Raw genomic sequence first — 48,024 nt, 5'->3', positions numbered from 1 at the left:
CCGGCTAAAATAAGTTGTAAGTACTATGAGATCTTTTGGATGTACGGCGATAGCCTATGTATTGTTATTCATTGTTGCAAGCTGTATATTTTTATCCTTTCACCCTGAGTATTATACCTTTACTGATTTCTACAACCAAAAAAGAGTATTGGCGCTAATTATTATTGTTATCACCTTGTTGGTTGCATTGTTACTTAATCCTGTTGGAGTCTTTGAGCAATTTACGCTCCGCTGGGGCTTCGCAAATTTAGGCTTGTATGTTTTTTTTGCCATAGGATTGACTTCTTTGGTGCTATCGGATCGACCTATTAATGCCTTACATGAGTGGCTGAGTTTTTTGTTTTTGTGGTTTTTTGTTGTATCGCTAGTGGTTTTATTTGAGCGGTACAAGTTACTTTGCCGCTATGCTATTATTTTTTTATGTCTTTGTTCTGGCTTGTATTTAGCAAAATTTTTAATGGTATTGTTTTTGTCTTTATTGAATGGCTACCCTGTTGATCAAAAAGTTTTGGTTTCTGGGGTTGTTAATGAGAACTTTATTGCCCAGCCTTTAGCGATGTTAGCGCCATTTTTTGCTGTTTGGGCGATAGCGGGTAAAGTAAGATTTGCTTGGGTTTTGGGTGGTTTTTTTTTCATCAGTCTATTTTTTATGATGATTATATATAACCGCTCGGTGGTATTAACCTTATCTATTGTTTTTGTTGCGTGGGCACTATATGCCAAAAACCAAAAGAGCTCATCATTACTGGCACTGTATTTTTTATGTTTTGGCTTGTCTTTGTTGTTTTTTTGGTTAATAGCGTACTTTTTTGGTATGGTTGGCGTAGACGCTCAAATTAAAAATATGCTCAATGATTCTGCGCGTGAGCTATTATGGCGGGAGGCACTATTGGCGGGAGTCAAAAACCCACTTTTGGGTGTTGGTCCGTACGGTTATACGTTTATAACGCCTATTGATGGTACAGCCCATCCGCATAATTTTTATCTGCAGCTAATTGCAGAGTGGGGTTTGGTTGCAACTTTTGCGTTAGGTGTCACAGCTATTTCGTTGTTTTTTGTGGTGATTAAGGCTGTAAGGCTCAGTGGTGCTCCGTCTTTGTTTCTCGGTGCGTTTTTGGGTTTATGTGAGGGGGTTTTGCATGCAGGACTTAGTGGGGTCCTTGTTATGCCTTTGTCGCAGATTGTTTTTTGTATTCTTGTTGCAGTGTTAATAAATTATTGCCGGTGGCTATCTAGTGAAGGTAAGGTTGCCGCCTCTATTGCTGACTCTAGGCGAGATCAATATATAAATACCGGCTTTAGTGTGGCGGTGTTAAGTTGTCTTGGTCTATATATTTTCGTCAGTTATGGTTTAAGTTTATGGGTGAGTGATAATTGCATCACTAACATAGGGCCGCGCTATTGGGTTGATGGGGGAGTGGTGAGCTGCCACTCATATCCTTAATTTTGTGCTAGATGCGCAAGCTCTTTTGGGCAGTCCTCTGAGGGTTTCAGAGAGTTTAAATGGATTTGTTGGGGTATCTATCATGCTTAGCCGAGCAGAGTAGGTTACCGCTGGAGGTCTGCCTCCGCCATCACCCCCTTAACCAAAATAGCCAAACTCCCCGAAGTCCCGTTCTCAAGCTCCCGCCTTAATAAGTTAATCAATAATCCCTCACTGCCATGCGGTGCCTTTGGGTTTAGTTCGTCATTTTTTAGCCCGCTGTTAAGCAATATAAAAGCTTGGTGCGTTAGTGTGGCGGCTTCTAGGGCTTCGCGCATGATGAGTGATGCGTAATTTAAGTAGCCTGCGTTACCTAGCCAGATAAATGTGCTTAGGCAGGACTCGTGCCTTTTGCTGTGTAGGCCAAATTCGTCGGGGGTATCGGGGCCGGCTATGTCTTCTACGTATAAACTCAGTGGGCGGGGGAAGTTGTTGTAGAGTGCGACTAGGGTTTTGGCGGTGTCGCGGTAAAAGTCATCTATATGAATATCGGGCATGAGAATACTATGGTCGCTGTGCGTGGCTGTTAAAAGGTATCAGTAAAGGTATCAGTATAGAGTGCTGCCGCTAAAAACGCTGGTGGGCGACTTTATTAGCGGCTGTGGTATTGGCTTGAAGGCTAAAATTTATAATTTTGCAAAAAGTCCCCAAAGCTATTAATAGCGCGGGTGATTTCTTCTTTTATAGGCAGAAACACAATGCGTAGGTGGTCGGGCTCTTTCCAGTTAAAGGCGGTGCCTTGCACCAGTAGTACCTTTTTTTGAATTAAAAAGTCCAAAATCATTTGTTGGTCATCAACAATAGGGTAGCGCTTTAGGTCTATTTTTGGGAACAGGTAAATAGCGCCTTTGGGCTTTACGCAGCTAATGCCCGGTATTTGCTCTAGTGCGGCCATAGCGGCATTGCGCTGCTCGTAAAAGCGCCCACCTGGGCGTATCAGCTCATTAATACTCTGGTAGCCACCTAGTGCCGTTTGAACCGCGTACATGGCGGGTACGTTAGCGCACAGGCGCATAGACGATAGCATCTCTATGCCTTTTACGTACTCTGCGGCTAAGTGCTTGGCGCCGCTCACAATAAGCCAGCCTGACCTAAAGCCCGCTAAGCGATAAGACTTAGAAAGTCCATTAAAAGTAATACACACGACATCTTTGGCTAAGCGCCCCAAAGGGACGAACTCGGCATCATCGTAAATAATTTTGCTATAAATCTCGTCGGCAAAAATCACTAAATTGTGCTGCCTGGCGAGCTCGATGATTTGCTCGAGTGCCTCTTGGCTGTATACGGCGCCCGTTGGGTTGTTGGGGTTGATGACGACAATGGCGCGGGTGCGCGGTGATATTTTACTTTTAATATCTTCGATGTCGGGTAGCCAATCGGATTGCTCATCACACACGTAATGTACCGCTTTACCGCCGGCTAAATTGACCGCTGCGGTCCATAAGGGGTAGTCGGGTGAGGGCACCAAGACCTCTTCGCCATCGTTGAGCAAGGCTTGGTTTGCCATCACAATCAGCTCGCTTACGCCGTTTCCTAAAAAAATATCATCAATATCTACACCCTCAACACCTAGGCGCTGACACTCTTGCATAATAGCTTTGCGGGCCGAAAATAATCCTTTTGAGGCAGTGTAGCCTTGGGCACCACGCATATTTTGGATAACATCGGCAATGATTTCATCAGGAGCGTCAAAACCAAAAGGCGCGGGGTTGCCAATGTTAAGCTTGAGAATACGGTGCCCTTCATCTTCTAGGCGAGTGGCATGCTCTAGCACTGGGCCGCGAATGTCGTAGCATACGCCGTTGAGTTTTTGGGATTTTTGGATGCGTTGCATAGGGTGCCTTTTGAGGTGCGCGTTGGCGGCGCTAATAGATTAACCTACCGTATAAAGTTAAATTGAATGAATCACTTATTTAAGCATATTAGAGGATGAGAATCATGTCAGATAACGATTTAAAAAATGATGACTATTGGCGGGCTAAATTGAGTGCTGAAGAGTTTGCTATTTGTCGTCAAAAAGGTACAGAGCGACCCTTTACTGGCAAATACAATACTATCAAGGGTTATGGTAAGGGCGATGCATTTTTGTGTAAATGCTGTCAGGCGGTACTTTTTGATGCACAGAGTAAGTTTGACTCGGGCTCGGGTTGGCCGAGTTTTTTTGCCGTTAAAAAGGGTGGCGTGAGCGAAACCTTTGATGAGTCGCACGGTATGCGTCGTGTTGAAATCGCATGCAGTCGCTGTAATTGCCATTTAGGGCACGTTTTTAATGACGGGCCAGCGCCTTCGGGTATGCGTTATTGTGTTAATTCGGCGTCACTGGTGTTGGCTTCAGAACTTAATAGCGATGTAAAAGGTGAGTCGTATTGATAGGTTTTGATGAAATTTTAAATACAGCGATATTACATAAAGGTTCGCTAAAAGAAGTAAAAACGGCGTTGCCCGTTGTACTGACTGCGCATGAGCTGGAGGCTCAAAGTGATGCTTTTTATTTGAGTGCGATGACTCGTAGGATTTTTCGTGCGGGCTTAAAGCATAGTGTGATTGATGCCAAATGGCCAGCCTTTGAAAAGGCACTCTATGCTTTTAACCCTATGGCATGCGCCATGATGAGCGATGATAAGTTAGATGAGTTAATGGGGAACCGTGAGTTGGTACGGCATATGGGCAAAATGAAATCCATTCGCATCAATGCGGCCCTTGTTCTCGAAAAAGCGCGAGAATACGGCAGTTTTGGTGCTTATTTGGCGCAGTGGCCGGGCGCTAATATTGTGGGTTTGTGGACGCAATTAAAAAAGCAAGGTGCACAGTTAGGTGGTATGAGTGGATCGCGCTTTTTGCGTTTAGTGGGTAAAGATACCTTTTTACTAACAGATGATGTGGTGGCTGTACTTAAAGCGCAGGGAGTCGTCAATAAAATGCCCACCAGTCAAAAAGACTTAGCATTGGTGCAGGGTGTTTTTAATGCGTGGCAAGAGCAAAGCGGCCTGCCGTATAGCCACATAAGTCGCATTGCCTCGATGACTGCCGCAAGCTGGAGCTAGAGGTACGCGGGGACTGGTGCTCTAGAGTAGAGCTAGTCGTACATTTGTTTTTTCTTCCATTCGCCGCCTTTATTAGCATACTCATCCCATTCGCCTTCAAGCCCTTCTTGAGTTTCGGGTTGGGCTTCTGGGGCTGTGCTCTCGTCATCTTCGTCGGCAATGCGCTTTGCAAGAGCGGCGCATTGCGTTTGTAGGTCGGTAATGCGCGGACCAAAATGACCTGATTGGCGCTCGCGCTCCATAAGGTGTAAGGCAAGCTCTAGATTATGCAGTGCTAGCCTAGGCTTGTCTTTATCGAGTGCTTGTTTGCCTGCAATTGTGTAGGAGTCAACGGTAAGGCCAACGACAAGTTCGCGAATGCTGGCGCGATGAGCATCACCGGTTTGAGCGGGTATACGGTCTTTTTCTTCTAATTGGTGAATATATTTATGTAGCTCTTCTAGGCAGGCTTTTACTTCGCTAATCTGCTGGGGGTTTTCTAAGCTTACACTGCCTTGGCGAGTGTTTTGTCGGCGGGCATCATTCATTTGCTGGGATAGTGCTTGCAGCTCGTTTTGATGGCCGTTGTTTTCGGGCTCTAGCTCTGTGAGTTGGTTGTAGATCTCCATTAGGCTTTTTTGGACCAGCATAGAGAGCTCGGGGGGTAAAAACCCCTGAGGGAACCCGCTAAGCATAAACTTAAAATTACGCGCCTTGAGGCTGAGTGCGCCAATCAGGCGATCGCGCTGTTCGCGTTTGTGTGCAAGTGTCTGTGAAATAAAAGCGTAACACACAAGGCTTGCGAGCAAAGCGATGATCACAATAATGACAACAACAGAGGACATGGGCAAATTCTTTAGGTGGTGTAACTTAAAGGTTAGTTGAGCGTTGCGGCCTTGCAAGGTGATGACTGTTTGGTGTGTCAACAGTTTTTGCGTGAGGGTGACTGACGGGTTGCTTTAACCGTGTTGAGCTTAGCGCCAAAAGATTATGCTACATGAAGCTGTTTTTTACATTTTTTTGAAAAAAGGCGTTGACAGAATTAGGGTTGGTCAATAGAATGCGCACCACTTCAGCGGGTATGACATTAAGCGTTAAGCAAAATGAAAACGTTGAGGTTAATCTAAGTTATTGATAATAAAGCAGTATTTTTTATTAATTATAAGCTTAGAGTAGTGTGTTCGTCCTAAGTCCCCATCGTCTAGAGGCCTAGGACACCGCCCTTTCACGGCGGTAACAGGGGTTCGAATCCCCTTGGGGACGCCACATTACGCGGGAATAGCTCAGTGGTAGAGCACAACCTTGCCAAGGTTGGGGTCGCGAGTTCGAGCCTCGTTTCCCGCTCCAATTTAAAAAAGCCAGTAGTTAGTTCTGCTGGTTTTTTTAATTAAACTGAATTGATTGACCGATTTAGTTGTTACAACTTAATGCAGAAGCATTAATTAAGAAAAGTAAAAATCAGTACCAAGCCGAAAGGCTAGCAATAATTTTGCGTCCTAAGTCCCCATCGTCTAGAGGCCTAGGACACCGCCCTTTCACGGCGGTAACAGGGGTTCGAATCCCCTTGGGGACGCCAAATTATGCGGGAATAGCTCAGTGGTAGAGCACAACCTTGCCAAGGTTGGGGTCGCGAGTTCGAGCCTCGTTTCCCGCTCCAAATAAAAAAGCCAATAGCATTGCTATTGGCTTTTTTTTGCGTGTTATTATTTTCAAGTGTGAGCCGCTTTTTTACTGTTCAACATTTTATTATTCAACATTTTACTGTTCAACAATAGGTTTTGAGCGTGCATAAATCTTAACTTGAGCAGATCTTGGATAGTTATTTTAATAGCTATCTTAACTTTGGCTTATAGACTCTGTGCATGCTTGGTTTTATCTGCTTTGGTTTTATCGTGGCTCCGGCTATCAAACAGATACATGCCCAGAAGTAAACTCTTTTCTTAGTGCATAGATATAGTGCCGACTGGCATCGCAGTGCTCTTCTATGTAGTCAATACTTTTCCCTTTATCTAGTAGCTTAATCACTTTTGCCCGCTTAAGAGGTTGGCCGTTGCGTGCGCTGTAGGGCTTGCGCTTTTGCCCACGCATCGATTCACCACGCTGTTTGTAGTTTTGGGCTAAGGCTTTTTTAGTAAATAGGGTGATGCCATTATTACGGCAGTAGCGCGCTAAATTGCGCGGGTCCATCCCCATATCTTTTGCGACATCTTTTAATAGCTCACCGCTGTTTATGCGCTTTTTAACCTGCTTAACGCGCTCAGGGGTATAGGTGGTGGGTATTTTCCCGCGTGGCCCTGCCACTTTAGTATTTTGGTTGGCGCAGATGCGATACCAGCGGTTGGAGCTAATGCCTTCATCAGCAAGTGCCTCATAAAGGTAGCTGCCTTTTTTAAGTTTGGCTTTAACACGGCGTATAATGGCTTTTTCTTCGGTAGCGGTCATATTGCTGTCCTCGTTATATTTACTATTAAAGCATAGACAAACATTGCCAAAGGACAGGAAAAAATTGATGTATTGCATGTTGTTTAAAAAATGTAATAGATAGCTTAATACGTATTATTTTTGGTTATTAATAATGAGTTAAAGCGGTGCAGGCTGGAGCGTCGTATAACATCGTTAAATACATCACAAGGTGACTCGTGAGTATGAGTGATATCGATTATAGCGACTAACATCAAGCGGAGATTGCACGGGTGAATAGAATCAACCCCAAAAAACTAGTTAACAGCCACTGGACAGCACGGCAACCTAAAAATCAAGAAAAGCACTTTGTGGTGACCAAGGTGACCTACCATGAAGAGGATGGGCGTGTAGAGAGCTGTCTATTTGAAGCGGTTTTTACAAAGCGTATTGAGTCTATTGATTGGCAGATACTGAAAAATAGCGATAATTGGCAAATGGGTTGGCGTTAACGGTTGTTTTTACTAAGGCATTGAGCTGCTGGCCGTTATTGCGGCTATAGACAGTCACAAATAGCGTATAGCGTGCGTGTTTGTTAGGTGTTTGTTAGATGTTTGTTGGTCATGTACAGGCTCAAGTAAGCCTGTACATTAGGACTTAGTTTGAATGTTTATTGAGGTTTTTCAATTTAAGCTCTTCGATGGCGCAAAACAAAACAGGTACTAAAAATACACTGACCATGGCTAGTAGCATGCCCCCAAATATAGGTATGGCCATGGGCGTCATGATTTCTGCCCCGCGGCCAGCGCTGCTCATTACCGGTAGTAGGGCGATAAGCGTTGTTACTGTCGTCATTACGGCCGGCCGAATACGGCGTGTACCGGCCATAACAACCGCTGTGTGAATGGCGTGTATTGTTTCAAATGGCGCCGGGCCATCACGCTTTACGTGTGAAGTGAACTGCTGTTTTAAATAGGTGGTAATTAGGACACCGTCATCGGTTGCTATACCAAATAATGCTAAAAACCCCACCCAGACTGCGACGCTTAAATGTATGGTCTGTATGTTAAATAGCTGTCTTAGATTATGCCCTAAAAATGTAATATCTAAAAACCATGCTTGGTTGTAGAGCCAAAGCAATAAAAAGCCACCACTCCAAGCAAAAGCAATAGCGCTAAAAATAATAGCAATATGCGTGAGGCTTTTAAATTGTAGATATAGCACAACAATAATTAACAGCAGTGCGAGGGGTATAATAAATTGTAGTTTTTTTTCTGCGCGTATTTGATGTTGGTAATTGCCGGTAAATTGAAAGCTAACCCCACTGGGTAAAGTGAGTTGGCCGTTGGCGATGCTCTTATTTAATGTTTTTTGCGCGTCATTAACGGCTGTGATTTCGGCAGCTCCTTTGGCTTTATCAAATAGTACATAGCTTAATAAAAAAGTATTTTCGCCTTTAATGACTTGTGGGCCACGCTGGTACTTAATATGAGCTAATGCTTTGAGGGGGACGTGTACCCCATTAGGGGCTGTCACTAAAATGTTCTCAATGCTATTTATCGAGTCGCGCAGTTCGCGTTGATAACGTACGCGAATAGCGTATCGCTCGCGCCCCTCAATAGCTTGGCTCACGGTTTTACCGCCGATAGCGACCTCAATAACCTCTTGCACCGTTTGTACTTTAATGCCGTATCGGGCAATCGCGTTGCGGTTGATTGCAATTTCGAGATAAGGCTTGCCTACCGTGCGGTCGGCAAGTACCGCGGCGGCATTAACACTAGGGACTTCTTTAAGTAGGGCTTCTATTTGTAAGGCTGCTGACTCGATAGCTTCGAGCGTGGGGCCAAAAATTTTGATACCCATGGGTGCCCGAATGCCACTTTGTAGCATAATTAAGCGTGTAGCGATGGGTTGCAATTTAGGCGCTGAAGTCACACCAGTCATCTGCCCGGCTTTAGCAATGGCCTGCCAAATATCGTCAGTTGTTTTGATGTGCTCTCGCCACTGCCTAAAAGGCTTACCCGAGCGCTCTGGGATAAGATTGCCTAGGTTATCACGTAAAAAAACTTTATTTTTTTTATCGTATTTGAAGCGCATGATATCGCCATTTGGGGCGCTTTTGTATTCGGGTTTATAGCTCACCATGGTTTCTATCATAGAGATGGGCGCTGGGTCTAAGGGGCTTTGCGCGCGGCCCAATTTACCCACCACTTGTTCAACTTCGGGAATAGCGCTAATAGCAATATTTTGTTTTTTTAAAATATCAGCAACCTCGCCAATACTGGCGTGTGGCATTGCGCTGGGCATAAATAAAAATGAGCCTTCATCAAGCGTAGGCATAAACTCTTTACCTAAACCGGGTAAGGCGGTACTTATATTTTGCCAAACTTGCGTATTGCTTAGCGCTTGAGGCATAAAAAATAAAACATTATTAAGCCCAAAGCCGGCACTAAAGCCCAGTACCGCAACGCTCATAGCGCCAGCGATAAATACTTTTTTGTACCGCAGTAGTTGTGCGAGGATACGCGGATAAAAGGCAATAAATAATCTAAAAAATCCGAGTATTCCCCCAATAGTAATAATAACAAAAAAAGCATTGCCAATATCATATTCAACTCCCAGTGGTTGCCAGCTTTGTGCAAGCAGTAGGGCCACTAACAGTGTGATAAAGCCCGTTATTAAAAGGCTAATGGTTTTACTGATATTGTTATTATGTAATAAAGAATATTTTATCGGCAGGCAAGTTTTAGCAGTATTAAATAACCCTGTTATTACGATAATAATACTAGCCATTAATATAACAGGTGCTGCGCTGTTTAAGCCAAAAGGCAGATAAATACCTGCCGCAGTAATTGCGAGCCAAAGGCTATTTTTTAGCTGTACAGAGTATTTGGGTGGGCGCAATAGACTATGCGCCAATGTTGGCAAAATAATAAGCGTAATGATTATCGCACCGACGAGCGTAAAGGTTTTTGTGTAAGCCAGTGGGGTAAAAAGCTTGCCTTCTGCACCCTCCATGGTAAAAATAGGTAAAAAGCTAATAATTGTTGTAATGACGGCAGTCGTGATGGCGCCAGCAACTTCACTACTTGCGGTATAAACTGTTGTGAGCGGATTTGCATTTGGCAGAGCTTGTTTTAAATGTTTATTGATATTATCAATGAGTATAATAGCCATATCGACAATTGTGCCAATAGCAATGGCAATACCGGCAAGCGCTACTACGTTGGCATCTACATTAAATAATTTCATTCCGATAAAGGCACTTAAGACTGCCAATGGCATTACGCCAGCAATCAGCAAGGCACTGCGTAAATGTAGCATCAGTAAAATAACAACAATTAGCGTAATTAAAAGCTGTTGATAAATGGCTTTGTTAAGCGTATTGATTGTTTGCTTAATGAGTTGGCTGCGGTCGTAAAAGGGGATGATACGCACTTGGCTAATGGTGCCGTCTTGCAGCGTTTTACTGGGTAGCCCTTGGCTAATGTTGAGTATTTTTTGATTAATACGCTTTATAACCTGCTCGGGGTTTTGCCCATAGCGCGCTACAATAACACCGCCGACCGCCTCGCTACCGGCTTTATTGAGTACGCCACGACGCAGTGCGGGGCCAAAGCCTATTGTGGCTATTTGCTCTAAGGTGATGGGCACATTGTTGCGTTGGGTGATGACGGTGTGCTTTAAATTATCTAGACTTTTAATAAATCCCAGTCCGCGAATAACATATTCGACTTTATTGATTTCTATTGTGCGTGCGCCCACATCTAAATTGCTGGCGCGTACCGCGTTAAATACATCACTTAATGTAATATTAAATGCGCGCAATGCATCGGGGTTTACATCAATTTGATACTCTTTAACAAAACCACCAGTAGAGGCCACCTCGGCAACGCCTTCTACACTTTGCAGGGCATTACTCACTTGCCAGTCTTGTGTGCTGCGTAGCGTGTGTAAATCCCAGCCACCGGTTGGGTTGTTGTGTTGGTCGCGGCCTTCGAGTGTATACCAAAATATTTGCCCAAGGCCTGTGGCATCAGGCCCTAGTTGTGGCTGAACACCTTGAGGGAGTGTGCCGACTGTTAGGCTTGCGAGTTTTTCTATAATGCGGCTGCGTGTCCAGTAAAATTCGCTGTCTTCATTAAAAATAATATAAATAGAGGATGTGCCGAGCATGGAATAGCTACGCACGGTTTTGACGTTGGGCAGCCCAAGTAAGGCAGTAGTTAATGGGTAGGTAATTTGATCTTCAATGTCTTGTGGTGAATGCCCAGGCCATTGTGTAAATACAATTTGTTGGTTGTCGCCCAAGTTGGGTATTGCATCGACCGGCACTGGGTTGTGGGGTAAAAAGTCATTAAATAAATAATGATTAGGTCGCTCAAAGGGAGCCACAATAAGCCCCCAGGTGATAAGCGCTACAGTAAGCAGCCATACTAACAATTTATTATTGAGGCTAAAGCGAATTAAAACTTGTAAAGGGTTAAGGGTCTTCATAGAACGACCTCACCTTGTGGGTTTTGTGAGGTTGTCAGTAGCGCTTTATTTTGGCCGCACTTGAGCATGGCATGGCCAAAATAAGGGTTTTGTATATCTGGGGTTTGCTGTAGCCAGTTGGCACCGCGATTGGGGTAGGCCATGGGACAATACATTTGGTAAACCGATAGCTGCAGTTGTGCGCGATATAAATTGACCGCTTGCATCATGTAATTACTAAGCGTTTCAAAATGCGGCAGCCTTAAATCATTAAGTGTTGGGCTGGCGAGCATGGCATTGATTATTGTACTTAAACGCTGTGGTAATTGTGGTATCGCAAGGGCGCTATTTAAATATTTTTTGGCAAGCGCTAGCTCGTCATTGGCCAATGCCATTTGCAGCTCAAAATATAAAGGAAGTAAATACTCCAGTTGGGTTAAAGAGACCTCGCTTTGATGATTGGGGCCCTGTTTATGACTGTCTGAAGAGTTGTTGTTCGCGTCATAATGGTTTATGGAATGATCATTCGAGGAATGATTGTGTGAAGAGTGATCAAGTACTGAAGGGCTTGGCTGGGTGTTTATGGTATGCGTGTGAGTGTCATTGTTAACGTGCGTTTGCACTTGAGATTGCGTGCGCGCGACAGGGTTCATCATGCTGGGTTTAGCTTGAATTTGCAGTGCGCTATCAATTTTAAACGCACCATGACTTACGATATGCTCGCCAGCATTTAAGCCGTGATTGACAATATAAACATCACCCGCACGCGGTCCTAAAATAATTTGGCGGCCTTCAAAGGTGGGTGGGCTATTTTTTGTTTGAACGTACACTATCGCGCGTTTACCAGTGTGTAAAATAGCACTAGCAGGAATAACAAGAGGGGCGCTTTGATGGGTGTTGTTAGGGTGTGTAGGGTCGACGATATTTGCTGAGTAGTAACCCAGTGCTTCTGCGGGTACTAGATCCATCCCGCAAATATCGCACTGGCCGGGCTTGTCTTTAATAATCTCGGGGTGCATAGGGCTAATCCATTTGCCAATTAGCTCAGGCGCATACACTTTACCGGCTAAAGCAATTTTTGGGCGCACAACGGCATTGGCAAACATGCCGGGTTTCAGTTTTTTATGTGGGTTGGGAACATTGACGCGAATACTTACGGTACGCGTACTGGCGTCTACTTCTGGGTGAATAAATGTAATGTTGCCGTTGAATGTTTCACCGGGGTAGGCGTCTACGCTAAATCTAACCGGTTGCCCTAGGCGCAGCCATGCTAGGTCAGATTCAAAAGCCTCAAGGCTTAGCCATAGGTTGTGCAGGTCGACAATAGTAAACAATGATTGCCCTGTTTTTAAATAGTCCCCGTTGTTAATATTTTTTTGTACTACAACACCACTGATCGGGGCTTTTAATTCAAACTCATCTTGTGCGGTATTGCGTTGAATAATCGCATTAATTTGGCTGGGTAATAGGCCCCATAGGCGGAGCTTTTCTTTGGCGGATTGTGTTAGCGTACTGTTTTTATCTAAGCGGTAGGCACCCAGTAAATCATTTTGTGCGATGCGCAGCTGCGGGCTGTAGATATGCGCTAAGTGTTGCCCACTTGTAACGGGCACACCAACAAAGCTTACAAATAATTCATCAATACGCATAGGGAAGCGCGCGGTGAGTGATTTGATGCGTGTTTCGTCGTAACCCAATTTACCCACCAGCCTGACTTCGGCTTCAGGGTATTGACGCGTAACTTGTGTGGTTTGTATCTCGGCGAGGGCCATAGCTTCTGGGTCGAGCTGAAGAGACGTTGGGTTATTGTGTGCTTCCGATTGTGTGTGCTGAGGGTTGGATGAGGGGGATGGATGTGCGCTTTGGATAAGGTCCATTCCGCAAATAGGGCACTGGCCGGCTTCGGCTTGCTGAATGTGAGGGTGCATTGCGCAAGACCATACCTTTGGTTTGGGGGCAACTAAAGGCACGCCAACGGATGCGGGTACTGTTATTGGGCTGGGTGGGGCTGCGGGCGCTAAGCTATTACGGCCTAGTAAAAATGCCCCGACTACTGCTGTGCAAGTGGTGACGATAAGTAATTTATTCATAATGTGCTCACAATATTGCGCTTTGATAGCTTGCGTTAGCCTTGACGGTGCGCGGTAGTTATAGCAATAACTATTGTCATAGTTATAACTTTAGTCACCCTCAAAGCTCTAAAAATAATGTGTAACTATTCAGAGATGCCGAAATTGGGCACTGATGAATCATTGTCTGGGCCGCTCAAGCCATCCATGGGCGCTATACAAGCGCTCCCGGCACTTAAATGCCCAGAAAATAATCCATCAGTGCCCTATCAGATGATTTTTTTCAGCTTGGCTGAATAGTTACAATAATTTAAGACTCAAAAGCGGGTAACTATTTCGCGGTAGCGTGTTTGGCTTAAAGAGTTAGGGTATGTATTGTTGGGTTTGCGTACGGTCAGTGCCTTAGGGTCAGGCGCAGCTGTGCCGTATTAAGCCAAAATGGGAGGGCGATAGGGAGCGCTTATATTGGTAGAGCTGAACGATTCGCTGTAGTGATTGGGTTTGGTGGTCGTAGGCTTGGAGAAGAAAGGTGTTAGCGCATTAGACGCCACAAAAGCCGAGCCAATACTGGTATTACACAGTTTGTTAGCACAATAAAAGCAATCTTGTAGGGCAGCGCTCTGAGTTGGGGCTGAGTGTTGAGCTTGGTCGCTTAGCGTGCTGCCCATGGTGTGACAAGGAAGAAGGCTTTGACTGGCCGCTAGCGGTGCTTGCTTGGTGCTGTGTGGTCCACTATGTGTTGCCATTTTGCACAATACACTGCCATTGGCAAAACTTTGCACTGCAAAAATCAGCAGGGCAAATAGCGTCAACAATTGGCTAGAGTGTTTGGGCATAGTCGTAATCTATAGGGTATTCAATAGTATTTAGTGTAAATAGCTTGGCTTAAGAGTGCAAATTGATCTATTGGTTGCACGATGAAATACAATAACTGTTGATGCTCTGCGGTGCTTTATTTTTAATGTTTTACTGGAGATAGAAATCTGTAACAAAGCATCGCAAAGACGCTTATTGGTCTTTAATACAGCTGATTTTCAAGCCATTTAAACTCAAAGATTCGTTGCTGACTAAGCTGTTTAACTTTATTTTACCTGCAGAGCAGGTAGCTTCGCCTGGAGTGATGCCAAATAAGTCTGCATCTTCTTGTAAAAGAACACAGCTTTCACCATTTTTTAGTGTAATGCCGCTCATAATAACTGTGCAGGAGCTTATTTCTTCGACTGTATCGCCAGGTGTTGCGTTCTCAGCAGTCCCGCCTCCACTGCTGCCGCAAGCGCCAAGAAATAGAGAAGCTGAGGCAATAAGGGTTCTGTAAAGTATTTGATGACCCTGATATATATTTTCATGATTAAAAGAGTGATTATTATATCTTTAAATGCATTTTGGGTCAGGAAAAACTGGGTTTTTATAGCGCTTTTGATCGTCTCGCTCATCAGCGTTACGCATTAAATTAAGTCAATGTAACAATCTATATTATCGTTTATTACGTAAGTAGCCTTTGACTGAGAGAAATTTAGTTTAAGAGGTTTTGTAGAAAACATGCCGCATAAAAAAACTAACTTGCCCTCTAAAATCTGCGTGTGTTGCGGTAGGCCTTTTGAGTGGCGTAAGCGTTGGCGCAAAGATTGGACGCTGGTTAAATATTGCTCAGAGCGCTGCCGCAAACACAGGAGGGCAATGAGTGCCACAGCGAATAGTCAATAACAATAAAGCCGATAAAAGCTATAAACGCTTGCGCTTGATTTTGGGGGATCAATTAAATCCCGCACATTCATGGTATCGAGAGCTAGATGCTCAAACGTTGTATGTGATTGCCGAGCTGCATCAAGAGGCGAGCTATGCGCAGCATCATATCCAAAAAATATGTGCCTTTTTTTGCGCGATGGAAAATTTTGCAGGCGCCTTAGCGCAGGCCGGACATGAAGTTGTATATTTAACACTCGATGATACGTGCGGCTATAGCAGCTTGATCCATTTGTTACAAGATTTATGTGCTCATTACACTGTAACTGTATTTGAGTATCAACAACCTGATGAGTATCGTTTAGATAAGCAGCTCGAAGCGTTGGGTGTTGAGCTGGGGCAGCAATCGGTTGTGACTGCGCGTTATAGTACAGAGCATTTTTTGCTCGATCATCAAGAGCTCACCACTCTTATTAAGCCGGCACAACACAATCGTATGGAGGCGTTCTATCGCAAAATGCGCAAGCGCTTTAATATACTGATGGATGGGGATAAACCATTGGGTGGCCAGTGGAATTATGATGCGGATAACCGCAATAAGTTTAAACCCAAGGATATTAGCGCAATTCCGGCGCCTTTAATGTTTAGTAACGACATAGCACCTTACAAAAAGCGATTAATAAAGCATCGTATTAAAACGATGGGTTTTGTGGGCGATGAGTTGATATGGCCGGTATCGCGGCAGCAATCTTTAGCGGTGTTAGATTATTTTTGCCATCATTGCTTACCACTGTTTGGGCAGTTTCAAGATGCGATGACAGCCCAAGCGAATGATAAGTGGAGCTTATATCATGCGCGTGTGTCATTTTCGCTCAACAGTAAAATGTTATCGCCGCGGCAGGTCATTCACCATGTTTTAAAGGCTTATGATAAAGCATCTGATACCATAAGTTTGGCTCAGGTTGAGGGTTTTATTCGGCAGATACTCGGTTGGCGAGAATATGTTAGAGCGGTATATTGGGTGAATATGCCACATTACTTACAGCAAAACCACCTCAATGCGAGCGCGCAATTACCTGAATACTTTTGGACCGGCCAAACAAAAATGCAGTGCATGCAGCACGCGTTACAGCAATCGTTAGATTATGCGTATGCACACCATATACAGCGGCTTATGGTGACAGGCAATTTTTGTGTTTTGTTTGGTATCAACCCTGATGAGGTTGATGCTTGGTATTTGGGCGTTTATATCGACGCAATTGAGTGGGTCGAGCTACCCAATACGCGCGGCATGAGCCAGTTTGCCGATGGCGGGTGGGTGGCGACAAAGCCGTATATTTCGAGTGGTAATTACATCAACAAAATGAGTGATTATTGCAAAACCTGTTATTATGACGTAAAACAAAAAAGCACAAACAATGCCTGCCCTTTCAACAGCATGTACTGGCATTTCTTAGATCGCCACCAGCGTATCTTTGAGAATAACCCGCGTATAGGCATGGCTTACAGGGCGTGGCTTAAACAAGAACCTCAGCAGCAAAAAGCGTTATTACAGCGCGCACAGTGGTGCATAGATAACATTCATCAGCTTTAAATTGCGCATGTAGTAAGCTTATAGCGTTATTGCGTACCACTTTTTATGACACAGTTAAGTCCTGAATCACAGTTAAGTTCTGAATATTACACTCAAGCGCATTTTCATACCCATGGCTTTTGTGTTCTGCCAAGCTGGTTAAATGCCTCGGCACTTTTAGATATTCGCACGGTAGCCATGAGCGAATTAGAGCACGCCAAAAAACCTTGGGAGCTTGAAGCTGAAGTCGGTTATCCTTTTGCCCCTAAAAATCTATTGGCCACAGGAGGTGACACACCGCGGCGCCTACTACAGGCTTACTCACGTTCGCCTGTTTTTCAACGCTTTGCGCAAGATGTACGTATCAAGCGCCTAATGCAGCAGTTGCTGCCTGCACAACAAGTCATGATGGCGCAAACACATCACAATTGCATAATGACGAAATTACCGCAATTTAGCAGTGATACCGATTGGCACCAAGACTACCGTTATTGGTCTTTTAGCTCACCAAACCTTATTACCGCATGGTTGGCCTTAGGCGATGAAAATGCCGAAAATGGCGGCTTGCGTGTTATCCCTGGGAGTCATCGTTTGGCCTTAAATGCCGAGCAATTTGATGAAAAAAAGTTTTTTAAAACAGAGACTCCTGAAAATAAAAAATTATTAAGTAATGCAATTAATATCACGCTGAAACCCGGTGATTTATTGTGCTTTCATGCCAATCTATTACATGCAGCAACTCGTAACAACACCTCAAAACCCAAGGTCGCATTGGTGTTTAGTTATCACGATGCGACTAATTTGGCGACACCGAATACTCGATCTAGCTCACGCCCCAGTATCAAGTTGCCATAAAGGTAGTCTATAGGCTGATGACTCAGCTTTTATTTTTATGACTGGCGATAGAGGCATAATCTGAATGAAAAAAGTAGGTCTTTACTGCTTTGACAATGATTTACGGGTGCATGATAATCCAGCACTTCTACACGCCTCTCACAGTGTTGATGTATTAATTTGCGTTGCTATTATCGACCCTAAGCATATATCGCCTAACCGTTATGGCCTAGAAGGTATTGGTCTTCATAGAAAGCGCTTTTTAAAACAATCGCTTGTTGCTTTAAATAATCAATTGCTGTCTATGCAGCAGCAATTGCATGTCATTATTGACCACCCTATGGACGCTATTGCAAAGCTTATTACTCTTTGCGATATTAATGTGATTTATAGCACTCAACATGCGGGCTTTTATGAAAAAACGTATTGGCAACTGCTGCAAAAGCGTTATAAGTCAATACATTTTAGGCAATACCATGGCCACACAATATTTTCGCCTTCTCAGTTGCCTTTTGATTTACCTAATGTACCCGCTAGCTTTTCTGCATTCAGAAAAAATATCGAAAAACTCAAGATACCGTCGCCAGTGCAGCGTGTATCATATTTACCTATGCAGCCTACTGCGCATACCAGCCCTGTACTAGAGGGGTTAACGCATTTGTATCGTGAGCCATTCTCTGTTTTAAATGATCAATGTAATGAGGGTGACGGTGGCTTTGAAGGCGGAGAGGAGCGAGCATTAAGTCATGTGCAGCAGTATTTTAGTGGCCAGTTACCGGCAGGTTATAAACAAGTGCGCAATGCCTTAGACGGCTGGAATAACTCAACTAAACTCTCGGCATGGTTAGCCAATGGCTGCTTATCCCCAAGAACGGTTATTGATAAGCTTAAGCATTATGAGGCAACTGTCGATAAAAATGACTCAACCTATTGGATTTTTTTTGAGCTTCTTTGGCGTGAATATTTTCAGTGGTATAGCCACAGTTATGGCGCGAAATTATTTTGTTTTTCAGGGATAAAAAATCAAAAGCCACTCACAAGTTTTTATGCCGAGCGGTTTAAAAAGTGGTGCTTAGGTCAAACGCCTTACCCTATTGTTAATGCTTGTATGAAACAACTGAATGCGACTGGATATATGAGCAATCGCGGTCGGCAATTGGTGGCGAGCTGCTTTGTGCACGAGTTAGGTTTGGATTGGCGTTATGGTGCCGCCTATTTTGAGCGGCAACTGATTGATTATGATGTTGCGGCTAATTGGGGGAATTGGCAGTATTTAGCGGGTGTAGGTGCAGATCCTCGAGGCTCAAGAAAATTTAACTTAGCTAAGCAGGCACACATGTATGACCCTGAGGGAGTCTTTATTCACAAGTGGCACGGCGAAATATTAGGCCAGCCCAACTTAGACTCGGTTGATGCAGCCGACTGGCCGATACAATAGCGGTTGGCTACTGAGATGTTAAATATATCAATGTAAAGGGTTGGTTGTATGGCGGCGGATATGAAAGACAGTGATATTTCGAGAATTATTGAAATGGCTTGGGAGGATAGAACACCTTTTGAAGCCATTGAAACAATTTACAACTTAAATGAAAGTGAAGTCATTCAGTTTATGCGAAAGCATATAAAGCCGCAGAGCTTTAAAGTCTGGCGTCAGCGCATGGCTGGGCGCAAAACAGTGCATGCGGCATTGCGATCGACAGCTGTTAAGCGTGGTTATTGCTCCACTCAATATAAAATGAAGTCTAGTCGTTAGATGTAGACAGCTGGTTTTATCTCTGGGCCTCTAGAGTCTCTATTTTTTTGCTGATGTCTTCGGCTTTTTGGCTAAGCTCAGAATAGGTGCGAATATCACCCGAGCGCTGAGCCTGCATAGCTCTATTCAGTAATTGTGTGTATTCATCATTCAGTTTTTTGATTGGGTCTTTTTTGAATAATCCAAACATAGTGCGTCTCTTATAGGGAGCGATTGCGTATGGGGGCCAGTTGAGTATTGGAAACTAGCGGGCGATCGTAAAATTTTTACGGTCTGTTGCCTGTATCCTTGTCTATTCTCAGCTTATGATTTAAGAACGTATTCTCTAATTTTGGGTGACGTTTTTCATTCAGTGCAGTTACGAACTTGTACGCTAATGCGATGGTTGTAGATGAGTCTACCAAGTCGTAGGTAAAGGCTCGGGTAACAATAAGTACTTAATGCTTGGGCGGTATGCAGTGCGCCACTGAGCCATTGAGCGCTTTATTACTGAGGGTTGAGCTTTGTGTCAAATTCATCATAATAACCCGCATACCGGTGTTGATGTGATTGAAATGACTGCACTAATGATTGACTGGTGACCGATGTTGGCGCCTACGATGTGGCGCACGGATCTAAAGGTCTGACTAATTCCCCTTGTTTTATTACTCAAAAATAGGTTTTTTATATGAAGAAAGTACTTTTACTATTGCTAGGTGCAAGTGTGCTGGTCGGTTGTGACCGGATCAATACTGCGAGTCGTACCATGGATACTATGCTTGGCGGTGATTATGACGTCTATATTCAGGGGCACCCTAAGGTTTACCGTGTTAAAAATGGTAAGGTCACTTCTGTGCCTGAAAAGGGCTATTATATCTTTTACCCCACTATCGATGGTGATAAAAAGATGGTTCAGTCACCGATTCAAATCACGACCATCGTCGAGGTTGATTAGTGCTCTTATGGTACGCCGAGTAATCAGTGAACTTTACATCGATCGATGATGTCCCTCAGTGCAACACTTACCCCTCTAACAGGATAACTTATGTTAAAGCTTACATTAAATGGCCAAAAGGTCGCGCTCGATGTAGACCCTAATATGCCGCTTTTATACGCATTAAGAGATATTCAGCAGTTAACAGGCACTAAGTTTGGTTGCGGAGCGGGTTTGTGTGGCGCTTGCACGGTGCACCTAGATGGTGAATCTATCCGCTCCTGTATTACTCCCATATCGGTGGTAGAGGGCAAAGCGGTCACGACAATTGAAGGGCTTGGCGTGGCCAGCGACGAGCTGCATCCTGTTCAGCAGGCCTGGTTAGAGAACAGCGTGCCGCAATGCGGTTATTGCCAAGCGGGTCAAATGATGAGTGCTGCGGCATTGCTCGCTAAAAATACCAACCCTTCAGATGAAGAAATTAATAATCATATGCAGGGGAATATTTGTCGCTGTGGTACTTATCCGCGTATCAAAAAGGCCATTAAGCAAGCAGGCGTTATGATTCAAGACGTTAACCAAGCGAAGCCGGCAACAGGCAAAAAAGGAGTGCAAGCATGAGCCCTTTGATTGAGCAGCCCGCAACGAAGTCATTATTAGCAGAAACAGCACTTACTGAGCAATTATCAACAGCACCCTCTGCCACTACTGATGGCGCGAATGCCACTACTGACCATATAGCGCCTGATATTAAAAAAGTCACGCGTCGCAGCTTATTGCAAGCTTTGGGGTTAAGCGGTGCAGGGCTGGTGTTATTTTCGCCTCTGCATGCAATGGCTCAAAGTCCAGCATCTCATAATCAAATTGCCCAGAGTTCAAGCGCAGACCAAGATTTTGACTTGGGGGTTTTTGTGAGTATTGCCAAAAACGATGAAGTGCGTATTGTTAACCACCGAGCCGAAATGGGCCAAGGTATTATGACCAGCGTGCCACAAATTATTGCGGATGAGCTAGGAGCTAGCTGGCCTAAGGTCACCGTGGTGCAGGCACAAGGTGATCCCAAATACGGCAGTCAAGCAACCGGCGGTTCCGCGTCTATTCGCCAGCACTTTAATGACCATCGTCAAATGGGTGCTATTGCTCGCACAATGCTAGAGCAAGCGGCCGCGAGCGTGTGGCAAGTAAGTGTCAGCGACGTAAGCACTAAAAACCATCAAGTCATTCACCGTAAAACCCAAAAAGCACTCAGCTTTGGTGAGCTCGCCGAGTTAGCGGCGCAACTGCCGGTGCCTGATAAAGGGGCGGTTGCTTTAAAAGATCCCAAAGATTTCACGTTGATTGGTCGTGATGTAAAATTAGCCGGCCAAGAGGCGATCATTAAGGGCGAGGCGGTGTATGCACAAGATATACAACTGCCTAATATGCTGATCGCAAGTATTGAGCGGCCCCCGGTTGTGGGTGCCAAAGTTAAAAGCTTTAATGCCGATGCCACAAAAAAAGTAAAAGGTGTTATTGCTGTTATACCGCTTAAAGACCGCCCATTGCCGGTTAATGTAAAGCCGGTTTCGGGTGTTGCTGTACTAGCCACCAATACGTGGGCGGCGCATGAAGGGCGTAAACAGTTGACTGTTGAATGGGATACAAGCAATGCCAGAGTCAACCAAAATGCACAGCACCATACCGAGCAATATTTAAAAGAGCTGGTTGAAAAGGTTAATCATAAGGGACGGCGTGTTCGCACTGAAGGCAATACTGACAGTCATGTTTATAACGAGGCCAATACTGTCGAGGCGACTTACACTATCCCTTATCATCATCATATGTCAATGGAAACACCGTCGGCTACTGCTGTCGTTAAAGATAACGTGTGTACCGTATGGACAGGGACTCAAAACCCTCAGTGGGCTAAAAAATTAATTGCCGAAGAACTCGGTATTGATCCCCAAGCGGTGACGGTAAATATGACGCTAATGGGTGGCGCTTTTGGGCGCAAAGGTAAAAATGATTTTACCGTAGAAGCCGTCGAATTGGCCAAAGCTGTTGGTCGGCCAGTGAAAGTCGTATGGACCCGTGAAGATGATGTGAAGCATGGTTTCTATCATTCTATTTCGGCTAATTATTGCAAAGCCGAAATCAATAAAGACCGTGCTGATCATTGGGTACAGCGTGTTGCGTATCCACCAATAGGCGCTATTTTTGATTTGAACGCAAAAAGCCCAAGCAATAGCGCTTTGTCGCTAGGCTTTGCGGATATTCCTTTTGAGTTAGAGCACTTAAGCTGCGAAACACAAGATGTAGAAACGCATGTGCGCGTGGGCTGGTTTAGGGCCGTTGCCAATATTAATAATGCCTTTGCTTTAGGTAGTTTTGTTGATGAATTGGCGGTGAAAGCTAAAGTGCCTACGCACACTATGTGGCTCAATTTATTAGGCAAAGACCGCATCATTAACCCCGCTAAAGAAGGCTTTAAAGAGTGGGATAATTACGGGCATAAAAAGCAAGAATACGCGCTTGATAGCCGCCGTATGAAAAAAATTATTCAATTACTCATGAAGCAATCAAAAGCTGACTCGCCAACCGCAAAAAATGAAGGCTGGGGTATGAGTTATGCACATAGCTTTAATTCGTATGTGGCTGCGGCAACAAAAGTACGTGTGGTTGATGACAAACTCACAGTATTAGAGATGCATACTGCCATTGATTGCGGTGTAGCGGTAACCCCAGATCGCGTCAAATCACAAATGGAAGGCGCGATGATAATGGGTTTGAGCACTGCCTTGATGAGTGAAATCACGGTCAAAGATGGGGTTGTTGAGCAAAGTAATTTCCATGATTATCCATCTGCCAGAATCAATCAATGCCCCTCGTTATTTGTTCATATTCTAGATTCAGATGCAGCACCAGGTGGTGTGGGTGAGCCCGGTTTTCCGCCCATATTACCGAGCATTACCAATGCGATATTTCATGCCTCTGGTAAGCGCATTCGCAATTTGCCTGTGAATAAAGTGTTAAGTGTTTAATTGATATGTTGGTGTCATCAACTGAATCCTTAACGGAGACTATCATTAATGCACTTGAGCGCAGCGCTATTGAACAAAGTGCGCATCATCGCGCACCCAAAGGCCAGAGTGCACATACAGTTGATAATACACAGTGTTGGCTTGTTACTGTAGTTAATACCTATGGTAGCTCGCCAAGGCCTGCCGGATCTATGATGTTTTGGTCGCGCTATAGCGGGGTTGTTGGCTCTGTATCGGGCGGTTGCATCGAGGAAGATATTTTACAAAAAATACGTGAAGGCGCTATTGATTGTAAAAGCACAACCTTACTGAGCTATGGCGGCCCCAATACATCACAGGCACGTTTTAAGTTACCCTGCGGTGGCGAATTAAGCGTGATCATTGAGCCACTTAAAAACTCTGATGCAGAGCGCGTTAAATGGCAAGCACTTCATCAATCTCTAAAGCAGCGTCAAGGTATTGCGCGCATACTCAATAGGCTGACGGGTGAATGGCATTGGCAGCTATCGCGCGCTTTTATGTTTAAATCTACAAAAGATACATTGCATGTGTATGTAGGGCCTGTGCGTAAGCTTTTAATTGTGGGCGCTAACCTTACCGCTATTTATTTAGCGCAATTTGCGAGCGCGTTAGATTTTAATGTCACAGTATGCGACCCCAGCGACGATGCTTCTCATTATTGGCAGAGCGTACAGCACTGCCAATATATCAAGGCTTATCCCGATGGGTTTGTAGCAAGAGATTTTGGTGATAGTGCATCGGCGGTGGTTGCTGTTTCACATGACCCGCGGATTGATGATATGGCCCTATTAGAGGCTTTACCTACACAGGCATTTTATGTGGGTGCTATGGGGGCCAAGCGCACCTCTCAAAAACGTTGTGAGCGATTAAAACTGCTAGGACTATCGAATACTGACATTCAAGCATTGCATGCACCTATTGGCTTGGATATTGGCAGTAAAACGCCTAGCGAAATAGCCATGAGCATAGCTGCGCATTTAGTGCAGCAATATAATAAGGTCGTCGCTCAGCAAGAGCTTAGCGCATCATGCGTACTTTAATTCATCAGCCGGTTGGCTTTTTGGTGATGGCAGCAGGGCACTCCAAGCGTTTTGGTGAAAGCTGCAAGCTCACAGCGGCATTTGGGGGCAGTACGGTACTTGGTTGCGTACTGAACCAAATTCAGCAAGCCTGCGTACATCGCCCCTCATCGACAGCCGATCACACTATCGCGCCAGCGCCTATATATATTGTGACTAATACTAACAATATCGCGGTACAAAATTTAGCAAAGCGTTATGACGCCGAAGCCATTACACTGCCAGCGGCCTCAGCAGGCTTGGGTTGTTCGCTGGCATACGGGGTTAAAGCGACTGCCTTTTTAAGCGGCTGGATTGTGTGCCTTGGTGATATGCCGTGGATACCAGCGCACATATACGCTCAAGTGTTACAACGTGCCTATAATGCTTGTAGTTTAGATATTGGCAGTTTAAGCCAGAGGGATATGTACCAAGCCCAAATGTCAGAGTCTAGCCCGATGAAGGGAGTACAAATAGCCCCTAGCCTTAAAGGCCAGCGAGGCCATCCGGTATTTTTTAGCCAGTATTACTACAGTCAGCTGGCTGCGCTAAAAGGGGATAAGGGGGCGTCTAGCCTTATTGATGATAGGCTTCAAACTTTTAATATCGACAATGCGCAAGCGCTCCAAGATATTGATACACCACAAGATATAGGCATTAAATAACGAGATTATTTTTGACTTTTTTGCCAAAAGTTAATATCTGGCTAAAGGTAAGTGTACCGCTAAAAGTATCACCGAAGTGACAGCGCAGTTGTTATTTTTAAAACAGTTGTTATTTCTAAAAAAACAGGCATTAAAACGCTATTCCCTGACAATCAGAAGAGGTAAAACCATGACAGAGAAATTTATTAAATCGCGTGCGGCAGTGGCATGGGCGGCTAATCAGCCACTGTCTATCGAAGAGGTAGATGTCATGATGCCCAAGGCGGGTGAAGTAATGGTAAAAATCATTGCAACAGGCGTATGCCATACCGATGCTTTTACATTGTCGGGTGATGATCCTGAGGGGATCTTCCCTGCGATATTAGGGCATGAAGGCGGCGGCGTTGTTGAAGCTATTGGCGAAGGTGTTACCAGTGTTGCCGTCGGTGATCATGTGATACCACTTTATACACCTGAGTGCGGTGAGTGTAAATTTTGTACATCCGGTAAAACTAATTTATGTCAAAAAATACGTGAAACACAAGGTAAAGGTGTAATGCCCGACGGCACGACGCGTTTTTATAAAGATGGTCAGCCGATTTATCACTATATGGGTACATCGACCTTTTCGGAATACACGGTTTTACCCGAGATTTCATTAGCCAAAGTCAATAAAAATGCACCGCTCGAAGAGGTTTGCTTGCTAGGTTGTGGTGTGACGACAGGCATGGGTGCTGTTATGAATACGGCAAAAGTACAAGCGGGCGATAGCGTTGCTATTTTTGGTTTGGGTGGTATTGGTCTATCTGCTGTTATTGGGGCGGTAATGGCGGGTGCCCGTCGTATTATCGCTATTGATATTAATGAAAGTAAATTTGAATTAGCGAAAAAGTTAGGCGCAACCGATTGCATTAACCCCAAAAATTTTGATAAGCCGATTCAAGACGTTATTGTCGAAATGACCGACGGCGGTGTTGATTTTTCTTTTGAGTGTATTGGCAATGTGGATGTTATGCGCTCAGCATTAGAGTGTTGCCACAAAGGCTGGGGAGAGTCTGTTATTGTTGGTGTGGCTGGTGCTGGCAAAGAAATTAGTACGCGCCCCTTTCAATTGGTTACAGGGCGTGTTTGGCGTGGCACAGCATTTGGTGGTGTTAAGGGTCGTAGTGAATTACCGGGTATTGTTGAGCAATACTTGGCAGGTGACTTTAAGCTTGATGACTTTATTACTCATACTATGGGCCTAGAAGGTATTAATGAAGCGTTTGATTTAATGCACGAAGGCAAAAGTATTCGCGCGGTTATTCACTTTTAGTGATAGCTTAAATATGAATTCGACGATGAGCTCTACTATGTCTTCTAATGCGCCCTCTAATATTGAGCAGCTAACGCTAGTCAGTAGCCAAAAGGTATGTGGTGGCTGGCATAAACAATACAGTCACGAGTCAAGCACGCTTAATTGCACCATGCGCTTTGCTATTTATTTACCGCCTCAATTAGAGATGGATAAAAGCGAGGCGGATAAAAGCACAGATCTTAATGCGCTGAGTCAAAAAGTGCCTGTCATTTATTGGCTTTCGGGTTTGACCTGTACCGATGAAAACTTTATGCAAAAAGCGGGTGCTTTTAAAGTGGCCGCTGAGCTAGGCATTGCTATTGTCGCACCTGATACGAGCCCTCGTGGTGGTGCTGTGCCCGATGATGCGCAGGGCAGTTATGACCTAGGCCTTGGCGCTGGGTTTTATCTCAATGCTACGCAGCCACCTTGGAGCGAGCATTATAATATGTATGACTACATTGTGGATGAGCTGCCCCAGTTGATAGCGGCTCATTTTAATGTGTCAACAAAAAAAGCGATCAGTGGCCACTCGATGGGTGGCCATGGCGCTTTAACTATTGCGCTGAAAAACCCTACACGCTATAGCTCGGTGAGTGCCTTTTCACCGATTTGCAACCCCATGGATTGCCCTTGGGGGCAAAAAGCTTTTAGTCATTATTTGGGTGATGATCAAACGCTCTGGCAGCAATATGACAGCTATCATTTAATGTTACAAGCGCGGGATACTGTTCCGGCACTTGTGGATCAAGGCGATGCTGATAATTTTTTGAGTGAGCAATTAAAACCCGATGCACTTGTGCAAGCGGCTGCAAAAACCGCGTATCCGCTGACCTTGCGTATGCAACCGGGTTACGATCATAGTTATTATTTTATTAGCACTTTTATTGATGAGCACTTGCGCTTCCATCATCAGTTCTTTTGATGCGCTAGCGACAAATTTTTTGCTAAGGCCTTAGCGGCACTACTTTATTGAGTGCCTCTAGGGCCTTTTTTGTGGCACCTTGATTTTGTTGCAATAAAGCATAAGCATTAGCGCCTAATTGCTCGCGTTTTTCGTGTGAGCTCAATAGCTGGGTGATATTGTCGGCGAGTGTTTGTGCGTTATTGTTGGGCTGCTGAATAATGGCATGAGCAGCGAGTAGCTGCTGCGTGAGCTCTGCCGCGTTTTGCATATTTGGGCCAAGCGTTGTGGCTTTATGAAACAGTGCAGGCTCTAGCGGGTTGTGCCCACCGGTAGCGCCAAAACTACCGGCAACAGTACACACACTGGCAATGCCATAAAAAGCAAGTAGCTCGCCAATGGTATCGACCAACCATACTTGAGTGTCATGGCTGGGTGCTTGTGCACGGCTGCGCTGTACAAACTTAAAGGCGTGCTCTTGAAGTTGCTCAATAATAAGGCTGTAGCGCTCTGCATGTCGTGGGGCTAAAACTAATAAGGTATTGGGGTGCTCTATTAATATTTTTTTAAAGGCGGTAAATATTAACGTTTCTTCGTCTTGATGACTGCTACCCACTACCCATACCGGACGATTATCCAGCGTTTTTGTGAGTGTTGTGATTAGCGTTTTGGTTGTGTCATTCAGTTGCAGGTCATATTTTAAATTACCGGCGGTGTATGTGGTATTGGGGTTGGCGCCGAGTTGCAAAAAATGTGTTTTGTTTTCATCGCTTTGCGCCAATATTGCATTAAAGCACTGTAATACTGGCGTTATTAAAAGGTGTATTTTTTGGTAGTTACGCACCGATTTTTTGGATAGTCGTGCATTAATTAACAATAATTGAATATTGCGTTTACGCGCTTGCTGAATCAGGCTAGGCCACAACTCTGTCTCCATAAAAATTATGGCATCGGGTTTTAAGCGGTTTAAAAAAAAGCCATTACACAGTGGGTTATCAATCGGTAAATAAGTATGGTGAACATGTTGGCCAAAAAGCTTTTTTATTTGGCTGGAGCCTGCGGGCGTAAAGCTAGTGACAGTTACTGTGTAGTGTGTGTATTGTTGCATCACTTGCTCAATAAAGGGCTTGAGTGCAGTGATCTCACCTAGGCTAGCACCATGAATAACCAAATTGCCACTTCTGTCTTTATTGCGGGGCTTGGGGCAAAAGCCTAAACGTTCGCCTAAGCGCTTACCGTAGGCCGCTTGTGTACGGGCGCGCACTAATAGCCCAATAACGATAAAAGGAAGTAGTAAGATGCTTAAGAGTTGATAAACCGCTAAAATAGCTCGCGTCACAGTATTCTCTCGTTTGTTCGTCGTGGATGGTCATCCGCGGGCATAGCTTTACAGTTATGTGCAGATTCATTTTTCAAAAAGGTTGTGTAATTTAATCATGAAACTTCAGCAGCGCCTAACGGGCGCATTGTATTTGGTGACTGGTGTATTGTGTTCTTGCCTGTCACACAGTGTATTGGCCGAGGGTGTGAGCGGTTATATACCGGTTAAAGCTAACCCTTTGCTAGAACAAGATATAGAGCGTTTGGCGGTATTGGCTAATCTGCCAGACTTAACCAAGCCCTACAGTGTCGCGGCTATTAACCAAGGTTTGGCGAGTATAAAACAAGGCCACCCAGCACTGTACAAGCGCTTAGCGCGTAAGTTGGCGTATTACAATCAACGTATTGCGCTAACGCATGCGAGTGCAACACTCAGTGCTGCAAGTGTTGATGATAGCAAGCAAGCAGGCACGGCAAACGCATTAGCAAAAAAAGACAGTATCAGCAAAGCCAATCATCGCGGTAGCTCAACCGATGAAAACGCCGCACTGAGTTTTCGCAGCCATGCCAAAATCACCGACTGGCTGATGCTAAGTGCTGGCGCCGAAGTGTCGGATGAGCAACAGCAAGCAACCGGTGCATTGCTATCAATGGGGGTGAGTTGGGCGCAACTGGATGTAGGCTATAAAGAGTATTGGCTGTCGCCTTTTCAGGGATCGTCGCAATTACTTAGTACTCAGGCGCAAACTTTGCCATCGGTTTCGCTCAGTAATAACTTACCCATTCAGTTTTTGGGTATGGGCTTCAATTATGACTTCTCGTTGTCGCAGCTATCGCGCCAGCGTGTACTTTATGCAGGCGGTTATAGTGATAAAAAACCGCCTTTGTTAGCCAGTGTGCACGTGGCTTGGCAGCCGGTGCCTTGGTGGTCTTTAGGAGCGACGCGTAATTTCCAATTTGGTGGAGGTGAGCGCCCGTTGTCTTTTAACACCATGCTTAAAGCTTTTGTTGACCCGCGCGGTGCTGATAACGATGCCTCGGTAGATGAAGAGTCTGGTAATCAAGTGGCCTCTGTGGTCAGCCGTATGCATTTTGATGGCAGGCTACCTTTTTCGCTGAGTATTGAGTTGGCCGGTGAAGATACTGCCAATAATAAAGATTACCAGTTGGGTAACCCCGCACTGACTGCCGGCTTGTACTTCCCCTTGTTTTTGAGTGACGATATTGCCTTGGCCTATGAGTACTCTGATTGGGACAACGCTTGGTACACCAATAATGTTTACCAACAAGGTTACAGCCATGAAGGCGTTGTATTGGGGCACTGGGCAATGCAGGATCAACACCTTGGTGGCACTGCGGCACCAGGCACCAGCCATTTTTTGAATACGCAGTGGTATACCCCTTGGCAGCACATTATTGATATGACCTTGCGTACAAGTGAGCACGAGGGGGCTTATCGCGTGGATGGGCAGCGCATTCAATATCAACACGCTTGGAATGCCATGCTCGATTACAGCATACCCACACAACATTTAACTTACACCGCAGGGGCACTGTTCGGTAAAGATGCTTTTGGCCAAAACTACGGTCAGCTTAAGGTGAGCGTATTATGGAATTAATGAAAATGAAAAAAATGACCCACTTATTGTTACAGGTTGTGTGTTGCTCGGTGCTGGCAGCTAGCGCTGCGGCCGATACCTTTTTTGAATTAACCGTAACCGGTGGCCAGCGCCAAGCCGATATTTTTAGAAAAGCAGCCCCGCAAGTTGAAGATGACGCAAATTTCATCGCCGGCTCAGTCGCGGCCTATCGTACGCTGAGCACATTCAGTCATGGCCAAGCAAAATCGGCGTGGGGCGGCGTGGTTGAAATCATTAAGCCCTTAAATAGAGATGACGATCTCCCTGGTAATGGCCAAATATTAGGCTTTAGACCCGTTAACTATTTGCGCTATTGGGGGGCAAATATGAGTACTGAGTTTTATTTTGGCGCCGCGCAATATCGCTGGATTAAACAGGCTACCGGCTATTACTTAGGTGCCAATGCTCGTTGGGCTTTAGAGGATAAAGGGCGCTTTGCATTGATAGCCGATTATAAGTATTTTCAAGATCTTATCCACGATGGCGGCCCCGGTGGCGATCAAGTGGTTGATGGGCCTAGTTTGGGCTTAGGTTTAGTTTATCGTTTTTAAAGTGGTAAGCGTACGGTGAGTCATTAAATTGGCGGGTAGCGCGATGAGTATAAACCTATACTTATCGCGCTATTTTTTTGGCATTATATTTGTGTGTGATTGGTTTTTTGGGGGTGTAATACAACTATTAAAATTTATGTTTGTATTTATTTTGTTAAGTTGTCCGCTATTTAATTATGTTGGCGCGTGAGTTTGTTTGTGTGGAATCGCTCTGCTCAAGTTATATATATACTTTGGCTCTGTAAATAACCACTTAAGGTTTTTCACAATCACACCGTATTTTGAGTCTTCAATAATTTCGGCTCAACTCTTTTACAAAATAGGAACCTCAATGAAATATAGTATTCCCCTCTCTATAGCGGCTGGCGTAACATTGTTAATGGGTGGTTGCGCGACCGCGCCGAAAGGCGATCCATCGAGCAGCCGTATTCAAGTATTAGAAGCTGAACTTGCCGCGTCTCAAAACGCACTCAAACAAGAGCGTACGCGAGGCTCTAGCGAAGTGCCTGTAGCGTCTAATGGCGAGCTGCTCTTACCACCGAATGCCAAAGCGGGTGAATGCTATGCGAGGGTTTGGGTTGAGCCTCAATACAAAACATTGACCAAGCAAGTTGTTGTGCAAGAGGCAGGCACTAAACTTGACATTACGCCGGCTGAATATGAATGGCAAGAAGAGGAAGTGCTTGTCAAAGAAAGTGCAACGCGCCTCATTAATGTACCGGCTCAATACCAAAGTACCACTGAGCAAGTGCTAGTCAGCGATGCCACGCGTGTTTGGCGTACAGCGTTGCGCAATGGTAAACCTGTGAGCCGCGAGTTATTAGCTGCAGCCGAGCGAGGCGGTATTGACCTTAGTGCTGCGCAGCCTAATACCTGTTATCACGAGCATGTTGTACCTGCTGAAGTGCGACAAAAACAACAGCAAGTTGAGATTGCTCCAGCAAGCTTTTCACTATTGACTGAGCCGGCCGAATATCGCTGGGTTGAGAAGCGCATGCTCATCAAAGAGGCGTCCACTAAACTGGTTAACCGCGAAGCTGTGTACAAAACAGTGACGGAGCAAATTATTGATAAGCCTGCTCATACCACCTGGAAAAAAGGCACAGGTCCCGTGCAAAAAATTGATGATGCTACTGGGGAAATCATGTGTTTAGTCGAGGTGCCAGCGACTTACAAAACAATTCAACGTCAAGTATTGGTATCGCCAGCTAAAACCGAGACGATCACAATCCCTGCTGAATACAAAATTGTCAAAGTGCAAGAGCTTGTGAATAAGGCTCAAGAAGTTCGCCAAGAAATACCCGCCAAATATACAACGGTTACTGTTAATGAAACATTGGGTGAGGATAAATTTGTATGGCATGAGGTACATGACAATACCATGAGCAAAGAGTCGCGTACCGGCAATAATATTTGCCTACTAGAAACACCTGCGAAATATAAAACAGTAACCAAAAAAGTCTTAGTCAGCCCTGCACGCACCGAGACTGTTGCCATACCTGCCGTATACGAAACTCAAAAAGTACGTAAGCTAGTTAAAGATGCTAAACAATACAGTACGGTTATTCCTGCTAAATACGAGACAGTCACCTACCGTGAATTGGCACAAAAAGGCTTCATGGACTGGAGAACAATACTGTGTGAAACCAATATGACCTCTGGCTTAATCACTGAGCTACAGTCAACACTCAATAGCAAAGGTTATGATGCCGGTACCGTCGATGGTGTAATTGGTGCACAAACAATGAAAGCGGTTAATCGCTATCAAGCCGATAACCAATTACCTCAAGATAAGTATTTGAATATGAAAACACTTCAGCATTTACGCTTGCTGTAAGGCTTTATTAAAGCCAGTGCAATAAAAAAAGGCAGCCTAATGGCTGCCTTTTTTGTGCATGCGATGAATACTGAGCTTGAGCCGTACGTATGAATAGTAAGAGATTAATAGGTTAATGAAGGAGTGTGATTAAAAAGGCACGATAATGGTATTCTTGTCGCGTTTTGGTGGCTCGGGTTTAATTTTTTCTTGAGTACTGTAGGGGAGTTTTGGCGCCACATCGTCCATCAAGTCTAAACCCTTTTTATAAATGCGTGCCATGTCATGCTCAGTGCTTACACGTAAGCGGCGGGTCATCATTGACAAAGGGAATAGACAGTGAGTGGTTTTAGGAATGCACACCGCACTGCTGCGACCTTGCTTATCTTTATATTCAAACCATTGCCAGCCTTGCTCGGCAACATAAATATCCCCCAGTACGACACCTAATGCTTTATGTGTTTCGGTATCAAAAATAGTCACGTGTTGGCCATCTAAAATACGCTGCATTAACTGAATGTCTTGAATACTCGTGCGTAAGCGTGTCCCAAAATTTTCGCGCCCTAAATCATCAATGACAGCGCGCTTTTTATCAAAATATTTATTATCGATCCAGCTAATATCATTCAGTGTGACATCGTTGTTGGGTTCGCTGGTGGCTTGTGCATGTCCCGCCATTAGAGGCGTTAGCACTAATGTTTTTAATAATACATTTTTGAATAAAAAACTTTTGAGAGTCATCATTTTTTTGTTCATAAATCAGTCTTTTCTGTGGGATGAGATTATTTTTTATCACTGACCATTTTAATGGGTTCTGGGTGCACCTGTGACAACAAGGCTGAGCGACCCGTTTCAGTAATAACACGGATGTGTTTGCGTGTGAGCTGGCGAGCATGGGCGGCGCCGCAAGAGTGCGCAAGCATATCGACTTCTTTTATTATTTGAGCGTGATAGCGCGCTACACGTACGGCTTTATTGGTGGGATCTAAGCCTCGCTGTAGACGTGTATCGTGGGTGGTAATACCGGTAGGGCAGGTATTTTTATGGCATTGCATCGCTTGAATACAGCCGAGCGAAAACATAAAGCCACGCGCACTGACTACAAAGTCGGCACCGGTAGCCATGGCTCTGGCGACCGCACTGGGGTTAATTAACTTGCCGCTGGCAATCACTGCGATACGCTTTTTAAGGTTGTATTTTTTGAGTTCATCCACCACAAAGGGCAAGCTTTCCATTAGGGGTAAGCCCATCGAGTCCATCAGTGCTTGTGGGGCGGCGCCTGTACCGCCTTCGGCACCATCAATGGTGATAAAGTCGGGCAGTTGCTCGCTCGAGAGTGTGGCCATGTAAGCACATAAATCACTGAACCATTGAGTGTCGCCCAATACTGTTTTAAAACCGACAGGCTTACCGGTAATATCGCGAATATCTGCCAAGCGATCGATCAGTTCTTGGAGAGTCTCAATATCGCGGTGACGGTTGGGGCTTACTGAGGCTTCACCTTGGGGGATACCGCGAGTAGTGGCAATACTGGCGGTAACTTTGGCGGCGGGCAATATACCGCCTTTACCCGGTTTAGCTCCTTGGCTGAGTTTGAGCTCAAACATTTTGACGTTAGAGTGATTGGCAATGGCTTTAAGGCGCACAGGGCAGAGATTGCCTTCGTTGTCGCGCACGCCATACTTAGCCGTACCTATTTGAAAGACAATATCGCACTGGCCACTTAAATGGTGCTGGCTCAAGCCACCTTCACCGGTGTTGAGCCAGCATTTAGCAGCGGCAGCACCGTGCGACAAGGCGGTAATCGCCGGGCCCGATAGCGCGCCATAGCTCATGCCTGAAATATTAAAAAAGGCGGGGGCTTGATACGGGTGTAGACAGTGCGCACCAATAGTTTTAGTGGGTGTAGGTTGGGTGTGCTCCTCCAATAGCGGGAAGCCTGCGGGCATAAAGTGGCAATCACCGACTGTATTTAATGCACGGGTAGAGCCAAATGCCACATCAGTGGTGAGCCCTTTGGCGGCGCGGTATACCCATGAGCGTATGGCCCGATTAAAGGGTTGCTCTTCGCGGTCTTGCGCATAAAAATATTGCCGAAAAAACTCACCCAAATGCTCAAAAAAATACCGAAATCGACCAATAACGGGGTAGTTGCGGCGGATGGTATGACGTGTTTGGCGGATATCCACAATATAAAGTGCGATAATGGTCAATAGTCCAAGGCCGACGCCCACAATAAAAAGCGCCGCTAAAAAGTTAATGACATTGTGCATGTAGCTATCGAACATAACAGATTCCATTTGAGTGTTATTCGAGCAAGGTTTCGGTGCCGTGATGGTATAGGGCAAAGGCGTAGTATAAAGGCGTAGTATAGAGCCTTCGTTGTCAATTGTTGATGCCGCCGACTTATTGTTCCGTGATGATGATCGGTATAACTGACTATTGGTAAAGGCGTTATGGTCGCATGTGTGGTATCAGAGCATGTCTGGGTGAGTTGATGGACGAATTTAGATCAGATAATCATATTAGGTAGCAATATTAAAGGTATAACAAAATAATGAAAGTAATCGTAGATGCTAAAACTCTTATGGTGCTGGTGGGCTGGATATTAGCGGGGCTGGCATCTGTTGCGCTAATTGCTCAGCACATACGGTGGACCAACCAGCAGTCGCTGTGGCAACAAGAGCTCACGCATCAAGTAGAGCGCATTGTAGAGTTAGAGCTCATTATTGCAGACTTGCATTTGCAAAAAGATGAAAGAGCAGCTTCAGTGGATATCGCCGATGCGAAGACCAATCTAGAGCCTATATCCGATAAGCTCGCACCTGCTGAAAAAGCCGGCGCAGCCATTAAGGAGACTGCTCAAAAAACAGGCTCTGTGATCAATAGTGCGTTTAGCCGTGTTCGTAGTACCTTTAAGCGCGATGACTAAAGAATGAGTGGCGGTACTGAATAATAAAGGCAGTGTCATCGTACGTGTTACCTGTACACAAGCCTGATACCCGTAGAGTCTTCTTTAATAGGCGAGATAATCATGAAAAAAGCGTTGATCTCATCATGTTTTTTGGCGGTAGTTGGGTTTTTTTGTGCCTCGCAAGTGTTGGCTCATGCGCGCTGGAGCCAAGATGGCACAACCCCTGGCCGCAATAACAAGGCCAACCTGAAAGTGGGGCCTTGCGGTAATGTGGCGCGCGGGAGCAACCCTGCCGTATTTAAAGCAGGGCAAACGATTACCCTCAACTGGGAGTCTACGATTTACCATGAGGGATATTTTCGCATTGCGTTTTCGCCCGCGGATGATAAAGGCTTTGATCAAGCGGTGCTACTCGATAACATTCCAGAGCGCGAACGGCCGCCGGGCCCATATTCGGCGCAGGTGACATTACCGAGCGAGCCCTGTGAGGCGTGTACGCTACAGCTGATACAAGTGATGCTGGACCGAACACCGCCGACTAACTATTACTCGTGTGCCGATATTCAATTAATTGTTGACGATGACACAGCCGACACCACTGCACCCGCCCCCGTATCTGCGCTGGCGTGGGTTGAGGGTTCTCACCGTATACAGTGGCAAAACCCAAGACACGACTTTGCTGGCGTCTTGTTGCTGAGCCACCCCGACTCTATGAGCCAAAGCGCTAACTCTGACCAGCCGCAAACCGGTATTTTTTATCGCGTGGGCGATCGCTTGGGCAATGCAAGCGTGGTGTATACCGGCCAGGGACAAAGCTTTGAGCCTGCCAATGAAGATCGTTATTTTAGTGCGTATACCTTTGATCGAGCAGGCAATTATAGCGCCGCTCAGCGTTTGATGGCGACGATTTATGAGCCTGAACTGTACTTTGATATGAGTGTGCAATATGAGCAAGTAGGCCAGCCAGAAGCGGGAGTTTTTGCCGCTGATGGCCCTGTTATCGTGCAAGCAACCACCACCACAATGGCCGGTGCGGGCGATATTGCATTAACTGTAAGTGATACACAAAGTGCGGTGATTTTTGCTGAACAAGGCGCAGGTATGTGGACGTTTGATCCCAGTGATTTTGCTGGCGATGCACTAGCTTTAAGCATTACCGGCCGCGATAGTCTTCACCCTGATAAACCTTTGGTACACCCCCTTGTAGTCGAGGTTGCTCCTTATAGTTACTACAAACCGAGGCTGGCTTTTTATCAAGGGGGGCAATTGCTTACCCGCGCCGCTACTACTGATGGCGGCGATATTACGGTGAAAGTTGAGTTTGATGGCCCGGTACCGAGCAACCTGAGTGTCTGGCGAGCCCAATGGCTCGAGATTCCGATGCCTAGCACCACGGTCAGCGATAACGGTATGAGCGTGAGTTTCCCAGCAGGGCTTAAAACGGTTAACGTAACGTTTGAAGTTGAGGTGTTTAGCGATAGCGCGCCAGCGGCACCAACACTCAGTGAAAGCCTGTCTATCCATAAGCCTCTATTGATCGGCAGTACAAGCTTGGGTTGGCTTATGATGTGTGTGGGATTGGGCTTGATTTTACGTGTACGATTGCAAGCACTGTACTAAAGCGGTAGATTGCTGGTTGGTGGTGACGGCGAGTGCGTGACACACCCGTGTAGTTTTGGTTGATGAAATAAGGGGTACCGCTGTGGAGCTTGCATGCTTAGATCTTGAAGGTGTTTTAATTCCAGAAATTTGGATGGCCTTTGCTGAAAAAACCGGAATTGAAGAGCTTCGCGCCACAACGCGCGACACTTCTGATTACGATAAATTAATGACTCAGCGTTTAGAGGTGCTGGCCAAGCACAATTTAGGGCTCAACGAAATCCAAGAAGTAATCACAACGTTAAGCCCGCTCGAAGGTGCTAAAGAATTTATTGATTGGTTGCGCAAGCGCTTTCAAGTCGTGATTTTGTCGGATACCTTTTACGAATTTGCCGGTCCCTTAATGGCGCAACTGGGTTACCCTACATTGCTTTGTCACACTTTAACCACCGACGCAAACGGTAAGGTACTTGATTACAATTTGCGCCAAGCCAACCCCAAGCGCCAAGCGATTTGCGCTTTTAAGAGCATTTACTATCGCACGATTGCGGCGGGCGACTCTTACAACGATACTACGATGCTGGCCGAGGCCGATGCAGGCATTTTGTTTCATGCGCCTGACAATGTCATTCGCGAATTCCCGCAGTTTCCGGCGGTGAATACCTTTGCAGATCTCAAAAAAGAATTCATTAAAGCCAGTCATCGCGATTTAATACTTTAGGCGTGTACCTACTTAATCTTATATCTATTTGATTTTGTAGCGACTGGTTTCGTACCTATTATTTTTTGTAACTATTCAGCCAAGCTGAAAAATTCATCTGATAGGGTACTGATGGATTATTTTTTGGGCATTTAAACGTCGGGCCTTGTAGGGAAAGCAAGGGTTAGACAGTGCAGGAGCAAACTGTCGAGAGCGTCTGAATAGTGACTTATTTTTTAAGAGTCGCATACGGATGATGAAACAATCAGAGCTTCACCTGATTAATAGCTCGTGAAGCTGATCTTGTGCGCGGCAACATTATTTATTATGGTCTTGTGGGCTCAAAGCCCAAAAACAGTTAACAGAGGATAAACCGTGCAATACCGTCAATTAGGTACAACAGATTTAAACGTCAGCTTAATAGGTTTAGGAACTATGACGTGGGGCTGGCAAAATACGCAGGCCGAGGGCTTTGAGCAAATGGATTATGCGTTAGCCCAGGGCGTCAATTTTTTTGATACCGCCGAAATGTATGCTATTCCCCCTACGCCCGAGCGTTTTGGCACCACCGAAACCATTATTGGTCATTGGTTTGCAGCCCGCAAAAACCGTGACCAAGTCATTTTAGCCTCTAAAATTACAGGGCCTGGACTTGATTGGGTGCGCGGTGGCGACAATCACATTAACAAAAAAAATCTGACACTGGCACTCGAGGGTAGTCTTAAGCGCTTACAAACAGATTATATCGATGTATATCAGTTGCACTGGCCTAATCGTGGCGCATATCACTTTGGTAAAACCTGGGATTTCGCCCCTGATTTTGATGCGGTGGCTGAACGTGAAAATTTTTTAGAGGTGTTAAATACGCTTCAGGGGTTTATTGAGCAAGGTAAAATTCGGCATTTTGGTTTGTCGAATGAAACGGCCTGGGGCTTAATGCAATACTTGCAATTAGCCAACGATCACAACTTGCCACGGGCGGTGTCGATTCAAAACGAATACTCGTTATTGTGCCGCCATTTTGAACCCGATTTGGCCGAGATAGCGCTCAGTGAGCAATGTGGATTACTGGCTTGGTCGCCCTTGGCGCGAGGTATTTTAAGTGGTAAGTACTTGAACGGAGCAAAGCCTGCAGGTGCACGTTTAACACTTGAAACCCGCCCCGAGCACCGCACGGGTAAAACCGTAGATGATGCCGCCGCTGCTTACATCGCTATTGCCAAGCGCCATGGCCTAGACCCTTGCCAAATGGCGCTGGCTTTTGTGAATGCGCAGCGTTTTGTGACCTCTAATTTAATTGGCGCGACCACCATGGCCCAATTAAAAAGCAATATCGATTCGGTAAATCTTAAGCTTATGCCTGAAGTGCTGGCCGATATTGCTCAGGCTAGGCGTGAGTTCGCCCAGCCTTATTGATGTCGATCTTTTAGCGCTCAGCGCTACAGGTTTCAAGCAATGCCAGCGACACTTTTGCCACCATCGACTGGGATAATTTGCCCCGTGATATAGGTCGCGCTATTAATTAAAAACAGTATAGTCTCAACCATAGCTTGCGCACCGCCAACACGCCCTAGTGGAATTTCTGCGAGGGCGCTTTCTTCGTTTTGTGGTGGCTGATTGTTGGGCCACAGGGCAGCGCCAGGAGCGATACCGTTAACTCGGATATTGGGCGCTAGCTCTATGGCGAGGCTTTTGGTGAGCATCGTATTGGCCGCTTTGGCCATGCAGTAAAGCGTGTGGTTGCGTTTGGGTGTTTGGGCGTAAATATCGGCAATATTAATAATGCAGCCCTTTTGCAAGGCTAAAAACGGTGCCGCCGCTTGGCATAAAAAAAATGGCGCTGCCGCATTCGTGTTAAACAGATCGTGCCAATTTTGTTGTGTAGCAGCCCCTATCGGTGTTGGGTAAAAGCTTGAGGCGTTATTGACCAGCACATCAATTTGTTTAAAGATATTAATGGCGTGCTCAATAATTTTTGCGCTGGCGTCGGGGTTGTTTAAATCGGCTTGAATTAATGTAACAGAGTTTGGCCGTAACGCATTTAATGTGTCGGCTAAAGGGGCGGCGCTGGTGTTAAAGTAATGCAAGACTAAATTGTAGCCTTGTGCGTGTAAAGCTTGCGCAAGCGCTTTACCGATGCGCTGTGCACTGCCTGTAATAATGGCAACAGGGTGGTTCATGAACTGGCCTCTGGTGGATTGTTAACGGACTCATTTTTGAGGTATTCACCTTTAAAGCGCTTGAGCCTTTTTATGCGAGCCTCATTAATCGCTATGCCAATGGCGGGGCCTTGTAAGCCTTGTGCCATAAAAGGTTGGGCGTTGATATCGGCGCAGCTATTCAGGGCGTCGCGCAGGTAGCTCACTTGTGGGTAGGGGCGCTTTTCTAGCCCTGTGCGGCCTTTAGCATCGGCTTCGCAGCAGAGGGCAAATTCTTCAAAAAAAAGTTTATTTTTATAAGCACCTAAGTTGTTGAATAGCTTATTTAAGGTGCTGGGGTTTAGCTCGAGTGCGCGATGGCAGTGGGTATGGTATTCGCACACGGCTAAGGCTAACTTTTTACTATCGTTTGGTACGCACAGGCGGCGGCAAAGAGATTTAACTTTTTTTAAGCCGGCGCGCTCGTGACCGTGGTGGCTGGGCAATATATCGGCAGGTGTACACGCTTTGCCCAAATCGTGCACTAAAGTCGCAAAGCGGACGGTTAGCGCTGAGCTTTGGCTGGCGGCGTGTTGTAAGCTGAGTAGGCTATGCAGGCCGGTGTCTATTTCGGGGTGATGTTGCGGCGGTTGCGGTACACCAAAGACATCGTCGAGCTCGGGCATAATACGTGCGAGTGCGCCACAATTTTTAAGTACTTGAATAAACTGCTCGGGGTTTTGCTCGCCTAAAGCCCGAGCGGTTTCCTTCCATACGCGCTCGGGAACCAGGGCGTCGACTTCTCCGGCGGCAACCATGCGCTGCATGAGCTTTTGGGTTTCAGGGGCGACGCTAAACCCTAAATGATGATAGCGAGCGGCAAAACGGGCAATACGTAAAATGCGTACAGGGTCTTCACTAAAGGCATCACTGACGTGTCGAAGTTGTTTATTTTGGAGGTCTTGTTGGCCACCATAAGGGTCGATCAAGCTGCCGTCATCAGCCTGTGCGATGGCGTTAATGGTTAAGTCACGTCTGGCTAAGTCTTGCTCTAGAGTCACCCCGTTAGAGGTATCAAAGCTAAAGCCGCTATAGCCAGGTGCTATTTTGCGCTCTATACGAGCCAGAGCGTACTCGTCTTTGGTTTTGGGATGCAAAAACACGGGAAAATCTTTGCCTACCTGTACAAAACCTTGTGCTGTCATTTGAGCAGGGCTTGCACCCACTACGACCCAGTCGTGCTCTAAAACAGGGTAATGTAATAATTGATCGCGTACGGCGCCGCCGACTAAATAAATTTTCATTAATAATCTTATTTTATTTAATGTGTATGTCAATTTTAGCAATGTATCGCTACGAGTTGTGGTGGTGAGTCACTAGGCATACCGCTCAATGACAGCGCGTCTCAGAGTGATCGCCGTTGTATGGTCTAGCTCTTGCAGGCACTTATGATAAATAAAAAATAAAAGCATTGACGTTTTTAGTAAAATCCACCACACTTTAAAGGCTTTTTAATCATAATCAAATATGACATATTATTTTTTGACATCGAACTATTATCTTATGGCTTCTGTGAGCAATACTGCAATTCAATCAAGCGCAATCATGACTGCATCTGGTATGTGGCAATTTTGTGCGTGGGCGAAACATATGCAGTTGCGGCTTTTGCTGGTAAGGTGATGTAAGAAATAATCCATTTTACTTTAAAGGCCGCAGCAAAAACTGCGGCCTTTTTTGTGGCCGCTATTTTTGTTCGAGCGACCACACATAAAAGGTGAAGCCGTTATGCAGGTGTATATTGCATTTATTACCGTTATTTTAATTTGGACAACCACGCCGCTGGCTATTCACTGGAGCAATACTAGCTTTGATTTTGTTACGGCATTGAGTTCTCGCATGGTCATTGCTGCGGTGCTGGGCTTTGTGATCTTGCGTCTATTTATGAGGCAGCGTTTGGTGCAAAAACGCAGTGATTATCTGCACTTTTTTGCAGGCTCGCTGGGCTTCTTCCCTACCATGTTTGTCGTCTACTGGGGGGCGCAAACGGTGCCTTCCGGTGTGATGAGTGTTGTTTTTGGCTCATTCCCTTTTTTTGTTGGCTTATGGTCGCTGGTTTTATTGAAGCAAAATACCTTTACGCCGTCCAAGGTAATGGCGCTGGTATTGGCAGTGATTGGCTTAGGGCTCATGAATCTTGGTCAGCTGCGTATTGGCATTGATGGTGTTTGGGGTATGTTAGCGATTATTAGTGCAACTTCAGTATGGGCGCTGAGCTCTGTATGGCTTAAAAGCCTCCCCAACCCTATCAAGCCGTTTCGTCAAATGGTGGGCTCGATGGTGGTGGTTGCACCGGCCTTTTTGGCAGTATGGGCGATATTTGGTGAGCCTCTACCGGCCGAAGTCGGGTTTAAGTCGGTGACTGGTGTTGTGTACCTTGTTATTGCAGGTTCTTTATTAGGTTACACTCTGTTCTTTTATGTATTGACGCATTGTCGCGTGACAACCGTTGCGCTGATCCCTTTAATTACCCCTGTTATGGCGATTGCTTTGGGTTGGGCGGTAGAGGGTGAGGTAATTGGGCCTATTAAATTTGCTGGTGCGACGGTTCTGCTGTTTGCTCTGGCCTTGTATCAAAATGTATTGCAAGCACTCTGGCCGTTAGTGGGTGTCCGCTTGAGGCTACGACGTCCGGCGTCTTCTTAGTCAGGGCTAGTTGTGGTTGTCAGCGTGGTGACATTTGCTTTCTGTGCGTCATACCGCAAGCGTTTGTCATGATTGTAGGCTTTTTAGCGCTCAGTACACTTGCGGATTGATCGGTTTTATGTGATTGCTTGCAACTGTACCTAGGCACAATTGCGGCACAATGATACATTGTGACTTATCCTCTAAATAGACGCTTGTTAACTAACTGATGAAAATGAGAGGTGAGCCAGCGGGCATTTTAAAGGGTTGGGCCTAACGCATTGCGAAAAGGGCTTCTGGATGTGTGTTTTCTGCCTTTTGGGCGGTCACATCAATGGCTTAATTTTTAAAGTAGGCAACAATAGTGACAAAAATTTTAGTGGCTGACGATCATGATTTAGTGCGCATGGGCATTATGCGTATGCTGGCCGATGTAAATGGCTTTGAAGTTGTGGGCGAGGCAAAAAGTGGTGAAGAAGCGGTAAGCAAGGCGCGTTTGCTACCGGTAGATGTAATATTAATGGATGTGCGTATGCCTGGCTTTGGCGGCTTAGAAGCAACGCGTAAAATATTAGCGCATAACCCTGAGATCAAGATTATTGTCGTCACAAGCCTTACCGATGACATGTTTCCCGAGCGCCTTATGAGAGCTGGTGCGAGTGGTTATGTGACAAAAGGTGCGAGCTTTGATGAGATTGTGAATGCGGTACAAAAGGTGGTGAAAGGCCAACTGTATATGGCCAGCAGTGTGGCGCAGCAGATCGCATTGCGCAATTTTACAGGGGGTACAAAACAATCACCCTTTGAGATGCTCTCTGAGCGTGAGTTACAAACGGCGACAATGATTGCTAACGGCAATAAAGTTCATTCGATTGCGGACTCTTTTAGTGTGAGCCCAAAAACGATCAATAGCTACCGCTACCGTATTTTTGAAAAGCTAGATGTCAATAGCGATGTCGAGCTGACTATCTTAGCCATTAAGCATAAGATCTTAGATATCGAGACTATGGATAGCGAGGACTAGCGTCTTCGCTTTTTTTGGTTCATTACTTACTTTATTATTTGCAGTAGTGCGGTCTTTATTATGTCGAACCCTTTTGACGTAAAAGCCTTTTTAAAAAATTTAACCACAGCACCCGGCGTGTATCAGATGTTTGATGTCGCCGGCAAAATTTTGTATGTGGGTAAGGCCAAAAACCTTAAAAATAGAGTGTCTAGTTACTTTCATAAAGCTGAAGGACTGACACCTAAAACACAGGCGCTGGTTAAGCGCATTGCCAATATCGAGATTACAGTAGCCCCTAGCGAAGCCGAAGCCTTGGTGTTAGAGCAAAATTTAATCAAAGCTCAGCGCCCGCCGTATAACATTTTGATGCGCGATGATAAATCGTATCCGTATATATTTTTATCGGACACTGATGAATACCCGCGTATTGGTGTGCATCGCGGAGCTAAAAAGCGTAAAGGTAAGTATTACGGGCCTTTCCCTAATGCCTCGGCGGTTCGCGAGAGTTTATCTTTTTTGCAAAAAACATTTAGAGTGCGCCAATGTGAAGATAGTGTTTTTAAAAACCGTACTCGGCCGTGTTTGCAGTATCAAATTGGTCGTTGTACCGGCCCTTGTGTAGAGGCCATCAGTAAAAGAAATTATCGCGAAGATGTACGCCATACACAGCTCTTTCTAGAAGGCCGCAGTGAATTATTACATAACGAGCTAGTGCAAAGTATGGAGCGTGCCTCACACAATTTAGCCTTTGAGGAAGCGGCGTTGCACCGTGACCAAATTACTGCACTGCGCAGTGTACAGGCGCAAAATACGGTCGATGCAGGCCAAGGTAGCGCCGATATAGTGGCATGTAGCACTGAAGCTGGGCAGGTGTGCATGCATGTTTTATTTGTGCGTGATGGCCGTATGCTCGGCAGTAAAAGTTATTTTTTGCACAATAAGCTAGATGAGAGTCATGGTGAGCTTATTGCTGAGTTTTTACCGCAGCTGTATTTAGGTGGGCGTAAAATGGACGTGCCTACAGAAGTTGTGATTAGCCACCGTATCGAAGAGACAGGCGTTTTGGCGCAAGTCATTGGTGATGTGTGTGGCCACAAGGTGATTATTAACCATAGCGTACGTACACATCGCGCCCGCTGGGTGGCTATGGCGATCGAGGCGGCCACACAAAATTTACGCAACCGTTTGGGTCAGCAGCAGCATACCCTTGCCAGGTTCGAGAGTTTGCAGCAAGCATTGAATTTACCTGAGGTACCCAGTTGGATAGAGTGCTTTGATATTAGTCACAGCAGTGGCGAGGCCACCAAGGCTAGCTGTGTTGTATTTAACCGTGAAGGCGCCGTTAAAAGTCGCTATCGTATTTTTAATATTGAAGGCATTACAGCGGGTGATGATTATGCTGCAATGGAGCAAGCCTTAACACGTCGCTATTCTCGATTGCAAAAGGAAGGTGCTGATTTACCCGATTTATTATTAATTGACGGAGGGAAAGGGCAGCTAAGCAAGGCGCGTGAGGTGATGATTGAACTGGGTATTACCAGCATGGTGCTCTTTGGTGTCGCAAAAGGCACAACGCGTAAGCCAGGCTTTGAAACTTTAATTGCGCAAGACAATACCGAGCAAGTGTTATCGAGTGATAACCCTGCCTTACATTTAATCCAACAAATACGCGATGAAGCGCACCGCTTTGCCATCACAGGGCATAAAGCGGCGCGCGATAAAAAGCGTAGTCGCTCGACATTAGAAGATATTCCCAAGGTCGGCCCCAAGCGCCGCCGCGATATGCTAAAGCACTTTGGCGGCTTACAAGAAATCACCAAAGCCAGCGTTGCGGATCTCGCTAAGGTGGAGGGTATAAGCCGTAATCTGGCCGAAGAAATTTATGCTCACTTGCACTAGCGGGTGTTAGCTACTACGTGATTTTTAGTGTGTTAACTTGTAACTATTCAGCCAAACCGAAAAAATTCACCAGCTAGGACACTGATTCATCAGTGCCCAATTGCGGTATCTCTGAATAGTTACGTTAATTTTGACTCAATATATAATCTAGCCCGCCAGTAATCACGGCTACTTGTGCTAATGTGCAATTTTGTGCGTTAGCGCGAGGGCTATCGGGGTACACCTCGGTGGTTGTCACAAACTCCCCACCTGCAAAACCACCGCATAAAAAGAGCTTTCGTTTATCGTAGTTAATTACGCCTTTTTGCTCTATTTTTGCACCTATTAACTTCCCGTCAGGGTCGGGGGGAGCGATATGGGTAACTTTTTCTACCGCATCGATAATGGCTTTCTGAAATGCTGGTTGCGGGTTTGATGAGTCGCCGACGCCGTAAAAGCCATCGGGAATCGCCCAGATTTGACTCTGCGTACCGTCTCGGGCGTCGAGTGCCGGCCTGAATTCAGAATTATCGGTATCGGTGGTTTCATGTAAATCAAAATGCGCCAACAGATCAATGCCTAGTGACTGAATGTAAGCCATCGCTTGTGCAGATTCAGGGGCGGGCGAGTCAACATAAAAAGAGCGATTAGGGTCTAGGGCGAGAGGGTTCCAGCGGTTGATAGTCTCGTATCCCCACGGGCTAATACACGGCAGTACAATAAAGTTGAAGTGAGCTTGATAGCGAGAAAGTTCAGTGTGAACAAACTCAATGGCGCCTTGTACCCCGCTTGTTTCATAACCGTGTACACCCCCTGTGACCATGATATTAGGCAGTGATGGGTTCCAGTTTTTGGTTTTAATGGCATATAGTGGATAACGGTTTTCATCGTAGGGTAAGGCGCCGTACTGCACGATATCATATTGCTTTTGTAACGGCATAATTTTATCGAGTACCTCAATTTTATACTCCCGCTTTACTGATTGGTTGGCCAACCATTGCGCTTTTTCGGTTTCGCCCCAAGCTTTACCCGGAGTGCCGATTGGATAGATTTCTCTGCTCATATAGCCCTTTTTAATCCTGACTTATGTTGGTGTTAAAATGTATTGTTGGTGGTTAAAATGTATTGGTTGCCGCACAAAGCACGCTAATAAACTGACTGTTTGCAATCAACATCATCAAGTGCTTGGTTTTTGTGCGGGTTATAGTTGCCTAGTGTACCGCACAATGAGCCTTCATTAATGTTTGACCCGATAGTCTTTATCTGTGTTTTCTTTTCATGAGAACGATTTTTGCACGCTTAGCTGGTAATGTATGGTGAATTTGGAGGCTTCAGCGGTTGCTTTTGTAGTAGGCGTGGTATTTATTTTGCCTCGTAGTTGTGTTGATTGTTGAGTACACACTGTACTCAGTGGGCGTCGTTTTTTATTAAAACTAAAAAATCACCGTTATTGTGGATAAGCATTCGCAATGCCAATTAAAAGATGGTGCCGTTACTTGGCAATTATGAATCGCTCGCGGCGACGATGCACGTGTTTGGGGGCGACAGGCATTGCACGCGATTGCCAGCGCACGATGAAGCTTGCTGAATAACTGTAACAAGCGTCGTATAATGGCGGCATTATTCTTATAGGTGTGTCACTCCGTATGGCCGAGCAAAGCAAGCATCCCGAATACCATTCCGAATATGTAGCTGTACAGATACCGTTAGCGCAAGATATTTCTTTACAAGAGGTTTGTGAAGAAGTAATAAAGCCTGACACTGTTGGTCAGCGTGTACCCGCGAGCCATCGTATAGATCAAGATGCGCCGAAAATTGTGCTATCTACGCTCAATGCTCGCTTTTTTCATACCAGTTTTGGCTTGCGTTATCTTTATGCTAATCTCAAAGAGTTGCAAGCTTTTTGTGAAATAAAAGAGTTTATTATACAAACCCGTGCAATGGATATTGTTGAGCAAATATTAGCTTCTAAGCCTGATATTATTGGTTTTGGTGTATATATATGGAATATTAGTGAAACTACCGATGTTGTTAATTTATTAAAAGTGATTGCCCCTGAGATTAAAATTATTTTGGGTGGTCCAGAGGTGAGCTATGAAACGCAGGATCAAGCGATTGTTAACTGCGCTGATTATGTATTAACTGGGCCTGCAGATATTAGTTTTTATGCGCTGTGTAAGAGTATTATCAATGATGCAGCGCCAGATCAAAAAATACTTAAATCAAAGCCAATACCATTAAAAGACATAGCATTGCCTTATCAATATTATACCGATGACGATTTAAAAAATCGTTTGCTCTATGTCGAGGCATCGCGTGGTTGTCCGTTTAAATGTGAATTTTGTTTGTCAGCTTTAGATACCACCTCTACGCCATTCGAATTAGAGTCATTTCTTGAGCAGATGGAAATTCTGTATCAACGAGGTGCACGTAATTTTAAGTTTATTGATAGAACTTTTAATTTAAATATCAAAACTACAATAAAAATAATGCAGTTTTTTTTAGAGAGAATGACGGATGATCTTTATCTGCACTTTGAAGTTGTACCTGATCATTTACCCGATAAATTAAAAGTATTACTGGCGCAATT

General features: G+C 45.3%; 42 protein-coding genes and 4 tRNA genes (1 of these 46 running past the window's edge). 31 read left to right on the top strand and 15 right to left on the bottom strand.

Translation table 11 applies throughout. The annotated features are described in order from the left end of the window. Positions 1-25: 25 nt before the first annotated feature. Positions 26-1,444, top strand: a complete 1,419-nt coding sequence (locus AC438_RS04765) for an O-antigen ligase family protein (RefSeq protein WP_082353973.1) — start codon at positions 26-28, stop codon at positions 1,442-1,444. Between the two features lie 104 nt (positions 1,445-1,548). Here AC438_RS04765 and AC438_RS04760 read toward each other — a convergent pair whose 3' ends face one another. Both AC438_RS04760 and AC438_RS04755 read right to left on the bottom strand, forming a co-directional pair. Beyond that, the gene (locus AC438_RS04760) at positions 1,549-1,980 is read right to left on the bottom strand and encodes a hypothetical protein (protein ID WP_053980117.1); all 432 of its coding nucleotides are present in this window, start codon (positions 1,978-1,980) and stop codon (positions 1,549-1,551) included. A gap of 122 nt (positions 1,981-2,102) precedes the next feature. Continuing rightward, a complete protein-coding gene (locus tag AC438_RS04755) occupies positions 2,103-3,317 on the bottom strand; it encodes a pyridoxal phosphate-dependent aminotransferase (RefSeq protein ID WP_053980116.1) in 1,215 nt (404 codons plus the stop codon). A 104-nt stretch (positions 3,318-3,421) separates the two neighbouring features. On the opposite strand from AC438_RS04755, the gene msrB reads away from it, so the two are divergent. After that, positions 3,422-3,853, top strand: a complete 432-nt coding sequence (gene msrB / locus AC438_RS04750) for a peptide-methionine (R)-S-oxide reductase MsrB (protein ID WP_053980115.1) — start codon at positions 3,422-3,424, stop codon at positions 3,851-3,853. Beyond that, complete coding sequence (locus AC438_RS04745; protein WP_053980114.1) at positions 3,850-4,527, top strand: DNA-3-methyladenine glycosylase I; 678 nt, start codon at positions 3,850-3,852, stop codon at positions 4,525-4,527. The genes msrB and AC438_RS04745 overlap by 4 nt, the downstream gene beginning before the upstream one ends. A gap of 32 nt (positions 4,528-4,559) precedes the next feature. Here the strand turns inward: AC438_RS04745 and AC438_RS04740 are convergent, their stop codons facing one another. Beyond that, positions 4,560-5,351: a hypothetical protein gene (locus AC438_RS04740; RefSeq protein ID WP_053980113.1), complete on the bottom strand. Its 792-nt coding sequence runs from the start codon at positions 5,349-5,351 to the stop codon at positions 4,560-4,562. Between the two features lie 345 nt (positions 5,352-5,696). Here AC438_RS04740 and AC438_RS04735 point away from each other — a divergent pair. The 4 genes from AC438_RS04735 (at position 5,697) to AC438_RS04720 (ending at position 6,163) form a co-directional block, all read left to right on the top strand. After that, positions 5,697-5,772 (top strand) — tRNA-Glu (locus AC438_RS04735). A gap of 6 nt (positions 5,773-5,778) precedes the next feature. Further along, a tRNA-Gly gene (locus AC438_RS04730) sits at positions 5,779-5,853 on the top strand. 153 nt (positions 5,854-6,006) lie between these two features. Further along, a tRNA-Glu gene (locus AC438_RS04725) sits at positions 6,007-6,082 on the top strand. A 6-nt stretch (positions 6,083-6,088) separates the two neighbouring features. Beyond that, positions 6,089-6,163 (top strand) — tRNA-Gly (locus AC438_RS04720). 248 nt (positions 6,164-6,411) lie between these two features. Here the strand turns inward: AC438_RS04720 and AC438_RS04715 are convergent. Next, entirely contained in the window at positions 6,412-6,948 is a 537-nt protein-coding gene (locus tag AC438_RS04715) for a hypothetical protein (RefSeq protein ID WP_053980112.1), read from the bottom strand. Between the two features lie 251 nt (positions 6,949-7,199). Here AC438_RS04715 and AC438_RS04710 point away from each other — a divergent pair, with 251 nt between their 5' ends. Beyond that, complete coding sequence (locus AC438_RS04710; protein WP_053980111.1) at positions 7,200-7,418, top strand: TIGR02450 family Trp-rich protein; 219 nt, start codon at positions 7,200-7,202, stop codon at positions 7,416-7,418. A 145-nt stretch (positions 7,419-7,563) separates the two neighbouring features. On the opposite strand, the gene AC438_RS04705 is transcribed toward AC438_RS04710, so the two are convergent. The 4 genes from AC438_RS04705 to AC438_RS04690 all read right to left on the bottom strand — a co-directional run bounded on the left by AC438_RS04705 (position 7,564) and on the right by AC438_RS04690 (position 14,642). Then, positions 7,564-11,403, bottom strand: coding sequence for an efflux RND transporter permease subunit (locus AC438_RS04705; RefSeq protein WP_053980110.1), 3,840 nt, complete (start codon positions 11,401-11,403; stop codon positions 7,564-7,566). Beyond that, positions 11,400-13,472 (bottom strand): heavy metal-binding domain-containing protein, encoded by a 2,073-nt coding sequence (locus tag AC438_RS04700; RefSeq protein ID WP_053980109.1) that lies wholly within the window; start codon positions 13,470-13,472, stop codon positions 11,400-11,402. The genes AC438_RS04705 and AC438_RS04700 overlap by 4 nt, the downstream gene beginning before the upstream one ends. A gap of 407 nt (positions 13,473-13,879) precedes the next feature. Further along, a complete protein-coding gene (locus AC438_RS04695; RefSeq protein ID WP_053980108.1) occupies positions 13,880-14,287 on the bottom strand; it encodes a hypothetical protein in 408 nt (135 codons plus the stop codon). 172 nt (positions 14,288-14,459) lie between these two features. Next, positions 14,460-14,642 (bottom strand): hypothetical protein, encoded by a 183-nt coding sequence (locus AC438_RS04690; RefSeq protein WP_053980107.1) that lies wholly within the window; start codon positions 14,640-14,642, stop codon positions 14,460-14,462. Positions 14,643-14,990: 348 nt separating this feature from the next. Between AC438_RS04690 and AC438_RS16495 the strand changes: the two genes are divergently transcribed. The 5 genes from AC438_RS16495 (at position 14,991) to AC438_RS04665 (ending at position 19,294) form a co-directional block, all read left to right on the top strand. Next, the gene (locus AC438_RS16495) at positions 14,991-15,155 is read left to right on the top strand and encodes a DUF2256 domain-containing protein (RefSeq protein WP_082353972.1); all 165 of its coding nucleotides are present in this window, start codon (positions 14,991-14,993) and stop codon (positions 15,153-15,155) included. Next, positions 15,133-16,728, top strand: a complete 1,596-nt coding sequence (locus AC438_RS04680; RefSeq protein WP_238376320.1) for a cryptochrome/photolyase family protein — start codon at positions 15,133-15,135, stop codon at positions 16,726-16,728. The genes AC438_RS16495 and AC438_RS04680 overlap by 23 nt, the downstream gene beginning before the upstream one ends. 45 nt (positions 16,729-16,773) lie before the next feature. Then, the gene (locus tag AC438_RS04675) at positions 16,774-17,562 is read left to right on the top strand and encodes a phytanoyl-CoA dioxygenase family protein (protein WP_053980105.1); all 789 of its coding nucleotides are present in this window, start codon (positions 16,774-16,776) and stop codon (positions 17,560-17,562) included. Between the two features lie 64 nt (positions 17,563-17,626). Beyond that, entirely contained in the window at positions 17,627-18,979 is a 1,353-nt protein-coding gene (locus AC438_RS04670) for a DASH family cryptochrome (RefSeq protein ID WP_053980104.1), read from the top strand. A gap of 48 nt (positions 18,980-19,027) precedes the next feature. Then, complete coding sequence (locus AC438_RS04665; RefSeq protein ID WP_238376319.1) at positions 19,028-19,294, top strand: TIGR03643 family protein; 267 nt, start codon at positions 19,028-19,030, stop codon at positions 19,292-19,294. Between the two features lie 16 nt (positions 19,295-19,310). On the opposite strand, the gene AC438_RS16770 is transcribed toward AC438_RS04665, so the two are convergent. Next, a complete protein-coding gene (locus AC438_RS16770; protein ID WP_156312605.1) occupies positions 19,311-19,484 on the bottom strand; it encodes a DUF6435 family protein in 174 nt (57 codons plus the stop codon). A gap of 477 nt (positions 19,485-19,961) precedes the next feature. On the opposite strand from AC438_RS16770, the gene AC438_RS04660 reads away from it, so the two are divergent. The 7 genes from AC438_RS04660 (at position 19,962) to fghA (ending at position 27,211) form a co-directional block, all read left to right on the top strand. Next, positions 19,962-20,228, top strand: a complete 267-nt coding sequence (locus tag AC438_RS04660; RefSeq protein WP_053980103.1) for a hypothetical protein — start codon at positions 19,962-19,964, stop codon at positions 20,226-20,228. 90 nt (positions 20,229-20,318) lie between these two features. Then, positions 20,319-20,828 (top strand): (2Fe-2S)-binding protein, encoded by a 510-nt coding sequence (locus tag AC438_RS04655; protein ID WP_053980102.1) that lies wholly within the window; start codon positions 20,319-20,321, stop codon positions 20,826-20,828. After that, entirely contained in the window at positions 20,825-23,227 is a 2,403-nt protein-coding gene (locus AC438_RS04650) for a xanthine dehydrogenase family protein molybdopterin-binding subunit (protein ID WP_082353971.1), read from the top strand. Before AC438_RS04655 ends, AC438_RS04650 begins: the two co-directional genes overlap by 4 nt. A gap of 5 nt (positions 23,228-23,232) precedes the next feature. Further along, the gene (locus AC438_RS04645) at positions 23,233-24,288 is read left to right on the top strand and encodes an XdhC family protein (RefSeq protein ID WP_053980101.1); all 1,056 of its coding nucleotides are present in this window, start codon (positions 23,233-23,235) and stop codon (positions 24,286-24,288) included. Next, complete coding sequence (locus tag AC438_RS04640) at positions 24,276-24,971, top strand: nucleotidyltransferase family protein (RefSeq protein WP_053980100.1); 696 nt, start codon at positions 24,276-24,278, stop codon at positions 24,969-24,971. Before AC438_RS04645 ends, AC438_RS04640 begins: the two co-directional genes overlap by 13 nt. Before the next feature lie 169 nt (positions 24,972-25,140). Next, a complete protein-coding gene (locus tag AC438_RS04635) occupies positions 25,141-26,265 on the top strand; it encodes an S-(hydroxymethyl)glutathione dehydrogenase/class III alcohol dehydrogenase (protein ID WP_053980099.1) in 1,125 nt (374 codons plus the stop codon). 37 nt (positions 26,266-26,302) lie between these two features. Then, the gene (gene fghA, locus AC438_RS04630) at positions 26,303-27,211 is read left to right on the top strand and encodes an S-formylglutathione hydrolase (RefSeq protein ID WP_053980098.1); all 909 of its coding nucleotides are present in this window, start codon (positions 26,303-26,305) and stop codon (positions 27,209-27,211) included. 22 nt (positions 27,212-27,233) lie between these two features. Here fghA and AC438_RS04625 read toward each other — a convergent pair whose 3' ends face one another. Beyond that, positions 27,234-28,529, bottom strand: coding sequence for a 3-deoxy-D-manno-octulosonic acid transferase (locus AC438_RS04625; RefSeq protein WP_053980097.1), 1,296 nt, complete (start codon positions 28,527-28,529; stop codon positions 27,234-27,236). Between the two features lie 97 nt (positions 28,530-28,626). Between AC438_RS04625 and AC438_RS04620 the strand changes: the two genes are divergently transcribed. The 3 genes from AC438_RS04620 (at position 28,627) to AC438_RS04610 (ending at position 32,538) form a co-directional block, all read left to right on the top strand. Continuing rightward, complete coding sequence (locus AC438_RS04620) at positions 28,627-30,129, top strand: capsule assembly Wzi family protein (RefSeq protein WP_053980096.1); 1,503 nt, start codon at positions 28,627-28,629, stop codon at positions 30,127-30,129. Further along, positions 30,120-30,701, top strand: coding sequence for a hypothetical protein (locus AC438_RS04615; RefSeq protein ID WP_053980095.1), 582 nt, complete (start codon positions 30,120-30,122; stop codon positions 30,699-30,701). Before AC438_RS04620 ends, AC438_RS04615 begins: the two co-directional genes overlap by 10 nt. 331 nt (positions 30,702-31,032) lie before the next feature. Continuing rightward, positions 31,033-32,538 carry a peptidoglycan-binding domain-containing protein gene (locus AC438_RS04610; RefSeq protein WP_202904708.1) on the top strand — a complete coding sequence of 502 codons (1,506 nt, stop codon included), beginning with the start codon at positions 31,033-31,035 and terminating at the stop codon, positions 32,536-32,538. 129 nt (positions 32,539-32,667) lie between these two features. Here the strand turns inward: AC438_RS04610 and AC438_RS04605 are convergent, their stop codons facing one another. Continuing rightward, a complete protein-coding gene (locus AC438_RS04605) occupies positions 32,668-33,273 on the bottom strand; it encodes a DUF3806 domain-containing protein (protein WP_053980094.1) in 606 nt (201 codons plus the stop codon). Positions 33,274-33,299: 26 nt separating this feature from the next. Then, positions 33,300-34,805: an FMN-binding glutamate synthase family protein gene (locus tag AC438_RS04600; RefSeq protein WP_202904707.1), complete on the bottom strand. Its 1,506-nt coding sequence runs from the start codon at positions 34,803-34,805 to the stop codon at positions 33,300-33,302. A gap of 269 nt (positions 34,806-35,074) precedes the next feature. Here AC438_RS04600 and AC438_RS04595 point away from each other — a divergent pair, with 269 nt between their 5' ends. The 4 genes from AC438_RS04595 to AC438_RS04580 all read left to right on the top strand — a co-directional run bounded on the left by AC438_RS04595 (position 35,075) and on the right by AC438_RS04580 (position 39,146). Continuing rightward, positions 35,075-35,449, top strand: coding sequence for a hypothetical protein (locus tag AC438_RS04595; protein WP_053980092.1), 375 nt, complete (start codon positions 35,075-35,077; stop codon positions 35,447-35,449). A 102-nt stretch (positions 35,450-35,551) separates the two neighbouring features. Continuing rightward, positions 35,552-37,051, top strand: coding sequence for an SCE4755 family polysaccharide monooxygenase-like protein (locus tag AC438_RS04590; RefSeq protein WP_053980091.1), 1,500 nt, complete (start codon positions 35,552-35,554; stop codon positions 37,049-37,051). Positions 37,052-37,133: 82 nt separating this feature from the next. Continuing rightward, complete coding sequence (gene thrH / locus AC438_RS04585; RefSeq protein WP_053980090.1) at positions 37,134-37,751, top strand: bifunctional phosphoserine phosphatase/homoserine phosphotransferase ThrH; 618 nt, start codon at positions 37,134-37,136, stop codon at positions 37,749-37,751. Positions 37,752-38,105: 354 nt separating this feature from the next. After that, the gene (locus tag AC438_RS04580; protein WP_053980089.1) at positions 38,106-39,146 is read left to right on the top strand and encodes an aldo/keto reductase; all 1,041 of its coding nucleotides are present in this window, start codon (positions 38,106-38,108) and stop codon (positions 39,144-39,146) included. A gap of 32 nt (positions 39,147-39,178) precedes the next feature. Here the strand turns inward: AC438_RS04580 and AC438_RS04575 are convergent, their stop codons facing one another. Together AC438_RS04575 and AC438_RS04570 are read right to left on the bottom strand one after the other, a co-directional pair. Further along, positions 39,179-39,910: a pteridine reductase gene (locus AC438_RS04575; RefSeq protein ID WP_053980088.1), complete on the bottom strand. Its 732-nt coding sequence runs from the start codon at positions 39,908-39,910 to the stop codon at positions 39,179-39,181. Next, on the bottom strand, positions 39,907-41,172 hold the full coding sequence (locus AC438_RS04570) for a multifunctional CCA addition/repair protein (RefSeq protein ID WP_053980087.1): 1,266 nt from the start codon (positions 41,170-41,172) through the stop codon (positions 39,907-39,909). The genes AC438_RS04575 and AC438_RS04570 overlap by 4 nt, the downstream gene beginning before the upstream one ends. Positions 41,173-41,653: 481 nt before the next feature. Between AC438_RS04570 and AC438_RS04565 the strand changes: the two genes are divergently transcribed. From AC438_RS04565 to uvrC, 3 genes are all read left to right on the top strand, one after another. Then, a complete protein-coding gene (locus AC438_RS04565; protein WP_053980086.1) occupies positions 41,654-42,571 on the top strand; it encodes a DMT family transporter in 918 nt (305 codons plus the stop codon). A 343-nt stretch (positions 42,572-42,914) separates the two neighbouring features. Then, positions 42,915-43,574, top strand: coding sequence for a UvrY/SirA/GacA family response regulator transcription factor (uvrY, locus tag AC438_RS04560; protein ID WP_053980085.1), 660 nt, complete (start codon positions 42,915-42,917; stop codon positions 43,572-43,574). A 60-nt stretch (positions 43,575-43,634) separates the two neighbouring features. Further along, positions 43,635-45,455, top strand: a complete 1,821-nt coding sequence (gene uvrC / locus AC438_RS04555; RefSeq protein ID WP_053980084.1) for an excinuclease ABC subunit UvrC — start codon at positions 43,635-43,637, stop codon at positions 45,453-45,455. Positions 45,456-45,579: 124 nt separating this feature from the next. Here the strand turns inward: uvrC and AC438_RS04550 are convergent, their stop codons facing one another. Then, complete coding sequence (locus tag AC438_RS04550) at positions 45,580-46,497, bottom strand: M14 family metallopeptidase (RefSeq protein ID WP_053980083.1); 918 nt, start codon at positions 46,495-46,497, stop codon at positions 45,580-45,582. 583 nt (positions 46,498-47,080) lie between these two features. Here AC438_RS04550 and AC438_RS04545 point away from each other — a divergent pair. Beyond that, positions 47,081-48,024 carry the 5' portion of a B12-binding domain-containing radical SAM protein gene (locus AC438_RS04545; protein ID WP_053980082.1) on the top strand. 727 nt of this gene lie beyond the right edge of the window, so the window shows 944 of its 1,671 coding nt (coding positions 1-944); it begins with the start codon at positions 47,081-47,083; the stop codon falls past the right edge of the window.

It is taken from the genome of Marinagarivorans algicola (genome assembly GCF_001292705.1).
In the GTDB taxonomy this organism is placed as follows: Bacteria; Pseudomonadota; Gammaproteobacteria; order Pseudomonadales; family Cellvibrionaceae; genus Marinagarivorans; species Marinagarivorans algicola.
Note: the sequence above shows the minus strand (reverse complement) of the source record. Positions and strands in the feature narration are given on the sequence as shown.

Excerpts from the sequence above, each read along its gene's own strand:
- AC438_RS04765 (WP_082353973.1), top strand. The coding sequence starts at position 26 with ATGAGATCTTTTGGATGTACGGCGATAGCCTATGTATTGTTATTCATT.
- AC438_RS04760 (WP_053980117.1), bottom strand. The coding sequence starts at position 1,980 with ATGCCCGATATTCATATAGATGACTTTTACCGCGACACCGCCAAAACC.
- AC438_RS04755 (WP_053980116.1), bottom strand. The coding sequence starts at position 3,317 with ATGCAACGCATCCAAAAATCCCAAAAACTCAACGGCGTATGCTACGAC.
- msrB (WP_053980115.1), top strand. The coding sequence starts at position 3,422 with ATGTCAGATAACGATTTAAAAAATGATGACTATTGGCGGGCTAAATTG.
- AC438_RS04740 (WP_053980113.1), bottom strand. The coding sequence starts at position 5,351 with ATGTCCTCTGTTGTTGTCATTATTGTGATCATCGCTTTGCTCGCAAGC.
- AC438_RS04715 (WP_053980112.1), bottom strand. The coding sequence starts at position 6,948 with ATGACCGCTACCGAAGAAAAAGCCATTATACGCCGTGTTAAAGCCAAA.
- AC438_RS04705 (WP_053980110.1), bottom strand. The coding sequence starts at position 11,403 with ATGAAGACCCTTAACCCTTTACAAGTTTTAATTCGCTTTAGCCTCAAT.
- AC438_RS04700 (WP_053980109.1), bottom strand. The coding sequence starts at position 13,472 with ATGAATAAATTACTTATCGTCACCACTTGCACAGCAGTAGTCGGGGCA.
- AC438_RS04695 (WP_053980108.1), bottom strand. The coding sequence starts at position 14,287 with ATGCCCAAACACTCTAGCCAATTGTTGACGCTATTTGCCCTGCTGATT.
- AC438_RS04690 (WP_053980107.1), bottom strand. The coding sequence starts at position 14,642 with ATGAGCGGCATTACACTAAAAAATGGTGAAAGCTGTGTTCTTTTACAA.
- AC438_RS16495 (WP_082353972.1), top strand. The coding sequence starts at position 14,991 with ATGCCGCATAAAAAAACTAACTTGCCCTCTAAAATCTGCGTGTGTTGC.
- AC438_RS04675 (WP_053980105.1), top strand. The coding sequence starts at position 16,774 with ATGACACAGTTAAGTCCTGAATCACAGTTAAGTTCTGAATATTACACT.
- AC438_RS04670 (WP_053980104.1), top strand. The coding sequence starts at position 17,627 with ATGAAAAAAGTAGGTCTTTACTGCTTTGACAATGATTTACGGGTGCAT.
- AC438_RS04665 (WP_238376319.1), top strand. The coding sequence starts at position 19,028 with ATGGCGGCGGATATGAAAGACAGTGATATTTCGAGAATTATTGAAATG.
- AC438_RS16770 (WP_156312605.1), bottom strand. The coding sequence starts at position 19,484 with ATGTTTGGATTATTCAAAAAAGACCCAATCAAAAAACTGAATGATGAA.
- AC438_RS04660 (WP_053980103.1), top strand. The coding sequence starts at position 19,962 with ATGAAGAAAGTACTTTTACTATTGCTAGGTGCAAGTGTGCTGGTCGGT.
- AC438_RS04655 (WP_053980102.1), top strand. The coding sequence starts at position 20,319 with ATGTTAAAGCTTACATTAAATGGCCAAAAGGTCGCGCTCGATGTAGAC.
- AC438_RS04650 (WP_082353971.1), top strand. The coding sequence starts at position 20,825 with ATGAGCCCTTTGATTGAGCAGCCCGCAACGAAGTCATTATTAGCAGAA.
- AC438_RS04645 (WP_053980101.1), top strand. The coding sequence starts at position 23,233 with ATGTTGGTGTCATCAACTGAATCCTTAACGGAGACTATCATTAATGCA.
- AC438_RS04640 (WP_053980100.1), top strand. The coding sequence starts at position 24,276 with ATGCGTACTTTAATTCATCAGCCGGTTGGCTTTTTGGTGATGGCAGCA.
- AC438_RS04635 (WP_053980099.1), top strand. The coding sequence starts at position 25,141 with ATGACAGAGAAATTTATTAAATCGCGTGCGGCAGTGGCATGGGCGGCT.
- fghA (WP_053980098.1), top strand. The coding sequence starts at position 26,303 with ATGTCTTCTAATGCGCCCTCTAATATTGAGCAGCTAACGCTAGTCAGT.
- AC438_RS04620 (WP_053980096.1), top strand. The coding sequence starts at position 28,627 with ATGAAACTTCAGCAGCGCCTAACGGGCGCATTGTATTTGGTGACTGGT.
- AC438_RS04615 (WP_053980095.1), top strand. The coding sequence starts at position 30,120 with ATGGAATTAATGAAAATGAAAAAAATGACCCACTTATTGTTACAGGTT.
- AC438_RS04610 (WP_202904708.1), top strand. The coding sequence starts at position 31,033 with ATGAAATATAGTATTCCCCTCTCTATAGCGGCTGGCGTAACATTGTTA.
- AC438_RS04605 (WP_053980094.1), bottom strand. The coding sequence starts at position 33,273 with ATGAACAAAAAAATGATGACTCTCAAAAGTTTTTTATTCAAAAATGTA.
- AC438_RS04600 (WP_202904707.1), bottom strand. The coding sequence starts at position 34,805 with ATGTTCGATAGCTACATGCACAATGTCATTAACTTTTTAGCGGCGCTT.
- AC438_RS04595 (WP_053980092.1), top strand. The coding sequence starts at position 35,075 with ATGAAAGTAATCGTAGATGCTAAAACTCTTATGGTGCTGGTGGGCTGG.
- AC438_RS04590 (WP_053980091.1), top strand. The coding sequence starts at position 35,552 with ATGAAAAAAGCGTTGATCTCATCATGTTTTTTGGCGGTAGTTGGGTTT.
- AC438_RS04575 (WP_053980088.1), bottom strand. The coding sequence starts at position 39,910 with ATGAACCACCCTGTTGCCATTATTACAGGCAGTGCACAGCGCATCGGT.
- AC438_RS04570 (WP_053980087.1), bottom strand. The coding sequence starts at position 41,172 with ATGAAAATTTATTTAGTCGGCGGCGCCGTACGCGATCAATTATTACAT.
- AC438_RS04565 (WP_053980086.1), top strand. The coding sequence starts at position 41,654 with ATGCAGGTGTATATTGCATTTATTACCGTTATTTTAATTTGGACAACC.
- uvrC (WP_053980084.1), top strand. The coding sequence starts at position 43,635 with ATGTCGAACCCTTTTGACGTAAAAGCCTTTTTAAAAAATTTAACCACA.
- AC438_RS04550 (WP_053980083.1), bottom strand. The coding sequence starts at position 46,497 with ATGAGCAGAGAAATCTATCCAATCGGCACTCCGGGTAAAGCTTGGGGC.